This window comes from Rhodobacter sp. 24-YEA-8 (genome assembly GCF_900105075.1).
In the GTDB taxonomy this organism is placed as follows: Bacteria; Pseudomonadota; Alphaproteobacteria; order Rhodobacterales; family Rhodobacteraceae; genus Pseudogemmobacter.
The window spans coordinates 1-57,671 of the sequence record NZ_FNSK01000003.1; the positions used below are offsets into that span (position 1 = coordinate 1).

The 57,671-nt window shown below is 61.2% G+C and carries 44 protein-coding genes and 3 pseudogenes; 25 read left to right on the forward strand and 22 right to left on the reverse strand.

All coding sequences use genetic code 11. The annotated features are described in order from the left end of the window. Nucleotides 1–1,458, forward strand: a 1,458-nt coding sequence (locus BLW25_RS19055; protein ID WP_143040565.1) for an aldehyde dehydrogenase (NADP(+)), incomplete at its 5' end; no start/stop codon positions are given. A 232-nt stretch (nucleotides 1,459–1,690) separates the two neighbouring features. On the opposite strand, the gene BLW25_RS19060 is transcribed toward BLW25_RS19055, so the two are convergent. From BLW25_RS19060 to BLW25_RS19085, 6 genes are read right to left on the reverse strand one after another with little or no spacing between them, the layout of a single operon-like run. Beyond that, the gene (locus BLW25_RS19060) at nucleotides 1,691–2,506 is read right to left on the reverse strand and encodes a PhnD/SsuA/transferrin family substrate-binding protein (RefSeq protein WP_092903143.1); all 816 of its coding nucleotides are present in this window, start codon (nucleotides 2,504–2,506) and stop codon (nucleotides 1,691–1,693) included. Then, nucleotides 2,503–3,453, reverse strand: coding sequence for a fatty acid desaturase (locus BLW25_RS19065; RefSeq protein ID WP_092903145.1), 951 nt, complete (start codon nucleotides 3,451–3,453; stop codon nucleotides 2,503–2,505). The genes BLW25_RS19060 and BLW25_RS19065 overlap by 4 nt, the downstream gene beginning before the upstream one ends. Nucleotides 3,454–3,461: 8 nt before the next feature. Next, nucleotides 3,462–4,271, reverse strand: a complete 810-nt coding sequence (locus tag BLW25_RS19070; RefSeq protein ID WP_092903147.1) for an ABC transporter permease — start codon at nucleotides 4,269–4,271, stop codon at nucleotides 3,462–3,464. After that, the gene (locus tag BLW25_RS19075) at nucleotides 4,268–5,224 is read right to left on the reverse strand and encodes an ABC transporter permease (protein ID WP_092903149.1); all 957 of its coding nucleotides are present in this window, start codon (nucleotides 5,222–5,224) and stop codon (nucleotides 4,268–4,270) included. The genes BLW25_RS19070 and BLW25_RS19075 overlap by 4 nt, the downstream gene beginning before the upstream one ends. Nucleotides 5,225–5,269: 45 nt before the next feature. Then, the gene (locus BLW25_RS19080) at nucleotides 5,270–6,943 is read right to left on the reverse strand and encodes an ABC transporter substrate-binding protein (protein WP_092903150.1); all 1,674 of its coding nucleotides are present in this window, start codon (nucleotides 6,941–6,943) and stop codon (nucleotides 5,270–5,272) included. A gap of 23 nt (nucleotides 6,944–6,966) precedes the next feature. Beyond that, nucleotides 6,967–8,304 (reverse strand): LLM class flavin-dependent oxidoreductase, encoded by a 1,338-nt coding sequence (locus tag BLW25_RS19085; RefSeq protein WP_092903551.1) that lies wholly within the window; start codon nucleotides 8,302–8,304, stop codon nucleotides 6,967–6,969. A gap of 182 nt (nucleotides 8,305–8,486) precedes the next feature. Between BLW25_RS19085 and nikE the strand changes: the two genes are divergently transcribed. The 11 genes and pseudogenes from nikE (at nucleotide 8,487) to BLW25_RS19140 (ending at nucleotide 26,662) form a co-directional block, all read left to right on the forward strand. Next, nucleotides 8,487–10,076: a nickel ABC transporter ATP-binding protein NikE gene (gene nikE, locus BLW25_RS19090; RefSeq protein ID WP_171909652.1), complete on the forward strand. Its 1,590-nt coding sequence runs from the start codon at nucleotides 8,487–8,489 to the stop codon at nucleotides 10,074–10,076. Nucleotides 10,077–10,786: 710 nt separating this feature from the next. After that, nucleotides 10,787–10,993, forward strand: coding sequence for a type II toxin-antitoxin system Phd/YefM family antitoxin (locus BLW25_RS19095; protein ID WP_092903154.1), 207 nt, complete (start codon nucleotides 10,787–10,789; stop codon nucleotides 10,991–10,993). A gap of 37 nt (nucleotides 10,994–11,030) precedes the next feature. Further along, complete coding sequence (locus BLW25_RS19100; protein WP_216279430.1) at nucleotides 11,031–14,297, forward strand: helicase-related protein; 3,267 nt, start codon at nucleotides 11,031–11,033, stop codon at nucleotides 14,295–14,297. Between the two features lie 7 nt (nucleotides 14,298–14,304). Continuing rightward, a complete protein-coding gene (locus BLW25_RS19105; protein WP_092903156.1) occupies nucleotides 14,305–18,339 on the forward strand; it encodes an Eco57I restriction-modification methylase domain-containing protein in 4,035 nt (1,344 codons plus the stop codon). Nucleotide 18,340: 1 nt separating this feature from the next. Further along, nucleotides 18,341–19,855: an OLD family protein gene (locus BLW25_RS19110; RefSeq protein WP_092903158.1), complete on the forward strand. Its 1,515-nt coding sequence runs from the start codon at nucleotides 18,341–18,343 to the stop codon at nucleotides 19,853–19,855. A gap of 344 nt (nucleotides 19,856–20,199) precedes the next feature. Beyond that, a pseudogene (locus BLW25_RS19115) lies at nucleotides 20,200–20,981 on the forward strand (IS5 family transposase). Nucleotides 20,982–21,115: 134 nt separating this feature from the next. Then, nucleotides 21,116–22,294, forward strand: a pseudogene (locus tag BLW25_RS19120) (IS3 family transposase). 190 nt (nucleotides 22,295–22,484) lie between these two features. After that, nucleotides 22,485–22,706, forward strand: coding sequence for a hypothetical protein (locus BLW25_RS19125; RefSeq protein ID WP_092903162.1), 222 nt, complete (start codon nucleotides 22,485–22,487; stop codon nucleotides 22,704–22,706). After that, the gene (locus BLW25_RS19130) at nucleotides 22,703–23,722 is read left to right on the forward strand and encodes an HlyD family efflux transporter periplasmic adaptor subunit (RefSeq protein ID WP_092903164.1); all 1,020 of its coding nucleotides are present in this window, start codon (nucleotides 22,703–22,705) and stop codon (nucleotides 23,720–23,722) included. The genes BLW25_RS19125 and BLW25_RS19130 overlap by 4 nt, the downstream gene beginning before the upstream one ends. Then, nucleotides 23,722–25,224 carry an FUSC family protein gene (locus tag BLW25_RS19135; protein ID WP_092903166.1) on the forward strand — a complete coding sequence of 501 codons (1,503 nt, stop codon included), beginning with the start codon at nucleotides 23,722–23,724 and terminating at the stop codon, nucleotides 25,222–25,224. Before BLW25_RS19130 ends, BLW25_RS19135 begins: the two co-directional genes overlap by 1 nt. Beyond that, on the forward strand, nucleotides 25,211–26,662 hold the full coding sequence (locus BLW25_RS19140) for a TolC family protein (protein WP_171909654.1): 1,452 nt from the start codon (nucleotides 25,211–25,213) through the stop codon (nucleotides 26,660–26,662). Before BLW25_RS19135 ends, BLW25_RS19140 begins: the two co-directional genes overlap by 14 nt. Before the next feature lie 296 nt (nucleotides 26,663–26,958). Here the strand turns inward: BLW25_RS19140 and BLW25_RS19145 are convergent, their stop codons facing one another. Together BLW25_RS19145 and BLW25_RS25065 are read right to left on the reverse strand one after the other, a co-directional pair. Beyond that, nucleotides 26,959–27,705, reverse strand: coding sequence for an IS3 family transposase (locus BLW25_RS19145; RefSeq protein ID WP_092903170.1), 747 nt, complete (start codon nucleotides 27,703–27,705; stop codon nucleotides 26,959–26,961). Continuing rightward, a complete protein-coding gene (locus tag BLW25_RS25065; RefSeq protein WP_092902453.1) occupies nucleotides 27,702–28,067 on the reverse strand; it encodes a transposase in 366 nt (121 codons plus the stop codon). The genes BLW25_RS19145 and BLW25_RS25065 overlap by 4 nt, the downstream gene beginning before the upstream one ends. A 426-nt stretch (nucleotides 28,068–28,493) precedes the next feature. Here BLW25_RS25065 and BLW25_RS19155 point away from each other — a divergent pair. After that, nucleotides 28,494–29,624, forward strand: a pseudogene (locus tag BLW25_RS19155) (integrase core domain-containing protein). A gap of 552 nt (nucleotides 29,625–30,176) precedes the next feature. On the opposite strand, the gene BLW25_RS19160 reads toward BLW25_RS19155, so the two are convergent. Together BLW25_RS19160 and BLW25_RS19165 are read right to left on the reverse strand one after the other, a co-directional pair. After that, nucleotides 30,177–31,244 carry a ParB/RepB/Spo0J family partition protein gene (locus BLW25_RS19160; RefSeq protein WP_249498920.1) on the reverse strand — a complete coding sequence of 356 codons (1,068 nt, stop codon included), beginning with the start codon at nucleotides 31,242–31,244 and terminating at the stop codon, nucleotides 30,177–30,179. Next, nucleotides 31,241–32,551 (reverse strand): AAA family ATPase, encoded by a 1,311-nt coding sequence (locus BLW25_RS19165; RefSeq protein ID WP_092903557.1) that lies wholly within the window; start codon nucleotides 32,549–32,551, stop codon nucleotides 31,241–31,243. Before BLW25_RS19165 ends, BLW25_RS19160 begins: the two co-directional genes overlap by 4 nt. A gap of 354 nt (nucleotides 32,552–32,905) precedes the next feature. Between BLW25_RS19165 and BLW25_RS19170 the strand changes: the two genes are divergently transcribed. Beyond that, a complete protein-coding gene (locus BLW25_RS19170) occupies nucleotides 32,906–33,631 on the forward strand; it encodes a hypothetical protein (RefSeq protein WP_092903559.1) in 726 nt (241 codons plus the stop codon). A 301-nt stretch (nucleotides 33,632–33,932) separates the two neighbouring features. Here BLW25_RS19170 and BLW25_RS19175 read toward each other — a convergent pair whose 3' ends face one another. Together BLW25_RS19175 and BLW25_RS19180 are read right to left on the reverse strand one after the other, a co-directional pair. Further along, a complete protein-coding gene (locus tag BLW25_RS19175) occupies nucleotides 33,933–34,976 on the reverse strand; it encodes a hypothetical protein (RefSeq protein ID WP_143040567.1) in 1,044 nt (347 codons plus the stop codon). 494 nt (nucleotides 34,977–35,470) lie between these two features. Continuing rightward, on the reverse strand, nucleotides 35,471–36,241 hold the full coding sequence (locus BLW25_RS19180) for an AraC family transcriptional regulator (RefSeq protein WP_092903174.1): 771 nt from the start codon (nucleotides 36,239–36,241) through the stop codon (nucleotides 35,471–35,473). A 98-nt stretch (nucleotides 36,242–36,339) separates the two neighbouring features. On the opposite strand from BLW25_RS19180, the gene BLW25_RS19185 reads away from it, so the two are divergent. After that, entirely contained in the window at nucleotides 36,340–37,278 is a 939-nt protein-coding gene (locus BLW25_RS19185; protein WP_092903176.1) for a DMT family transporter, read from the forward strand. 242 nt (nucleotides 37,279–37,520) lie between these two features. Next, nucleotides 37,521–38,189 carry a GntR family transcriptional regulator gene (locus tag BLW25_RS19190; RefSeq protein WP_092903178.1) on the forward strand — a complete coding sequence of 223 codons (669 nt, stop codon included), beginning with the start codon at nucleotides 37,521–37,523 and terminating at the stop codon, nucleotides 38,187–38,189. 6 nt (nucleotides 38,190–38,195) lie between these two features. Here BLW25_RS19190 and BLW25_RS19195 read toward each other — a convergent pair whose 3' ends face one another. After that, nucleotides 38,196–38,648, reverse strand: coding sequence for an Lrp/AsnC family transcriptional regulator (locus BLW25_RS19195; protein WP_092903180.1), 453 nt, complete (start codon nucleotides 38,646–38,648; stop codon nucleotides 38,196–38,198). 147 nt (nucleotides 38,649–38,795) lie between these two features. Between BLW25_RS19195 and BLW25_RS19200 the strand changes: the two genes are divergently transcribed. From BLW25_RS19200 to BLW25_RS19230, 7 genes are all read left to right on the forward strand, one after another. Further along, nucleotides 38,796–39,872, forward strand: coding sequence for an ornithine cyclodeaminase (locus BLW25_RS19200; protein WP_092903182.1), 1,077 nt, complete (start codon nucleotides 38,796–38,798; stop codon nucleotides 39,870–39,872). Continuing rightward, nucleotides 39,869–40,801, forward strand: a complete 933-nt coding sequence (gene ctlX / locus BLW25_RS19205; RefSeq protein WP_092903184.1) for a citrulline utilization hydrolase CtlX — start codon at nucleotides 39,869–39,871, stop codon at nucleotides 40,799–40,801. Before BLW25_RS19200 ends, ctlX begins: the two co-directional genes overlap by 4 nt. A gap of 98 nt (nucleotides 40,802–40,899) precedes the next feature. Next, nucleotides 40,900–41,700: a dimethylarginine dimethylaminohydrolase family protein gene (locus BLW25_RS19210; protein ID WP_092903186.1), complete on the forward strand. Its 801-nt coding sequence runs from the start codon at nucleotides 40,900–40,902 to the stop codon at nucleotides 41,698–41,700. Nucleotides 41,701–41,740: 40 nt separating this feature from the next. After that, nucleotides 41,741–42,523 (forward strand): transporter substrate-binding domain-containing protein, encoded by a 783-nt coding sequence (locus BLW25_RS19215; protein WP_092903187.1) that lies wholly within the window; start codon nucleotides 41,741–41,743, stop codon nucleotides 42,521–42,523. A gap of 65 nt (nucleotides 42,524–42,588) precedes the next feature. Further along, a complete protein-coding gene (locus BLW25_RS19220) occupies nucleotides 42,589–43,299 on the forward strand; it encodes an ABC transporter permease (RefSeq protein ID WP_092903189.1) in 711 nt (236 codons plus the stop codon). After that, nucleotides 43,299–43,988 (forward strand): ABC transporter permease, encoded by a 690-nt coding sequence (locus BLW25_RS19225; RefSeq protein ID WP_092903191.1) that lies wholly within the window; start codon nucleotides 43,299–43,301, stop codon nucleotides 43,986–43,988. The genes BLW25_RS19220 and BLW25_RS19225 overlap by 1 nt, the downstream gene beginning before the upstream one ends. A 45-nt stretch (nucleotides 43,989–44,033) precedes the next feature. Then, entirely contained in the window at nucleotides 44,034–44,801 is a 768-nt protein-coding gene (locus BLW25_RS19230; protein WP_092903193.1) for an ABC transporter ATP-binding protein, read from the forward strand. A 143-nt stretch (nucleotides 44,802–44,944) separates the two neighbouring features. Here BLW25_RS19230 and BLW25_RS19235 read toward each other — a convergent pair whose 3' ends face one another. From BLW25_RS19235 to BLW25_RS19245, 3 genes are read right to left on the reverse strand one after another with little or no spacing between them, the layout of a single operon-like run. Beyond that, nucleotides 44,945–46,615, reverse strand: a complete 1,671-nt coding sequence (locus BLW25_RS19235; RefSeq protein ID WP_092903195.1) for a M20/M25/M40 family metallo-hydrolase — start codon at nucleotides 46,613–46,615, stop codon at nucleotides 44,945–44,947. Beyond that, nucleotides 46,605–47,270 carry a TetR family transcriptional regulator C-terminal domain-containing protein gene (locus tag BLW25_RS19240; protein ID WP_092903197.1) on the reverse strand — a complete coding sequence of 222 codons (666 nt, stop codon included), beginning with the start codon at nucleotides 47,268–47,270 and terminating at the stop codon, nucleotides 46,605–46,607. Before BLW25_RS19240 ends, BLW25_RS19235 begins: the two co-directional genes overlap by 11 nt. Next, complete coding sequence (locus BLW25_RS19245) at nucleotides 47,267–48,145, reverse strand: dimethylarginine dimethylaminohydrolase family protein (protein WP_092903199.1); 879 nt, start codon at nucleotides 48,143–48,145, stop codon at nucleotides 47,267–47,269. The genes BLW25_RS19240 and BLW25_RS19245 overlap by 4 nt, the downstream gene beginning before the upstream one ends. Nucleotides 48,146–48,614: 469 nt before the next feature. Here BLW25_RS19245 and BLW25_RS19250 point away from each other — a divergent pair, with 469 nt between their 5' ends. Beyond that, nucleotides 48,615–49,076: a DUF6891 domain-containing protein gene (locus BLW25_RS19250; protein WP_092903201.1), complete on the forward strand. Its 462-nt coding sequence runs from the start codon at nucleotides 48,615–48,617 to the stop codon at nucleotides 49,074–49,076. A 253-nt stretch (nucleotides 49,077–49,329) separates the two neighbouring features. Here BLW25_RS19250 and BLW25_RS19255 read toward each other — a convergent pair whose 3' ends face one another. From BLW25_RS19255 to BLW25_RS19265, 3 genes are all read right to left on the reverse strand, one after another. Next, nucleotides 49,330–50,418, reverse strand: a complete 1,089-nt coding sequence (locus BLW25_RS19255) for an alpha-hydroxy acid oxidase (protein ID WP_253188592.1) — start codon at nucleotides 50,416–50,418, stop codon at nucleotides 49,330–49,332. Between the two features lie 3 nt (nucleotides 50,419–50,421). Beyond that, nucleotides 50,422–51,105 carry a Fe2+-dependent dioxygenase gene (locus BLW25_RS19260; protein WP_092903203.1) on the reverse strand — a complete coding sequence of 228 codons (684 nt, stop codon included), beginning with the start codon at nucleotides 51,103–51,105 and terminating at the stop codon, nucleotides 50,422–50,424. A 178-nt stretch (nucleotides 51,106–51,283) separates the two neighbouring features. Then, nucleotides 51,284–53,533: a TonB-dependent receptor gene (locus BLW25_RS19265; protein WP_092903205.1), complete on the reverse strand. Its 2,250-nt coding sequence runs from the start codon at nucleotides 53,531–53,533 to the stop codon at nucleotides 51,284–51,286. Nucleotides 53,534–54,124: 591 nt separating this feature from the next. Between BLW25_RS19265 and BLW25_RS19270 the strand changes: the two genes are divergently transcribed. Beyond that, a complete protein-coding gene (locus BLW25_RS19270) occupies nucleotides 54,125–55,384 on the forward strand; it encodes an ROK family transcriptional regulator (RefSeq protein ID WP_216279431.1) in 1,260 nt (419 codons plus the stop codon). Here the strand turns inward: BLW25_RS19270 and BLW25_RS19275 are convergent. The 3 genes from BLW25_RS19275 to BLW25_RS19280 all read right to left on the reverse strand — a co-directional run bounded on the left by BLW25_RS19275 (nucleotide 55,355) and on the right by BLW25_RS19280 (nucleotide 57,649). Continuing rightward, the gene (locus tag BLW25_RS19275) at nucleotides 55,355–55,696 is read right to left on the reverse strand and encodes a winged helix-turn-helix domain-containing protein (RefSeq protein ID WP_253188593.1); all 342 of its coding nucleotides are present in this window, start codon (nucleotides 55,694–55,696) and stop codon (nucleotides 55,355–55,357) included. The genes BLW25_RS19270 and BLW25_RS19275 overlap by 30 nt on opposite strands. Next, the gene (locus BLW25_RS24085) at nucleotides 55,669–56,256 is read right to left on the reverse strand and encodes a hypothetical protein (RefSeq protein ID WP_143040568.1); all 588 of its coding nucleotides are present in this window, start codon (nucleotides 56,254–56,256) and stop codon (nucleotides 55,669–55,671) included. The genes BLW25_RS19275 and BLW25_RS24085 overlap by 28 nt, the downstream gene beginning before the upstream one ends. A gap of 172 nt (nucleotides 56,257–56,428) precedes the next feature. Beyond that, nucleotides 56,429–57,649 carry an MFS transporter gene (locus BLW25_RS19280; protein WP_216279432.1) on the reverse strand — a complete coding sequence of 407 codons (1,221 nt, stop codon included), beginning with the start codon at nucleotides 57,647–57,649 and terminating at the stop codon, nucleotides 56,429–56,431. Between the last annotated feature and the right edge of the window lie 22 nt (nucleotides 57,650–57,671).

Sequence of the window (57,671 nt, forward strand, 5' to 3'; positions counted from 1 at the left end):
GAAGCAAAATTCAGCAATGAGCCGGTTTCCGGCCCGGCGCAGAGCTTCTCGGTCGGAACCGTCGCGCTGGTCGATCAGGCGGCCAAAGCCGCAGGCGCCGCCTTCCAGGCCTATGCCGGCACCTCGCGCGAGACCCGCGCCGCCTTCCTTGAAAAGATCGCCGAAGAAATCGAGTCAAGGGCGGAGGCGATCACCGAAATCGGCAGCCGTGAAACCGGCCTGCCTGCCGCCCGACTTGAAGGCGAACGCGGCCGGACAGTCGGGCAATTGCTGCTTTTCGCGGCGCATATCCGCTCTGGCGAGCATCTGGACCTGCGCTATGACGCCGCCCAACCGGATCGCAAACCGGCACCGCGCCCCGAGATCCGCCTTGTTCAGCGCCCGGTCGGCCCGGTCGCGGTCTTCGGTGCCTCAAACTTCCCGCTCGCCTTTTCGACCGCAGGCGGCGACACCGCAGCGGCGCTGGCCGCCGGTTGTCCGGTCGTCGTGAAAGGCCATTCGGCCCATCCGGGCACGGCCGAAATCATCGCCGAAGCCATCCTGTCGGCGATCACGGCCTGCGGCCTCAATCCCGGGATTTTCAACCTGATCCAGGGCGGACGCCGCGATGTCGGCTCGACCCTGGTGCAGCATCCGCAGATCAAGGCGGTCGGCTTCACCGGATCGCTTGCCGGCGGACGCGCCCTTTTCGACCTTTGCGCGCAGCGCCCGGATCCGATCCCCTTCTTCGGTGAGCTTGGCTCGGTCAACCCGATGTTCATTCTGCCTGCCGCAGCCTCGACCCGCGCCGCAGAGATCGGCACCGGCTGGGCCGGCTCTCTGACCATGGGGGCCGGCCAGTTCTGCACCAATCCCGGCATCGCGATTGTGATCGATGGCGCGGCGGCGGACGTCCTGACCGCGGCAGCGGTTGCCGCTTTGGCCAAAGCCGAACCGCAGGCGATGCTGACCACTGGCATTGCCGATGCCTGCCGCTCCGGCATCCGCCATTTCCACGACCACCCCTCTGTCCGCATCCTGCATGAGGACATCCGTGAGGGCCGCGAGGCCGGCGCCTGCCTCTATGAAGTCAGTGGAGCTGATTTCCTCGCCGATCACAGCCTCTCGGAAGAGGTGTTCGGCCCGGTCGGTCTGGTGGTGCGCGTCGGCTCGACCGAAGAGATGCTTCAGCTTGCCGAATGCTTCGAGGGCCAGCTGACCGCAACGCTGCATATGGACGTCCCTGACGGCGAAACCGTCAGAGCCCTGCTGCCGGTGCTGGAACGCAAGGCGGGGCGGATCCTCGCCAATGGCTTCCCCACAGGCGTCGAGGTTGTGGGCGCCATGGTCCATGGCGGCCCCTGGCCCGCCTCGACGAATTTCGGCGCAACTTCGGTCGGAACCATGGCGATCCGCCGCTTCCTGCGACCGCTTTCGCTGCAGAATATCCCGGAGGCGCTAACAGCCTATATGGCTTAGCATTTCTGTGGTTTCCGTACATTGTGCAAGGCCTTTGCTCTTGGGACAGGTGACCGAGTTAGGTCATCCTTGAGACATGAACAAAACGCATCGAAGGCCCGCCGTCAGAGTAGCGCTATAAGCTCGCGGCGGGTCAGGCAGGCCAAAGGCATCCCGCGGAGTCTGGTGAAAGACCAGGGTGAGCCATCATTGGACGAGGCCCCGGCCAGCCAGAGCTACAAGGCCCCTGTTTTCATCCTGTGTCGCCCGCCTTTTGCACCCCAAACGGACCTTTTCCCCGGCGATTGCGCAATCCTTTCAATGCCTCGCGTATGGTGGAAGCGAAGGAACTGGGAGCAATCAACGCTATCCCAGTGCGCTTTCGGGTGAACCCAAATACCGTCAGCCTGGCCGCGCCTGGCTCGAAGTCACGGGCGAGGCTCCAGGATCTGGCATCGATCGAGGCGAAATCTGCGCTTCCTGTGATCACAGCCCGCACCGACTGGCGATGACTGCCTGTGGCGATTAGCCTCGCCTCATCTGCAAGCGCACGGCCCTGCTGCGCGAGATCATCGCGCAGCGCCATGATGCCCGAAAGCGAGTCTTCGGAATTAAACGCCATGACCAGATCGGCAAAACTGCGGGCGCGCGCATCGCGCATACGGGCGGCATTTTCGGGGCGGCAAATCAGGGCGCTGGAATAGGCCGCGCCGCTGCAGCCGTCGATACCGTCGTAATCCAGCTGACCCACACGTTCGCGCCCCGGGAAGGAATTGTGGTCCAGCACCCCATGGCAGATCTCGGCAAGCAGCAGCGCCGGATGGTGCCAGACCGCCGTGAAATCCAGATCATCGGGGGCAAGCTGCGCCGGATCAGGGGCCAGCAACCGCCCCCCGGGGCCCCGGATCCCGCCTGGCACAGGTGGCAAATCGCGGTTGCGACGGACAAGCCGGGCCGGGGCCGCAAGACCAGCGGCATGCAAAACGGGCCGGATGTCAGCCCAGGCCGCGTCATTCGCCGCCTGGGCCTCGGGCCAGTCATACATGCCGAAAGAAACCACAAGGCTCATGGCGCGTCCCCTTTCCCGTCTTGGTTTCGACGCCAGCGCGGATGCGGAACCGGCTCTTTCACTTTCCAAGCGAAGCGCCGCAGGATGCTGAAATAGCTGGGAAATACATAGCCCCCATTCAGCCGCGCCCAGTCGCCGCGCGCCGCGCGATAGGTGGCGGGCAGCCGATACCAGGGCACACGCGGCAATTTGTGATGCACAAAATGCAGGTTGTTGTAAAGAAACAGCGGCGCCAGAACCGAGCGCTCGACGATGATCGTGCGGCCGTTCGGATCTTCGGCCCATTGATGTTCGCAATAGGTGCGGATCGCCAGTAGACCCAGCCCGATCCAGCCCGGGACCAGCACATAAAGCCAGGCCGGGATCCCCATACCAAACTGGATGAAGGCCAGCACCGGCACGAGACCTGCAAGATGATGCGCCCAGGCGTTGCGGATCCTGGAATCCCCCGCCGCGATGCGGCGCATCTCGGCCAGGGTAAAGCCTGTCACCGCAAACCAGGGCCCGATCACCACCCGCCCGATCAGCGTATTATTCGCGATCCGCGCCGCCCGCAGGAGGCGCGGCATCCCGAGCCAGTCGAACAGGGCGATGTAATAGCTTTCGGGATCATCATGCGGGTCGGTCAGGCGCTCATCATTATGATGCTGCAAATGGGTCAGCTTATAGCTGCGATAGGGGTAAAAGATCCCGATCGGCAGCCAGACCAGCGCCTCGTTGAGCCGCGCATTTCGGGTTGGGTGGCCATGCAGCACCTCATGCTGCAAAGAAGAATGCAGCGCGACAGTGACCCCGATGACAATCAGCGCCAGCCAGGGCGCCAGCGGATAAAGCCAGAACCCGGCCCAGAGCCAGAGCCCGTAGCACAAGGTCAGCAAGCCCCATGTCGGCCATTCGAACGGCGGCGGCACCCGGCTTGCGCGCGGCAGATCAGGCAATGTGGTCATGAGGCCTCTCAGTCATCGAATGCGCCAAGCCCCTCGGCGATCAGGTTGCTGGAGATCACCAGCGACACAATCGCCAAGGCGGGGAAAGTCGCCACCCACCAGATGCCCGCCGTCAGCAGCCCATAGGAGTCGGCCACCGCAAGCCCCCAGTCGGTCGAGGGAGGTTGCAGCCCGAGGCCCAGAAAGCTCAGCGTCGAAATGGTGAAAAACGCATAGCCAAGGCGCGTCATCGCCTCGATCAGCACGACCTGGCGGATATTGGGCAAGATCTCGCGAAACATCACACCAAAGGCGGATTCACCGCAGATCCGCGCTGAAATGGCATAGTCTTTGGCCGCCTCGACCCGGACGGCGGCGCGAATGGTGCGCGCGACAAGGGGTGTGTAGATCACCGTGATCACCAGCGTCACCGTCAGCGGCGAGCCGCCCAGCGTTGTCAGAACCAGCATAGCCGTCACGATCAGCGGCATGGCCAGCAATGTATCAAGGATCCGGCTGAACACCGCATCGGCCCAGCCCCCGAGATAGCCAAGCACCAGCCCGAGGATCACTCCAAGCGCCACTCCGGCCAGGGTTGCGGGCGGCGCGGTGGTCAGGATCGGGCGCGCGCCGGTCAACACGCGCGAGAACACATCGCGGCCCAGCATATCGGTGCCGAACCAGAACTCAGCCGAGGGAGGCTCCATCGTGCGCAGGATATTGTCGGCATAGGCATCCTGCGGTGCGATCACCCCGGCAAAGAATGCGCAGAACAGCCAGAAGGCAAGGATCACGAGGCCGATGATCAAAGGGGCGCGCGAGGCGCGGGAGCGTGTCATCCGCCTGGCCTTTCGCGCTGCCGCGGATCGAGGATCAGTTGCAAGAGATCCCCAAGCAATGTGACCACGGCGTAAATCACGACCATAGCCAGCACGCCCGCCTGCAACGTCGGATAATCACGGCCCTTTGCCGCCTGCGCCACCAATGCGCCCAGCCCCTGGATGTTGAAAAGCGCCTCGATCACCACGATCCCGCCGAGAAGGTTCGAGATCTGCGTTGCCAGAACCGCAACCGCCGGGGCCAGCGCATTGGGCAGGATATGGCGCAAAAGCACGATGCGGAACGGCAGGCCCTTCAGGATCGCAGCGCGGGTGAAATCGGCCTCACTGGCGCGGATTACGCCGGCGCGCACGATGCGGGCGATATAGCCAAGCAGGTTGATCACCAGGGGCAGTGCAGGCAGGATCAGGTGGCGCAGTGTCTCGGCCGCGCCCGCGCCGTCGGGCGGGCCCGAGACCGGCAGCCAGCCCAGCCAGAGGCTGAACAGGATCACCAGAAGCAGCGCAGTGACGAAATCCGGCACCGTTGCAAGCGAGATGCCGGTCAGAAGGATCACCCGGTCAATCAGCTTTCCCTTTCGGAGCCCCGCCCATATTCCTGCCGCCATGGCCAGCGGAACCAGCAGCCCAACCACCACCAGCGCCAGCTGCGCCGATTGTGCCATCGCCGCCCAAAGCATCGGCGCCACCGGCTGGCCATGCGAAAGCGAGACGCCGAGGGATCCCTCGAACAGCCCGCCGAACCAGCGCAGATATTGCAGATGCGCCGGCTGATCGGTGCCCAGCCTTGCATTCAGTGCCGCCACCGCCTCGGGCGCGGCAAACGGCCCGAGCACCGCCCGACCGATATCGCCGGGCAAAAGCTGGCAGGCCGCGAAAACCAGCAGGCTCGCGAGAAACAGGGTCACAAGGGTCGTGGTCAGCCTGCGCAGCAGGAACGTCCGAAGCAGCATTTACCGAAAAAACCAGCGTTGGGGGGGCCGAGGCCCCCCGTTCCGTCAGGCCACCCATGCGCGCGCGAGCAGCAGATGCGAGATCGCCGTGAAGCGCACCCCCTCCACACGGCGGCTGGAGAAGCGGATGAACTTGTTGAAATAGGTGATGATCGCCGGGGTTTCCTCCAGCAGCAGGCGCTGGATTTTACCCGCCGCCTCACGCTGTGCCGCAAGGTCGCGCGCTTTCGCATAATCGACCAGCAGCGCGTCATATTCGGCGCTTTTGAACTGTGCCGAATTCCACGCCCCGTCACTGCGCAGGGTTGCGTTCAGGATGAGATCCGGCGTGCCACGATGGCCATAATCGGTGATACCGAGCGTCGAATCCAGCCAGGGCGATTCCCCGAACACCGCCTTGCCGTAATAGGCATCCTGCGGGATCAGGTTCAACTCGATCTCGATCCCCGCCTCTTTCAGCTGGTTTTGCAGCAAGACGGAATATTCCGGGATCGAATAGGCGCGTTCAGTGGTCAGTGTCACCTTGAACCCATTGGGGACCCCCGCCTCACCCAAAAGCCGCTTTGCCTCGGTCAGATCGCGATTCCTTTGCGGCACGCCGGGGTCGCTGGAGGCATAGATCGGCGCGAAGATGGAATCGTTGCCCTTGATCGCGCGGCCTTTGTAAAGCCCGTCCACCACCGCATCACGATCGATGGCCAGGGCAAAGGCCCGGCGGATGCGGGCGTCTTTGAATTCAGCACTGTCGGTGCGCAGGTGGATGGTATCATTGCGAGTGCTGTCAACCGCCAGCACCCTGAGCGTCGGATCCTGCTCGACGGTCGAAGTCAGGCTGTTGACCTCGGGGATAACATCAACCTCGCCTGATTTCAGCGCGAGAAACTGCGCCTGCTGGTCATCGTAAAAGCGGATCTCTACCCGGTCAGGCAGCGCTTTTTCGCCCCAGTAATCTTCATTGCGGACAAAGCTGATGCCCCGCTGCGGCTGATAGCTGTCAAAGCGGAACGGGCCGGTGCCGATGAAGCTTTGCTCGTAATCGCCGGCATGATCAGCGGGCAGGATGATGGTCGCCACCACGCTGGAAGAAACGTAATAGGGGAAATTCGCATTGGGCACATCGGGGCGGAACACCACCGTCAGCGGATCTTTCGCCGAGGTCGCCCCTTTGGACAGGAGCCCCCGGAAGGCCGACAGCGCCGAAGAGCCGTTATCCGGATCTGCCAGCCGCTCGAAGGTCGCGACAACATCGGCCGAGGTCACCTCGCGCCCGTCATGGAATTTCACGCCGGGGCGCAAATTGAAGACCCATTCAGAAAGATCTTCATTGGCCTCCCAGGACAAAGCAAGCTGCGGGACGAGGCCGTTTTCCGGGTCATCCAGGATAAGATACTCACCAACCTGGCTCAGCACCCCGATCGAAGAACTGTCGGTCAGCAGCACCGGATTGAACGCCGCCGTCGGCTGGCCAAGGCCCACGCGAATGGTGCCGCCGGGCTTGCCCTCGGCCAGCGCCGGGACCGTGCTGCCGAGCAGGCCAGTCACGCCAAGCGCCGACCCGATCCCGAGCGCGCCCGCGTATTTCAGCAGGTTGCGGCGGTCGAGATAGCCCTTGGCATGTTCATCCAGCGCGACATTCCACAGATCGGCGCGGGTATCGCGACCGAATGCGTCACGCAGGCGCGCGATCAGTGGGGCAGTGAGGCGGGTATTGCGGGTCATTGTGGTTACCTTTGTGAAGCGGGTCAGCGCGCAGTGGCGCGAAAACGGTTTTCGGCAGGGGCGAGACCAAGGCGGTCGCGGAAGGTGCCCGGCCCATACTCGGTTTGAAACAGGCCGCGGCGTTGCAGTTCGGGCACGACCAGCCGGGTGAAATCGCTCCAGTCGCCGGGCAGATGCGGGAACATCAGATTGAACCCGTCCACCGCGCCCGAGGTGAACCAGGCCTCGATTTCATCGGCGATCTGGCCGGGGGTGCCACCGACAAAGTGCATCTCGCCACCGGCGGACATAAGCCGTGCGATCTCGATCACGCTCAGGCCCTTTTGTGCATGGTGGCGCACCCGTTCCAATGTGGTCTGGACGCCCTTGTACCCCTCGGCGGCGGGCAATTCGGGCAATGGACCATCGGGATCGACACCGTTCAGATCCAGCCCCGACCAGGTGGACAGAAGATCAATCGACAGCCTGTCGGGCTGCAGGGCCTGCAGCGCCGCGAATTTCTCACGCGCCTCGTCCTGGCTGGCGGCAACCACCGGCTGAATGCCATGGAGGATCTTCAGGCTTTCAGGCCTGCGGCCCCGCGCGGACAGTCTTGCGTCCATATCGGCGCGATATGCCAGGCCCTCTTCGATGGTGCGCAGCGAGACGAATTGCACATCCACATGTTCCGCCACGAAATTCTTGCCATCCTCAGAGGATCCGGCCTGAAATACCGGCAAATGGCCCTGCGGCGGGCGCGGCACGTTAAGCGGCCCGCGCACCCGGAAGAACTCGCCCTCGTGGCGCAGCTCATGCACCTTTGCGGGGGCGGCGATCTCGCCGCTTTCATGGTCGAACAGCAGGGCATCATCTTCCCAGCTGTCCCACAGATCGCGCAGAACCCGCACGAATTCATCGGCGCGGCGATAGCGGTCGGCATGGCGGAAAACATCCGCATGGCCGTAATTCTGCGCTTCGCTCGCCATGGCCGAAGTCACGACATTGATCGCCGCCCGTCCGCCGCTGATATGATCCCAGGAGGCGAACTGGCGCGCAAGATTATAGGGCTCGGAATAAGAGGAAGAGGCCGTCGAAACGAGGCCGATTTCCTGCGTCAGCGCCGAAAGCGCGCTCAGCAGGGTGATCGGCTCCAGCCGGGTATTGGCATAATGGCGAAGCGAGGATTTCGCCTCGGTCCAGACCGCTAGGTGATCGGCCACAAAGATGAAATCCAGCTTCGCCGCCTCGGCCTCACGCGCGAGACGGGCGTAGTAATCCAGCCCATAGACCTCGGCTGTTGGCGCATCAGCATGGCGCCAGGAAATCCGGTGATTGCCCTGCGGATTGTAGAAAAAGCCAGCGAGGAGAAGTCTTCGGGACAAGATCACAGCTTTCGATTGAGTATTTTCTCAGTCCAGGTTTTAATCACGACTGAACTTGTAGTCTATTCTCTGTCGAGGCAGGAAAAGGGAAAGCGATGCGTGTGTCCGTGCTGGAAAGGGAAATTCCTTCTGCTTCGGGGGAATCATTTGCCGCCCGGGGCCGGACCGCGCCGGGGTCGGACATGGCGTCAGGTACGGGCCAGGATATGGGGCCAGTGCTGGAGGTGTGCGGGCTTTCGGTCAGCTATCCGACAGTGTCCGGACCTGTCGCGGCGCTGAAAGACATCTCGTTCAGCCTCGCCGCCGGAGAGACGCTGGCGCTGGTCGGGGAATCGGGCAGTGGCAAAAGCACGGCTGCGCTGGCGGTGCTGGACTACCTGCCCAATGGTGCGCGGCGCGAGGCGCGGGGCATGCACCTGATGGGGCAGGATCTGATGGCGCTGCGCCCGGCCACGCTCAGGGCGTTGCGGGGCAGGCGGATCACGGCGGTCAGCCAGCATCCCGGCACGTCCCTGAACCCCGCAATGACCATTGGTGCGCAGCTGACTGAGGTTTCGCGCCATGTGCTGGGTCTCTCCCGCGCCGCCTCGCATGCGCGCGCTCTGGCGCTGCTGGGAGAGGTGCAGATCCAGAACCCCGGCCGGGTGGCAGGGCTCTATCCGCATCAGCTTTCGGGGGGCATGCAACAGCGGGTGGCCATCGCCATCGCACTGGCACCAGAGCCTGACCTGATCGTGCTCGACGAGCCGACCACCGCGCTGGATGTCACGGTGCAGCGCCAGATCCTTGAGCTCCTGGCCGATCTGCAACAGCGGCGCGGTACCGCCTATCTGCTGATCAGCCACGATATTCACCTCGTCAGCGGCTTTGCTGACCGGATCGCGGTGATGCGCGGCGGCGAGATCCTTGAAACCGGCAGCGTCCGGCACCTGACCGAAACCCCCGCGCATGACTATACCCGCCATCTTCTGGCCAGCGCGCTGGCCCCGGTTTCAGTCAGGGAGACGGCTGCGGTTTCCTCCCCCGCCCTTTTGCGCGTGAGCGGCCTTGGGCACCGTTTCCGCAACGCCAGCACTTCCGTATTGCAAGAGATCAGCTTTGACATCGCACCAGGGCGCTGCCTGGGGCTGATCGGCGAATCCGGCTCGGGAAAGTCAACGATCGGCAAGCTGATCTGCGGCATCCATGATCTGCAACACGGCCGGATCGAGATGGCGGGCAGCGATCTTCCCGCAGCGGGGGCAGCCCGCAGCCTCGCACAGCGCAACCTTGTGCGCATGGTCTTCCAGTCCCCCGATGCGACGCTGAACCCCGCGCATCGGGTCGGTGACATCCTGAAACGGGCGTCGTACCTTGCCGGAGCACCCGACCCCGGAGCGCGGATGCGGGCGCTGTTCGATCTGGTCCGGCTGCCGCCTGAGCTGGCATCGCGCTACCCGGCGGGGCTTTCGGGCGGGCAGAAGCAGCGGGTGGCAATTGCCCGCGCCTTCGCCTCCTCGCCAAAGCTTGTCGTATTGGACGAGCCGACCTCGGCGCTGGATGCGACGGTGCAAAAAGAAGTGCTCTCCCTGTTGCAAGAATTGCAGCGCCGTGAACAGGTGGCCTTCCTGCTGATCACCCATGATCTGAGCATCCTGCCCGGCATGGCCGATGACCTGGTCGTTCTCAAAGACGGCAAGATCGTTGAAAAGGGTCCGCAAAACCAGGTGCTGAACGCACCGCGCGAGCCCTATACGCGCGCACTGATCGAAGCTGGCAGGTCGATTTACTGATGACACACCACTGCACATTCAAACTCGCTCAGAACATCATGCGGCAAAAGCAACCGCTTCGCCAACGACTTGCATGGCCAAACCCGCTGTCGGTAGCAAATAGCGCCATCGAAACGCCTGCAAGCTCGCAAAGGGCGGAGAGCCGCCTGACGGCGGTGCGGCATGGCAGACGCAGGGAACTTTGAGAAAGCAGACACTCATGCGCGGCGCAGCAATCACCGTGCCCGCGATCCGTGTCGGGCGGCAAGCGGCCTGAAGGTGGTGCGGCAGAGCAGTAGCAGCAGGCCGAGAAAGCGATAGCTCAACCAGCGCGCGGAGATGCAAGCGTGTGCCGGGCCTAAAAGATCGCTGAAGGGGTCAGCACTCGACCTGCACGCAACCCAGGTTATAAAGATGGGCGGGGCGGGCTCGGCTAGTGAACCGCTATTCAGCTATGTCAATCCTGACGCCCGCATCCTCTCATGCCACTAGGCAAGGCACATCCGACGGATGGCGAGGCGGGAAGCCTCCCTCAGGAAGGTCCGCAATACGTTCGCATGGCGCCAGCCGATCTTCTGGGCGGAGCTTTCATGGATAGCAGCGTACCGATGGTCTGGCACCTTGCATCGTGATTTTGGCACGCATCGCAACCTAGTGGCCCCCAAGTAATCATTGCGAGAAGGAGCCATTTCGTCCTAAATGGCTCAACTTCGTTTCAGCGGGGCTTGAAGATGAAGACGATGTCGGCGCGAGAAGCAAAGAACGGGTTTGGCCTTCTAATCGACACCGCGCGTGCGGAGCCGGTGCTGATTGAAAAACACGGACGTGGCGTTGTGGTGGTCATCTCGTTGGAGCAGTTTGAAAAGCTCTCTTTGAGGGCTGGTGGCGGAGGTTTTGCGCCGTCGAATAGCATCGACGCCAAGGGTGGCACCCACTAGGGCCCCGGGCCGTCTTTGCGGAAGCGTAGCACGTAGAATGAATGAAATGGAATTAGAAGTGGACGTGAAAGCGGGACGCTCAGGGATCAAGGATAACCGCAGCAGGGGGGCTGTTCGGGACTTCATCATTGAACGCGCAGTTCCGGCTAGTCGACTGTCTGTTGTTTCTGCCTATTTCACGACCTTCGCCTATGATCGTCTACGCGAAACGCTTGATAGCGTTGGACACATGCGTTTCTTGTTTGGTGAGCCTAGGTTCTTGAAAGACGCCGACAATGCAGATCTTATTCCTCCAGCTTTTTCGTTCGATGAGTCCGGACTACGCTTGAACGAACAAATCCGCCAGCGATCGGCCGCTCTACGATGCGCCCGTTGGATCAAAGATCGCGTCGAAATACGGTCGGTAAAACGCTCGGGTTTGCTGCATGGTAAGCTCATTCATGTTGACGATGGTCGACGTCCGCATGCGCTGCTTGGTAGTTCAAACTTCACGATCAACGGGCTTGGGCTGGGTGACTCGCCAAACATCGAACTCAACTTGATTGTCGACAGTGATCGTGACCGAGAGGATCTCCTCGCTTGGTTTGACGAGCTATGGAACGACACCGTACTTACCGAAGACGTGCGAGAGGAAGTACTTCGCGCCCTCCAGGCCAGCTACGCTCACGCGACTCCAGAGTTTGTATACTTCAAGACTCTGCTCCACGTTTTCGGCGACTACATTAGCGACCAGGCGGCTGAAGACGCACTGATTCAGCAAACTGCGTTCGAGCAAACTGCAATTTGGCGCAACTTGTTCGACTTCCAGCGCGATGGTTTGCGCGCGGTGCTCGGAAAAATCGAAAAGCATGGCGGGTGTATCCTTGCTGACAGCGTGGGCTTAGGCAAGACGTTCACCGCGCTGGCGGTCATCAAGTGGTTCGAGAAGCGCAACAAGAACGTGCTTGTGCTTTGCCCAAAAAAACTTCGTGAGAACTGGACTGACTACCTCGCAGTCAATAACAGCGAGATGAACCCGCTTCGGGAAGACAGATTCGGCTATACTGTTCTGTCTCATACCGATCTTTCGCGTGAGAAGGGCAAGGTCGGTGATATTGATCTCTCGCGTATCGAATGGGGCAACTACGATCTGGTCGTCATTGACGAATCTCACAACTTCCGAAGCGCAGCCCGGAACAAGACGGTCGGTGGGCGACGCAGCCGATATGAACGGCTGATGGACGAGGTGGTTAAGGCAGGGATCTCGACAAAGGTTCTTCTGCTATCGGCTACCCCTGTGAACAACGATCTTAGTGATCTCAAAGCCCAACTCGACCTGATCTCCGCCGACAAAATCGACGGATTCAAAGAACTCGGCGTCCCGAACCTTGGCGCGCTGATCGGTGGCGCAAGACGTCGCTTTGCCGACTGGGCGAAGAGCGGCAGCCGAGATGCCGGAGAACTGCTAAACAAACTGCCACCAGCTCTGTTCGGCCTGCTCGACGGCGTGACCATTGCGCGTTCGCGAAAGCACGTCGAACGCCACTACGCTGGGTCCATGGAAAAGATTGGTGGGTTTCCAAGGCGCACGGCACCGGAATCTATTTTCGCCAACATTGATATTCTGGGCGGCTTTCCGGCCTTTGAGGAGGTGGATTCCGCAATCAGTAAACTGGAGCTTGCACTCTACGGTCCACTGACATTCGTGCTGCCCGAGTTTCGCTCCTTCTATGATAAGGGGGGGAATTTTGACCAGGCCAATCGCGAAAAGTACCTAATTGCGATGATGAAGGTCGGTTTCCTGAAGCGGCTGGAAAGCTCAGTAAGCTCATTCCGTCTGACTATGGATCGAATGATCGCTCGCATTGATCAGCGGCTCAGGGATATTGAGGTCTTCGATACGACCGCAGCCTTTGACACGCCCGTCCCTGACGAGACTGAACTGGACGATGAATTGGAAGAAGCTTTCGAGGTCGGCGGCGCTTTGAAGTACAAGCTTTCGCACATTGATCGATCGGCGTGGAAGTCGGCGCTAACACGTGATCGTGACCGCATTATCGCGCTGACCACAGAGGCGCGAAATGTGTCGCCAGATCGCGACGCGAAGTTGTCACGGCTCAAGGAAATCATTCGGACTAAGGCGCATGAGCCCACGATAAACCAAGATGGTGAAAGAAACCGAAAGATCATCCTCTTCACCGCGTTCACTGATACAGCCCGCTATCTGTATGAGGAATTACTCCCCGTCGCCCGCGAATGCGGGCTACACGCAGCCTTGGTGACGGGCGATGAATGTAAGGCGACCTTCGGTCGAGCACGATTTCAGGATGCGTTAGTTAATTTTGCACCGCGTGCCAAACGCCGTTCCGCGATGCGCGGTGCCGAGGCCAACGGTGAAATTGATTTGCTGATCGCAACTGATTGCATTTCCGAAGGCCAGAATCTCCAGGATGCTGATCTGCTGGTGAATGTGGACATTCACTGGAATCCAGTCCGCCTCATCCAACGCTTTGGACGGATCGACCGTATTGGTAGTCGCAACACCACGATACAGATGGTCAACTTTTGGCCGACCGAGGACTTGAACAAATACTTGCACCTCAAAGATCGCGTTGAGTCCCGCATGGCATTGGTTGATCTCTCGGCCACGGGCGACGACGATTTGCTCAACGCTCGCACCGGTGCCGATTTCGACGCGCGCTGGCGCGACGATCAACTCTTGCGACTGAAAGACGAGGTCTTTGACCTAGAGGAAACCGGAGGCGGCGTGACGCTGTCCGATTTCGCACTCGACGATTTTCGCGCAGACCTTCTCGGTTTTGCTCGCACTAACGAGCAGGTATTACGCGATGCGCCGCTCGGACTACACGCGGTCGTTCCGAACGTATTCGAGGGAGGTTCCCTGGAGCCGGGCGTCATCTTCTGTCTTCGTCGCCGTCCACCTGATCCGAACCCGGAACAGGCGAAAATCAACCCTCTTGATCCCCACTATCTGGTCTATGTGAAGGACGACGGGACGGTTCGTTTAGGCTTTGGTCAACCCAAGCCAATCTTGGACGCCTTTCGTGCGCTGTGCTTGGGTCGAGGGGAGCCGTTCGAGGCGCTCTGCAATGCTTTTGACGACGAGACAGACCACGGTGAGAAGATGGATCGTTACGATGAGTTGATACGTGCTGCGGTTACTTCGATCGGAGAGACTTCAGCTGCCCGTACCTTGACTGCACTGACAGGCTCTCGCGGAGCCCGTGTGCCTGACGGAATTGCACAGGCGCGGGTCAGCCTGGACTACGATCTCATTACTTGGCTCATCATCAGGCCGACTTGAGGGAAGAATGAGTCACTCAGCAGAACGTCTCTCTCAGATCCGAGACGCAGTTTCAGGGCTAGCCGACGTCGATCTCGCTGGAGCAGGTCGGCAACTGCTTGATGTCATGGGCTACCGCAGCCCGAAGACATTGGACGCGCCGAGCGCACCTGCTCATTTTCTCGACGCACTCGGCTTGGATGCAACGCGTATCGACACGCATCGATGGCGCGCGGTGCACTTTCTTTTTCAGCTCACCGGTGATGAATTTCCGGCTCTTTCGCGAGGCGCGGATCCTGAAACCGGAGAGAGTTTCCAGCGCGGAGCCATCGACTCATTTGTTTTTATCGCGATCGATCTGAATGATGGAAACTGGTCGCGCAGGCAGCTTGTGGCGATCGTACGGGAGCTTAATCGTGGGTTCGCCATGCCTGCGATCGTATTGTTGCGCCACAACAGGCGTGCGACGCTGACCGTCATCGACCGCAGAGCTAACCGGCGCGATCCCTCGCGTGACGTCGTCGGCGGGCGGATCAGTCTGGTCAAGGACATCAGCCTTGCCCGACCTCATCGGGCTCATGTGGAAATCCTAGCCGACCTGTCATTCCCTGCACTCGCCCGGCGCAAGGCTCCCTCGGATTTCCGCGCGCTCTACGACCTCTGGCTAGAGGCGCTCTCGGCGACCGAACTCAACAAGCGTTTCTACGAGGAATTGGCCAACTGGTTCGCTTGGGCGAGCACGAGCGCGCCGGTCGCCTTCCCGAAGGGACAGGGCAATGGTGAGGGTGCTAAGGAAATCGCGCTGATCCGCCTGCTCACGCGCCTCATGTTCGTCTGGTTCATCAAGGAAAAGGGTCTGGTTCCCGAGGCGCTTTTCGATGGGCCCGTGCTCGCGAAGCTCCTGAAGGAGCCGCCTGCGGCATCTCCCGGAGGCCACGGCTACTATCCTGCCGTCCTCCAGAACCTGTTCTTTGCCACTCTCAACACCGAAATGTCTGATCGGCGCTGGCGGCACGATGAGGGTGGGCAGTCGAAGGACTATCTAGGCCACCACGTCTATCGTCACGCGGCACTGTTCGCCGATCCTAACTGTGCGTTGGAAGCCTTCGCCGATGTGCCGTTCCTCAACGGCGGCCTCTTCGAATGCCTAGACACTGAGATTGCCAGTGATGATCCGCGCGCCGGGAATGGCGAGCGGGAACGCGGGCGGCTGATCCTCCGCATCGATGGCTTTTCCGACCAGACCGACAAGCAGCCGCGACTGCCGAACGCCCTCTTCTTCGGCGGCGCGAAAGGGATCGATCTTTCTGGCTGGTTCGAGAAGGCCAAGGCGCCGCGCGATGTCCCGGGCCTGATCGACCTTTTCGAGCGCTACAAGTTCACCGTCGAAGAAAATACGCCTTTGGAGGAGGAGGCTGCACTCGATCCCGAACTGCTGGGCAAGGTGTTCGAGAACCTACTCGCTTCCTACAACGAAGATACCGCGACAACCGCGCGAAGTAAGTCGGGGAGTTTTTACACCCCGCGAGAGGTGGTCGATTTCATGGTGGACGAGGCGCTCGTCGCCTGGCTTTTGCCGAATCTCCCGAGTGAACTTGACCTGAACGGCGGCAAACCGCGCCAGCGGGGGTTCGATCTTGCCACTGCCCCAAGTGAACTGGATCTGGAAAGCCCTCCCTCTGCGCAATCCGCAGCGACTGGGGGCAAAGATGAGCAGCGTCTGCGCCACCTTCTCAGCTTTGCAAGTCGTGAGCACGAATTCAGCCCGGCCCAGGTGGATGCACTGATCGCCGCCATCGAAAGCTGCAAGGCCATCGACCCAGCCGTTGGATCGGGTGCCTTCCCTCTCGGTCTGCTGCAAAAGCTGGTGCACATGCTCGACGTGCTGGATCCGGGCGGGCAGAAGTGGCGGGCACGCAACCGGCTCTACTATGAGCGGCGACTCGCAGACGCCGACGCTATCCCAGCCGTCAATGAACGCGCGGCCGAGTTCGAGAAGGCCGAGGAGGCGCTGGCAGAGTTCGATGCCAAGTTCGAAAGCGGTCATGAAAAGGACTACACCCGCAAGCTGTTCCTGATCGAACGATGCCTGCATGGCGTGGACATTCAGCCGATCGCCGTGCAGATTGCCAAGCTGCGCTGCTTCATCAGCCTTGCAGTCGAACAGAAAGAAGACCCCACGCGCCCCAATCGGGGGATCACACCGCTGCCCAACCTTGAAGCTAAGTTTGTCGCCGCCAATACACTGACGCCGCTACATCGCAGCGGTCAGACGGGGCTGGTCAGCCAAGATTTGCTCAAGAAACAGCGGGCGCTGCGCGAGGCCAACCGTGCCTTCTTTGCCGCCGCCAATGGTGCGGCCAAACGGCGGGAACAGCGCAGGATCAAGCAGCTGCGCGCAGAAATCGCCGAAGAGGTGACGCGCGACCATGCCTTTGTCAGCGAGGACGCACGGAAACTTGCGGCATGGGATCCCTTCGATCCCAACGCGTTCGCGCCCTTCTTTGACGGCGAATGGATGTTCGGGCTGGATGCTTCGGTCAACGAGGGCTGGTTCGACATCGCCTTCGCCAATCCGCCTTACATCCGGCAGGAAAAGATTGAGAGCTTCCGCGTGAACGACAAGCCGGTCATCGCAAAGGCCCAGCTCAAGGCGGACTACAAGACCTTCGTCGGCACGGCCGACATCTATGTATATTTCTATGAGCGGGCGCTGCGGTTGCTGAAACCATCCGGTGCGCTTGCCTTCATCACCTCGAACAAGTGGTATCGGGCCGGCTATGGCAAGGGTCTGCGCGAGTGGCTCAGTACCAACGCACGCATCCTGAAGATCATCGACTTCGGCGACGCCCCCGTTTTCGAGGCGATTGCCTATCCCACCATCCTTGTTGGCACACGCAAAACATCGCCTGGCAAGCCTGGACCGAGCGAGACCATCCAGTCGCTTAACTGGGTTCCAGTTGATGGGGAGGATCCGAATGATTCGGTCCGCCGTTTCCCCGAACGCTTCGCCGCCGAGGCTTTCGCAATGCCGCAGGCCGAGCTGTCGGCGGGCGGCTGGCATTTAGAGCCGCAAGCCGAGCGCAACTTGGTCGCGCGGCTATGCGCAGCGGGAACACCGCTGGGGGAGTGGTGCAAAGGGCGTTTCTACTATGGCATTAAGACCGGCCTAAACGACGCCTTCGTGATCGACGGCGCCAAGCGTGCAGAACTGATCGCCGCCGATCCAAAAAGCGAGGAGATCATCAAGCCCTTCTTGCGTGGGCGCGATGTAAAGCGCTGGAAAGCGGAACCGGCGGATAAGTGGCTAATCTTCACGCGACATGGCATCAACATCGACCACTTTTCGGCCATCAAGGCCCATTTGGAGATGTTTCGCACCCAACTCGAGCCGAAGCCACGCAATTGGAACGATAAGCGCGACGGCGCTTGGAAAGGGCGCAAATCCGGACCCTATAAGTGGTATGAGATACAGGACAGCATTTCGTATTGGCGAGAGTTCGAGACAACTAAGATCCTATACCCTGATATATTTGAGCGGCCCTCGTTCGTTTGGGATGAGGTCGGCTATTTTGCTGGAAATACGACGTATTTCATTCCTACTGAGGCGAAATGGCTCACCGTGTATCTGAATAGCTCAGTATTTCATTGGTTTTATAGTCGGATCTCAAACAGTATCAGGGGCGGCTATCTCCGAGCATTTTCCGATGTCATGAAGAAGGTCCCTGTGCCTAAAGTAGCTGAAAACAACATGGCCACCATGAATTTGATCGCTGACGCCCTTCACGCCATGCTTGAACAAAACATCCGCCTCGAAGCCCTGATCAACGCCTTTGTCTATGAACTTTTCTTCGCCGATGAACTGCACGCACAAAATCTGCACCCCTTTGCCGTCGCACGGGAGGCTGGGTTGATGAAACTGGAAGGGTTGAAAGGCGAAGCGCTTGCGCACGCCGCCAACAGCTGGTCTCGCTGCCTCGCCGACCCTGCGCACCCGCTTTATGCCACGCTCTTTGACCTGCAGTCGATCGACGCGGTTAGGATCATCGAGGGGCGTACCTGAGATGACAGTAGCAGCCGGGGAAGTGGCAGCAGCCGGTGCGCCGCTGCTCCCACCGCTCAGGATCGAAACCATCGCACTGCGGTCTTATCGCGCGTTTAGCGCCGAGCAGGAGATTTCGGTCGCCGGCCGGAATCTTATCGTTTACGGCGAAAACGGCGCTGGCAAATCCTCGATCTACAAGGCGCTGCGCGACCTGTTTGCGCGGCGGCCCAATCGCAACGCGCTCATGACCAACGCGCATGTCCATCCGCTAGATCCATCCCTTACCCCCCGCATCACCGTCACTTTCAACGACGGGAATGCGGCGCTGGAATGGACCGAAGCGCGCCACCCCGGCCTGCCGACGGCCGACCCGCGTGTGGCGATGGCGGCGCTGCGCAGCTCATTTCTCGACTATCACGCGTTGCTGGAAACTAACGCCTTTCACGGCCAACGCCGCCCAAACCTGTTCAGCCTCGCCGTCGAGACGCTGCTTGCCGACTTTGCAGACGCGACTTCGGGTGCGACCTTGGGTGAGCGTTGGGCAGGGGTCGAGCGCACAAAACCATTCAAGCACCTCCGAAGCGGCATTCATCTCCCACCGGTTCAGGCTGCTTGTGACGCCTTCAACTCAGGCTTTCAGGCGGCCCTCGACGCACTGCACCCTCACGTCAACACATTGCTGACTGATCTGGGTCACCCTGAAATGGAGCTGGAACTCTTCGAGCGGGGAACGGTCGCGTACAACAGTGCGCGCCTCAAGTCGATTCGCGGGTTCACAGGGCGCGAGTTGTTCCTTCGCCTCAAATTTCGCGGCCATTATCCCGAGCAGCCTCAGCATTTCTTGAATGAAGCGCGACTCTCTGCGCTCGCGCTGGCCTTCTACCTGGCTGGCCGCCTTGCTTGCGTGCCCTCGGCACCATCGGCCGCGCTCAAGCTGCTGGTGCTCGACGATGTGTTGGTCGGCCTTGACTATGCCAACCGACGTCCACTGCTGGCCGTGTTGGCGAACCACTTCTCGGACTGGCAGATCGTGCTGCTTACCCACGACCGCCATTGGTTCGAGGTCGTGCGCGCGGCAATCCCAACCGATCTTTGGACCTGTCATGAGATGTACGAAAGTGTCGCTGTGACGGGCGAGGCGACGCCTCTGATAAGATCGGTGGAGGCCGACATCGTGGTGGCCACGCTTCAGCAGGCTCGTGCCTTTATTGCCCAGAAGCATTTACCAGCCGCTGCAAACTACGCGCGATCTGCTTGCGAGCTATTGTTGCGCAAACAGTGCGAAAAGAAAGGCGTGAAGTTTCCGTATAATTCCGACCCCAAGAAGATCATGTTCGAGAGACTAAAGAAGGGCCTTGAGGATAACTTTATCGGGAATCAAGCTAAGCTCGATGCGCTGGCGGCGATCACTCCGCACCAAACCAGGATCCTTAACCCGCTGTCTCACGACCCAACGACTTCGCTAAATGAAGCCGAAGTGACGGCTGCTATTAACGCAGTTGAGGCCTTAATAGCAGCACTGCGAGCCGACTGATTGCGTTGTCCACTTGACCTGCTCTTGGTCCTTCAACTACCGTCTCCGATCGCAGCTGGATGAAAGACCAAGAGCAGCTCATCGTCGCAATGGCACCATGGCAGAGCTTCGATAATGGGCTGGGTGAACCACAGGCCCTTCAGATAGGTTTCAACCACAGCTTCGGAGTTGTCTATCTGATCCGCCTCAAACCTCAATCCATAGATGGGTCAGCTCTATCGGCTGCAAACCCGCCGCGCGATCATGCGTTGACAACAGGAGGGCAAGCTTGAGACTAGGACGTGTTGACAAAAGGGATTCCACTGATCGATGCCCTGTGATTCAAGCTCATCTCTACGTGGGAGATGAACTTGGCACGCAACCTGATATCCGATGATGAGTGGGCCTTCTTCGAGGGGTTCATTTGTGCCGTCCGACACCCGAATGGGCGCAAGCCATCCAATCATCGTATTGTTCTGAATGGAATTTTCTGGATAGCGCGAACAGGCGCGCCGTGGCGGGATCTGCCTGAAGAGTTCGGCAAGTGGTCCTCGGTCTATCGCCAGTTCCGGCGCTGGACTCTGGCCGGACTGTGGGAGGATATCCTGGACGCGCTGAACCACGCGGGGATTGCGCCAGACAAACTGCAGATGGTCGACAGCACCGTGATCCGTGCCCATCATCATGCGGCGGGCGCAAAAGGGGGACTCCGAAAGAGGCTTTTGGCCGTTCAAGAGGTGGGTTCTCGACCAAGATCCACCTCCGCGTCAACGGCGCTGGCCTCCCCATGAGAACCGAAATCACGCCCGGACAGGATTCAGACTACACCGGCTACGATCTGGTGATGGCTGACAATCTGCCACAGCCCGCCGTTCTTGTCGCGGACAGGGGCTATGACTCTGATAAAATTCGGGAAGACATCGAGAGCCGCAATGCTCTTCCGATGATACCGATGCGAAAGAACCGCAAGCTGCGCAAGGCGGTCGACATGACGATCTACACGCTACGCAACATGGTCGAGCGGTGCTTCAACAAGCTTAAGAACAGTCGCAGGCTGGCAACCCGCTACGACAAGACCGCAGACAGCTTCCTAGGTGTCATAGACATTGCCTGCATCAGGCTATGGATCCGCCATTTGTCAACATGACCTAGATCGGTAGGGCTTCAGGGCCATCAATGGCCCAAATGCCATAACCGAGATTGATAACTGCTGGCCTTGAAATGAATAGCCCCATGTTTCGTGGACGCCTTCTTTGCTAATTTTGAGGCAAGGAGGCCATGATGGGCACAGCCACTTTCAGCGACGACTTCAAGCGCGATGCGGTCGCTCAGATCACGGAGCGGGGCTACCCGGTCAGCGAGGTTTCTGAACGGCTCGGGGTGAGCAAGCACTCGCTCTATGCCTGGAAGCGCAAGTTCGCGAAGACGGCATCAGGCGAGACCGAGAAGGATGCCGAGATCCGCCTGTTGAAGCGGGAGCTGGCACGGGTTTCCGAGGAGCGCGACATCCTAAAAAAAGCCACCGCGTATTTCGCCAGGGATGCAAAGTGAGATACGCGTTTGTGGCCGAGCATCGGAGGCAATTTTCTGTCCGGGCAATGTGTCGCTGCCTGCGCATCCAGCCAAGCGGGTTCTATGCCTGGCTACAGGCTCCAATGAGCGTGCGCGCTCAGGAAGACAGGCGCCAAACTGAGCTGCTGCACAAGGCCTGGACCGAGAGCGGGAAGGTCTACGGCTATCGCAAACTTCACGATGACCTGATTGATCAAGGTGAAAGCATCTGCCCGAACCGGGTTGCCCGGCTTGCACAGCTTGCGGGGATCAAGGCGGAGATCGGCTATAAGCGCCGCCCCAGCAGCTATGGCGGCAAGCCATCGGTCGTGGTCGACATCGAGCCGGTGAACGCCACCGGTTCGAGAGAACCGGCGAGGCCTCGACCGGCAGTTCGACGTCGAAGCACCAGACTGGGTGTGGGTGACCGACATCACCTACATTCGGACGCAGGAAGGTTTTGCCTATCTTGCCGTTGTCATCGACCTCTATTCCCGGCGTGTGGTCGGCTGGGCGATGCAAAGCCGTCAGACGACAGATGTCGTCTTGCAGGCCTTGCTCATGGCTGTCTGGCGACGCAAGCCGAAGAACAAGGTGCTGATCCATTCGGACCAGGGCAGTCAGTTCACCAGCATGGATTGGGCTGCGTTTCTGCGCGCCCACAATCTTGAGCATTCGATGAGCCGCCGCGGCAACTGCCACGACAACGCAGTCGCCGAAAGCTTCTTCAACCTGCTCAAGCGCGAGCGGATCAGACGCAGGACCTACCGGACCCGCGAAGACGCAAGGCAGGACGTGTTCGATTACATCGAGATGTTCTACAACCCGAAGCGCAAGCATGCGAGAAACGGGATGCTGTCGCCCGCCGAGTTCGAACGGCAGCAGAAGATGAGACGCGAAGGCGTCTAAGAAACTCGGGGCTATTCAAAACGAATCTTTCGACTGGCAGCGAGAGCATGGCAGAGATCAGATTTCTGTCCAGATTCAACTTTCTGGCGAGACAAACTTTATAATAGCCGTTCTTTGGGTTGTGTGTTCATTCTGGGCAGAAGAGAGTTCCGGCATTCTCATAAAAGGTCCGCCGGTGCAGGAGGTCGGAATGTTTACGCCGCGATCCACCGTTGTTGATATGTTCGGATCCTCTGTTCCGATCTGGATTTTCGCCTGCCTCGGCGGCATCTGCGCTGCATTGATCCTGCGCGAGGTCATGATCCTTGTCGGATGGCACCGGGACCTGCCACTGCCGGAAATCTTCTATTCTGCCCTCGGCCTGATTGCCGGCATCCTGATCAACCTGATCTGGATCGGTGGTTACCAATGACCCGCCGCCAGATTGCCGGGATCATCGTTGGGTTCACGGTTCTGGTGGCGCTTGGCCTTGCCATCTGGGCATGGCGCACATCGCGCAGCCATCCCGTCACAGATGCCGCAACCGTCTCTGCCCCTGTCGTGAACATCACGGCCATCGTTCCCGGGCTGGTGGCCGAAGTGGCGGTGCATGACAATCAGGCGGTCAGCGCGGGCGATCTTCTTTTCAGGATCGACCCCGAACCCTATCAGCTTGAACTCAATCAGGCCAAAGCGCTGCTGGCATCCGCTGAATCAGAGCTGCGACAGGGTGAGGGCAATCTGGCGCTGGAGCAGTCGAATGCCGATGTCGCCGCGCGCCAGATCGAACGCGCCACCAACAATCTCGAACTGGCAGAGGCCACCCTCGCGCGATTGGAGCCTTTGCTCCACAAGGGCTATGTCACCGGCCAGGAGGTGGATGCGGCGCGAACGGCGGTGCGCGATGCCACTGTGACGCTGGAGCAGGCCCGCACCCATTCCAGCGGCACCACGGCCTTTGTAGGCACGCTTGATACGCGTCGCGCACAGGTCGATGCTGCCCGCGCAGCGGTCGCCCTGGCTGAGCGCAATCTGAAGCACACCGAGGTCCGGGCGCCCCGCAGCGGCGTGCTGGCAGGCATGACCCTGACCAGCGGCGAATTCGTCATCACCGCGACGCCGCTGTTTACCCTGATCGACACCAGCGCCTGGCGGGTCTCGGCACTGTTTCGCGAAACCGAACTGCCGCAGATCAAGGTGGGTGACGAGGCACGCGTCTTCCTTCTGGCCGCGCCCGGCCTAGCGTTCAAGGGCCGCGTGACGGGGATCGGCTGGGGCGTGCAAACGGCGGATGAACTGAACCTTCTGGGCCTGCCGCTGGTCGCGAGCAAGCTCGACTGGGTGCGCGCCGCGCGCCGCTTTCCGGTCGAGATCGAGCTGGAGGCCCCGCCTGAGGGGCTGGTGCGGCTGGGAGCATCGGCCTCGGTCCGCATTCTGGGGGCGGAATAATGCAGGGGGGGCTGGCGCAGGTGCTGGCCCGCGAGTTGGCGCCCGTTCCGGGGCGGCTGCGGGATGCGCTGGCGCTGACCGGGCTGGTGGGGGTGCTGGTCTTCCTCAGCATGTCGATGCGAGTGCCCGAGGCGGCCCTGTCCTGCTATCTCCTGTTTTTCGCCTGGCGCGACAATGCCGGGGACGGGATCTTCACCGCCGTCAAACTGTCGCTGGCCGCAACTTTTGCGGTGATCGTGGCCAACCCCATCCTGCAAGCCGTGGTCGATGAGCCGATGCTGAGGCTTGCCGCTTTGGCCGCCTTCACCTTCACCGGCATGTTCCTGTCGCAGGCCAGCCGGTTGGGATCGCTGGCCGGAACGGCGGGTTTCGTCTTCGCCTTCATGCTGACGCTTTATGACATCGTGCCGGTGCCCGAATTGCTCAGCCGGGCGCTGGAATGGATCTGGGTGGTCCTGGTGCTGCCGATGGTTCTGCTGGGCCTTTGGTCGGCGCTGGCCGGAACCCGGCCTTTGTCGCTGATTGAAGCCAGGATCACCGCGCGCCAAACTGCACTTGCAAACCCCTCCGGCCCCGAGGCGCAGCACCTCCTGAACGAGGGGATGGCCCCGATGGATGCGCACCTGAAATTCGCGCGACTGATGGGGGAGGCCCGGGGCGTCGCCGCCGAGACCCTCGCACAGCGCGCTGATGACAGCTATTTCGCGCTGGCTTTGGCAGAGGCCGGTCTGGAACCGCGTCCCGGCAGCGGTGCCACCCAGCCTGGCCGCCAGGGGTTTTTCATGCCGGACGCCTTCACCAATCCGGGCTATCTGCAGTTCGCGGTGAAAGTGCTGATCGCGGTTCTGCTGACATACGGCTTCTATACTGTCTTCGGCATGTTCGAGATCCACACCGCCATGATCACCTGCTTTTATGTGGCGCTTGGCACATCTGGGGCCACAAGGCACAAGATCATGCTGCGGGTGATCGGCTGCCTGATGGGGGCCGTTGCGGGTGTTCTTGCCATGGTTCTGGTGATGCCCCATGCCACGGATATCGGCTGGCTGCTCGCGCTGATCGCGCCGGTCACGTTCCTCGCCGCATGGATTGCGCTTGGGTCCGAACGCAGCTCCTATGCGGGCTGGCAGATGGCCCTTTGCTTCTACCTGGTCACCCTGCACGGCTTCGCGCAGCCGGGCGATATCAGTGCGGCCACGGACCGGATTATCGGTATTCTGATCGGCAGTGGCGTGATGTATCTGGTCTTTGCGGTGCTCTGGCCTGACGCCGCATCTGCCGAGGCCCGCAATCAGCTGACAGCGCTGGATCGGGGGCTTGCCTCTGCGAGAACACCTCACTCAGGCCGGGATATTGCGCGTTTGCGTGCGCCATTGGCCCTAGCCCGAGCGCATGCGCAAGATGCGGGTTATGAGCGCGAGGCATTTCCACGCGCAGAGCTTGACGCCGCATATGCCCGGTATCTGGCATTTCTCAGAAAGTCTTTTCATGACGCGTCCTGACCTCCGCCTGATCCTGTGCTTGCCGCTGACCGTCCTGGTTTCGGGCTGTGTGCTGCCGGAAAGCGCGCCGATCCCCGGTGAGGCCGGGGTGCCGCTGGTGCTGGCCGCAGACGCGCGCGTCACCGAAGGGATGCTGGCTCCGGCCTCCGGAAAGGCGCAGCGTTATGATCTGCCCACGCTGATCGACCTCGCACAGCGCAACAACCCCCGCACACGTGCGGCCTGGGAGCGCGCGCGGCAGGCCGCCGCCGCCGTGGGCCTCGTGGATTCAACCTATCTGCCGAGGATCAGCGCTGAAATCCTCGCCGGCGCAAACCGGGGCAGCAGTGCGGCGGCGCAGGACCCTTTGGGCATTTTACCGGCTGGCACGGTCGACACCACCGCCGGGGTTGGGGCGGCGGTCATCTCGATCCAATGGCTCCTGTTCGATTTCGGCGTGCGGGATGCGAGCCGCAAAGTCGCAAGCGAGGTCTCACTCGCCGCCAATGTAGGTGTCAGCGGGGTGCATCAGGCGCTGATCCATGAGGTCACCCAAGCCTATTATACGCTTGAGGCCGCCGTTGGACGGGAGGCTATTCAATCGCGCAGGCTCGCCGCTGCGCAAGAAATCGCAGCGATGGTCAGCGCCCGCCGCGCGCAGGAGCTCGCGACCGTCACCGCGACCGCGCAGGCCAATCAACTGGTTGCACAGGCGCGCTTCGATCTGACCCGGGCGCAGTCCGAAACCGCCGTTGCCTCGACCCGCCTGGCCACCCTCGCAGGCCTCTCACCGGGGACGAGGATCACGCCGACAGGTCGTTCAGGTGGCGCGCTTCCATCTGCCCCGCCAGCAAGGCTGGACAGCTTCCTGAAGGAGGCATTGCAGCGTCGACCAGATCTTCAGGCCGCCTTTGCCCGCGCCCGCGCCAGCCGGGCAGGCGTCGAAGCGGTTGAGGCCGCATTCCGCCCCAAAATCGTGGCCAGCGCCGCATTCGGGCATACCATGCTTGACGGCTCGGTGCGCGACGATCGCATTGGAGGCATCTCCGGCGAGACGGACCGGTCCGTCGCCGGTGTCTACGTGGGCGTCTCCATCCCGCTCTGGGATGGCAATGCCCGCAAGTTGCGGCGGGACGCGGCACTTGCCGATGCTGCGGCGGCCGAGGCCGAGGCCGATCAGCTGCGCCGCCTGGCGGAGGGGGAGATTATTGCGGCCTATGAGACCCTGAAGGCAGCCCTCGCCGCACACGCCGCCGCAGATGAGCTAGTTGCAACGGCGCAGACCACCTATGATGCCGCCCGGTCGATGGCGGACCAGGGCCTTGCCACCGTGGCCGAGGTCGATACCGCTTTGAAGATGCTATACGATGCTGAAATTGCGCGCGTGGAAGCTGCGCATTCTGCGCGCTCCTCCGCAGCGTTGCTCGCTTTCGCCTGCGGTCAGATCGGCGTTGGATAAGACAGTTTCAAATGTCGATGACAGAACACTTTGTCCGCTTGTAAACCTCGGCCCTTAGCCGCCGATCAGCCACGACATATGCTGCATGGCCGCATTCTCGGAAGCTGCCATTCATCTTGTTTTACAGCAAACACCGAGCTGGGTCGGTAGCGGCGCGGGACGAAGCTGCGGGTCGCAGATGCAGCGACAGAACCAAGCCCATCTCGGACTGATCGATCAAACGGGCTGAAAGCCGGCTGACGGCGGTGCAAAAGCGATCATTGGTCATGAGTCACTCCTCCGGTTCGTCGTCGCGGCTAGCCGAGGGCAGAGTGCAGTCTTCGGGTATTGTATATTTGTTCGATGAAGATCGGCAATCGCTGGGCGACGTCGGTGAAGGTCTCGTAACCCGCGCGATAGACCTCCTCGACCTTCAGCGTCTTCATGAAGCTCTCCGCCTGAGCATTGTGGTAGGGATTGCCGACGCTGCTCATTGATCCGCGCAAACCGGCAGCCTCCAGCGCTTCACGATACAGTTGAGACGCGTATTGGGCGCCGCGGTCCGTATGGTGAATGCAGCCGGGCGGCGGCCGCCTGCTTGCGACAGCGGATTCCAGCGCCGCCAGGGCGAGCGGCGTGTCCAGGCGCTGCGACAGGGCGTAACCCACAACCTTCCGGCTGCAGGCATCGAGGATGACCGCGAGGTAGCAAAAGCCCTGCGTGACGCGAATGTAGGTGAAGTCCGCGACCCAAACCTGATCGAGGCAGCGTGGGATAGTGTTGCGATAGAGATTCGGGTAGATCGGGTTGTCATGCCGACTGTCCGTGGTGCGCACGTAGCGCTTTCGCGGTCTGATCCCGAGCCCCGCCAACCGCATGATCCGCGCCACTTTCTTGTGGTTCACCACAAGTCCGCGGCGACGCAGCTCATGCGTCACCCGCCTGTAGCCGTAGACGGGGAACTCGTCCTGGATGTCTTCGACGATAGCGGTGATCTCGGCATCGGTGAGCCCAGCTTCCGAAGTCGTCGGGCGGTAGTAGAGCGTGCTCCGCGGCAGGTTCATAGCTTTGCACCCCCGTCTGACAGAGCACCCCCCGGGCCGGTGACGATGGAGGATCTCCCGCTGCTGGCACCGTGTGGCGGGCGCGATGTTTTTTTGACAAGATCCAGCTCCATCGTCAGTTGTCCGACCTTGCGCTCCAGCGCCGCGATCTTCGCCTCGTATTCGGCAATGACGCTCGCCTCGGCCTCTTCGCTGGTCAGCTCTCCCCGGTCGAACTGCGTCAGCCACATGTGGATGAGGTTGGCCGAGATATGATGCGTGCGCTGCGCGTCGCGCCGACCGATCACCCCGGCGCGGATATCCTGGCACAGCTGCAGCTTGAACGGCGCCGAATGTCGCCGGTAGGGACCGCGTGATGACATGAGCCTTCTCCCATTAAGGCCCGCTCAGCGTATCAGTTCTTCAGGCTCCCGTGGTCCAGCCGATGGGGTTCACTCCATGCCCGGGTCAGTTCCGAGTGCAAATCAACAGCAGAACGCCAACAAGTATCGGCGTTTTATGCCAGATATGTTCTTATTATCCGCCGCGCATGTCATTCCTGTATAACAACCAATAATCTTGCATTATCGGACATATTTTCACCACGGAAGTGGAGTCGACGATCTGCGCATCTTCACAAACGTGGGAAGCTTCTTTGCCCTCAATTCTGACCTATTCTGACGGCGCCTCAGCCAGATCCTATTCGTGCTGCCCCCCTGAAGCTCCCTCAGACTGATGTCGCATCCGCCCAACGTGAAGTAGCAGATGTGATGCGGCAAAGCTGAATCCCCGAAGTGCAGATTATCGGGATGATCAAAGTTCAGCAGGTGGGCTTGCCGATGGCTGAACTGTGCCGCGGCATGGGCTCTGCCCTGCGACTTTCTGCAACCTGAATTCCAGCGATGGCGGGATGGACCTGTGAGACATAAAGCGCCTGAGGCAGCCGGAGGAAGAGAGCACCAGCCTGACACGCCTGGTGGCAGCTGTCATGCCCGACAATATTGTTCTATAGGATCTGCCAGGAAAGCCCTGACGACGCCGATGCAATGACGGAACGCGGTGTCGCTTGCATTAAAGACAGAGCCGATGAATGCCACCGGTTCTGGTGAACAGGCGACGTCCGGTCTCTCAGCGCCGGGCCGGCGTCCTGATCGGTGTAGAGCAGAGGAACGTGTGGAGCGAGCCGCCGCCCGACACGCTAGAGATCCATCAGGAAATGCACAGGATCGCCGGGAAGCGGCGCGGGTTTTACCAGCGGTCCATGGCTGTGATCTGGACCACGTGGGCATGGTGATGATCGATAAATGCTCTGCCGCATCTGTCGGAGAGAAGGGTCATCAGTGCGCTGGCGTCCTGGGCGCCACGGGGCACGCAGCCGACGCACACCGATGCCAGACACCGATGCGAGTGCCAAGGCGACCGAACCAGCGCTGGTCGCCAGACTATCTGTCGGAAACATTCGGGGCCTGCCACAAGTTCCGCAACGTGGCCTTTATCGCCGGCACCAGTATCTCGGTCACCAGGGTCGCGCGGAAACCTGATGCCCTGGTTCTTCCGACCTATGGCAAGCCCGACCGCATTGTCGCTGACATGGGCACCGGTTTCACCAGCCATGCGATCCTGAAATGAGCGAACAAGAACGGTGACGGATGGCGCAACTTCCCCCCGGCAAGCCACAGCAGAATGGCTGGATCGTTCCCTTCGACGGAAGTCCGCGCGACAAATACCTCAACGAAGATATCTTCGACAGCCTCGTCTATGCCCGGCGCAAGCTGGCCCTGCTGCGATACGACGACACCCACGTCAGGCCGCTATCATCGCTGTGCAGCCAGACCCCAACAGAATCGCGCCGGGCGGTTGAGCTGTTTAATGGCAGCACGCCCGGCACGCTTGCCACAGCCGAAACCTCTGCCTGTCAAAGCCAGGGACTTCCGCTATGAACGAGAGACAACCGGGGGCAAGTCGGGAGTGATCACGTCGGAGGGAGATCCGATGCACCCTCCCTTATGCCGTTTGCCGCCAGGCCTGTCGGACCAGATGTCGTGCTTTTTGCACCCTGCCCCACAGCGACAAGGTCGCTTTCGCCTACATCATGGACCACATGTTGTCAGATCAGCCCCGGAGCACTTTCGGCCCTCATCCCCTTCCGCAGCCTTAACCCGTTTTCATGCACCCCGGGCAGTCGAGCAGCGGAGCCACCTGCGGCCGGCCATTTCGCGCGCATCGCCCGATGACCGGATTGCGGGCACTGCAGGCCGCGAGGGGCGCTCCGTGACGTGACCGCGCGGCTATCATTGTTGCTTGAGGGAAGTGGCGACCTCTGCGGAGCATAGGGGCAGGGTTCGCTTCGGCATCGGCCCCCTCCCCTGCCCTTGCGTTACCTGTCGGTAACCTGAGCGCAGGTTCAGGTTACCGACAGGTAACAAATGAAACGGGCGACCAAAAGGCCGCCCGCACAGATCGCCGAACTCGCGTCGCACCCTGCCCGCAGATCAGTCTCCTGAGGAAAGTGCCGCATGAAATGCCTTTACCGCCCGCTCCAGCACACGGCGCTCGACTGACGCAAAATCGATGGCTGCCTTGATCCGGAACTCTCCCTTTCGCGCCGTAACTTTCGACTCTCCGACATGGAACTCAAACTTCTGGCGCTCCGCCGCCTGGGGCTGCGAAAGCCGCGCACCCGCGCCGTCTGGGGCACCCAAAAAGGACCGCAGCACCGCCGTCTGTTCCTCTGCGGATGTCACAGCGGCAAGCCTGCCACGCAAATCCGCCACGCCATCCTCACCCAAAGACGCAAGACGGCGCGCGATATCCACACCCAGATCGCGCGGCACCGCCTTGGGAAAGATCAGCGCCTCACCGAGGCTGCTGACCAGCGTGACAAAGCTGCGGATATAGGCGCGCTTCACCTTGTGCAGCGAGCGGAACAGCCGCGACACCGCCTCGTCCGTGCCATTGATCCCGGCCTGCGGGTCCTGTGCCAGCTGCACAGCAATCTGGGCCATTTCCGCAAAAGTCAGATCCTGCCGGATGACGTTCTCTTCCACCATGTCGACATAAAGCTCTGCCCGGTCAGGCCCAGCGACTGTCACGCGGGCAAGGATGGTCGCAAAGCGCGGATCGCTGGTTTCCGTTGACAGCTGCCGCAATGCGGTCAGCCGGCGCCAGCCGGTCTTGAGCTGATAGGCCCCGGAGGCGTCGATAAAGACCTCGACCGGCTCCCGCTGGCCACGCTCGCGCAGCGAGGCCTTCAGCTCATCCATCTCGTCGCCGATGGCCACCGTGTCCAGATCAAGCCGGTCACGCGGCAGCGCATCACTGGCAATCTGATCCAGCGGCAACGCCACCAGCACCCTGCCCTCTTCGCGTGCCGCCCGCAGCTCTTTGGCATCCGTCGCATTCTGGCGGCGCTGCTCAATCAGACCTTCGCTGGCCTCTTGCGCGCTGGCCGCGCTCTCGCGCACCGCAACGCCCATCGGGCCCGGCTCACGGCTGCGCCGCGTTGGCGCGGCTGGCAGATCCGCCGCAGAGATCCCGAAACGATTGCCCTTGCTGGTCACGTCCTGGCCTCCTTTGCGGTGTTGCGGGCCTTCCAGGCCGCAAGAACGGTAAGCTTGAATTCCTGATAGGCATTGTCAAAAGACAGTCGGGCACGTTTCCAGGTCTCGCGGGTCATCTCACGGTAGTCCTGTTCGTAGACCGACATCTGGAACCTGCCGGATTGTTCGACTGCGCGGGTCATTTCAATCGGGTTTTGACAAACATCCGCACCGAACACATTGCGGAAAGCCTCCAGCATCGCAGTATGCAAAGGGTTGGCGCTCTCAAACCGTGTCATCAGAAGCCGTATATCGAGGAAAGCCTTGGGCAGGGTGATCCCGGCATCTGATGCGATCTTCTCAAAGCCGACGCTGATTTCCTGCAGCGCATCCCCCAGCTGGCCGAGGAATGACGTGGTCGAGTCATATTCCCAGTATCCCGGCCCCGACGGAATATAGAGAACATCAGCCGCAAAAGCCGCGTTCAGCGACTGGTACCCAATGGCGGGCGGGCAGTCGAAGATCACAAGGTCATACTGGTCTTCAGGCAGTTCATCGAGGTAGCGCGCGACACAGCCGAAGAACGACCAGGCCTTGTGCAGGGAGCGATACTGGGCGCTGGCGAATTCAACAAAAGCTGCGTTCGCACATGAAGGGATGATGTCAATGGTGGGCCAGGAGGTGTTCTGAATGAAATCCTGCGCCCGCATCAGGCCGATTTCCTGCACATCTTTCGGCAGCTCATCTGCGGCGGGGTAGGGGCAGTCAGCCGGGTCGTCATAGGTTTCCATGATGCGGTCGGCCTCGCGGCACAGGTCCCGGCACATGATGCCCCAGACCGTGTTCCACTCTTTCACCTCAACCAGACCCATCGAATGTGTCAGCGTGGCCTGGGGGTCAAAATCGACCACCAGCACGCGGTAGCCATCCAGCGCCGCCGCATTCGCCAGGTGCTGCGCTACAACCGTCTTGCCGACCCCTCCCTTAAAGTTCGATACAGCAACTCGCAGCGCGCGGCCCTTTGGACGCTCAGGCAACATTGCGCGGCCCCGAAAGCGGATGCGCCGCCGCAGTTCATTGATCTCTTGCAGCGAGAACCAGCGCTGTCGCCCGTCATCCTCGACCGTACCCTGTGGCAGCGAGGGATCCTCGGCCAGCTTCTTGCGCAATGTGTCGGCAGGCACATCAAACATGAAGGTTGAAATTTCCCAGATCGAGAAGGGCCGCAGCGTTTTCACCTCTGAGGGTGAGAAGGTCGCCCGACGCACTGCAGCCTGTTGCGCAAGGCTGCGCTCATTCATGTCCTGCAAATAGCTGTAATCGCGCATCTGAAACTCGCGTTGTTGTTCGTTAGAACGTGAATAGCGCGAATTCCAGATTGTGCCAAACAAGAAAAGCGCAAATTCCCGTTCTTTGCGCCGATTCGCTCAAGAAAGCGCTGGCTTTCTGCGCAAACTCTATATTTGGTGACAGATGACCCGGGATAATCCAGAATTTGGTGACACCCGGGGCGAATTAGGGTGACACTCTGGCTGTCACCCTATACCTAATATACCTGATTTCTTTAAAATTTCTTGATAGGTGAAAAATCCCGTCTTCGAAAAGCATTTGACAAATAACGGGATCGTGTCAGTTTGAGATCCAAGAAGGAATCGGAACAAATCCGGCAGATGGGCAGTATCATGCAAAGTCACAGATTGACCGGCCCGGGGGCAGGCAGTGAGAAATATGATCTTCTGACAGCAATGGCCGTCAATGGCCTTTCTGCCGGTGGCACCCGCCAGGCGACAATGATGCGGCTGATCGCGCTTGTCACGGCACGCTATAACTGGGCGGCGGATGAGGTCACGATCGGGCAGCGCGAGATGGCCGCGCTCTGGTCGGTGGATCAGCGCACGGCCAAGCGCGAAACGCGCAGGCTGATCGATGCCGGATTGCTTGAGATCTCACGGCCAGGCGTGCGGGGCAGGGTGGCCTCCTATCGTTTGTGCCGGGCAGAGATCTATCGCCAGACCGCGCCGGGCTGGGCCAGTGTCGGGCCTGACTATGATGCGCGCATGTCCGCTCGCCACATCGTGCCTGAAGAGGCGCCGGCTGCCGCCGAGGTAAGTTCGCCCAAAGTGGTGCAGGTCAATTTCGGAACGCGGCCTGTAGCGCTTCCTGCTTCGGCGCCATGGGATAAGGTTCTGGCGCGTCTGGCGGCCGATCAGCCGGGCACCTATGCAGCATGGTTCAGCCAGCTGAAGGGGGGCGAGCCCGGTCACGACGGAACATTGCGCGTTGTTGCGCCGTCAAGATTCCTCGCCGTCTATATCGCAAGCCGGCTTATGGTGCCTTTGGAACGGGCCGTGGCCTATGGATACGGGTGCAATCTGCGGTGCAGTGTCGTCACTGAGGATCAGGCCTGATTATTCTCATATTTCTTCCATAGTTTTGAGTATTTGTGAGGCTTGTTCACAAAAAGCACTGCTGAAAAGACAGAGGCCGTTTTGCTGGGGCCTCGCCAGGCTGGCAAGATCACGCGGGCATTCGCAATTTCCGCCTTCCGGCCTGAGCATCATCCCGGCTTCCCCGAAGTGATCGCAACAAGTGATGGGCAGCACGCGGGTTTCGTTTCTCTTACAGAGCGTTGAAATGCCACCGCCCGCACGAAGGCGGGCGGGGTTGCGATAGGGGGCTGGTAGGTCCGGAGCGAACCTCTGGGGTCATTCAGCTGAGGGTATCGTCTTCTTCAAACTCCTCGACACCGCGCAGCTCGGCAGGGAGCAGCGCAGGCGGGGCCATGCCACCGAAAGGATCCATGAACAGCCTCTCGATCAGCGGCGCGCGGTGGGCATTGCTGTCGGCGAGGATCAGGATCTCGTGACGGTCCTGGTCAAAGCGGGCTTCACTGATCTCACCGGCATCGCGCAGCCGTTCCAGCTCGGTCAGAACGGCATGGGTATAGTCGCGCAGCTCGACCGGGTCTGCGGGGCTGGCAGAGATCTCGTCGAACCGGGCCAGATGGGCGAAAGCGAAAAGCACAAGCTGCATAAGTGCGTCACCCGCAGGCGCGCCACGGTTCATACGATCCGCGACAAGCGCCTCTCCGGCGGAGGTCAGCTCGATGCCAAGGGTGACGAGGAAATCCCGCAGCCCTTCCAGCAGATCTGGGTCGAGCGATGCGCTCAGCTGCGCGGCCTGGACCGCCATCGGCACGCCGCCGATATCATCGGCATAGCCGACAGGCACCGGGCGAGGGCGGGTCTGAACGGGAGGCTGCACGGAAGGCGGTAACTCGATGGCGCTGGCGGTGAGCCGGGGATCGGGCTCTGGGGGCGCCATCGGTATGGGGTCGGGCAGCGGTTCGGCCACCAGCTCGGGTACCGGTTCCGGCACGGCAGCCTCCGCCGCAGCCCCGGCTGTCAGCGGAACCGGATCGAAATGCTCAGCCGGTGTTTCGGCAGTCTCCTGCGCAGCACCGTCCTCTATCAGTCCGGGATTCGGCTCAGGCGATTCAACTGGGACCGTCAGCGGTCGCAGCACCATCTCGCGCCGCCTGCCAAGGAGCCAGCCGAACCAGCCCGGCTTTGTCTCATATTCCTCGACCAGGCCTGCCGCTTTCAGCCCGACCAGCAGCCGTGCCACGTCGAGTCCGCGCCCGCGCCCGACGACCGACAGGCGGATGCGAGGGACAGGGCCTAATTCGGCATGGAGCTTTTGGATCAGGATCAGCAATTCCTGCTCGGCGCAGTCGCCTGGTTTCTCTTGCATGATGCCCTCACTAGAGATCGGGCGCAGCAAATCGCAGATTGCCGCAGACTGGTCAACGGCAAGTGAAGCCGGTCGCAGATCAGATCCTGCCGGATAGCGTCCTGGTTGTCGGCTCGGGACGCGCGCAGCGGTATCTGCGCGCACAGGGAGATCGCGTTATGGATCAGCAGCGCGGGGGGGCCAGATCTTCCAGCAGTGCATCGCGGGTATTGGACAGCCAGAGAACCCCCGCGGACAAGGCCTTCGTTCTTGCCGTACAGCACCGGCCATAACCCCGACAGCGCCGAAGCTGATACCCGCAACCAGTGTCTCGGCATGGTCCCGCCCGCCAGGCCGGGCGATCGCATTTCCGGGTTATATGGCCATGGTGCGCTTTCCCGGGGATCTCACGGGATTGCAGCTGAGTGAAGCCCAGGGCTCGGTACCTTCGGGAAGACCGATAACTACAACACAGAAGAAATCTGTCACCCTGATTTTGCAGGCAAAGGGCTGCGCTACCGCCCAACAAATCGTGCAGGGCTTTCCCCCATAATCCCTTTGAACATGGCGATGAAGGCAGAGGCGGTGGCATAGCCAAGATCAAGCGCGATGGTCTCGACGCTTACATCCTCCTGTAGCATTGCGATGGCGCGAACCGCACGTTGCCGGTTGCGCCATTCGGTCAGAGACATTCCCAGATCCCGTTTACACAGACGAAGCAGCGTCCGTTCACTCAGCCCGAAAGATCGGGCAAGTATGGCGGTGCTTCTCCGATCCGACGGATTGTCGTGCAACGCGGCCAGCAGTCGTTTCAAAGCGGGCTCGTCGCTGTCGGGCAGGAAGCTCTGCGTCACCGGACAGCGCTCCATCTCGTCGACCATCACGCGCAGCAGTCTCGCGTGCTGTGGTGTGTCATCGAAAGAGGCCGGTTCCAGCCGGTCGAGCATTGCCCGGAGCAAGGGCGTCACGCGCAGAGAAACCGGTACCCTTGGCATTCCGGCGCAAAGTGACTGATCAATATAGATCGAAACATGCACCGTGGCCTTGCGATTATATCCGACCTGATCGGCCCCGGCCGGGATCCAGAAGGCCATATGTGGCGGCGCCAGCAGCACCTGACCGCCGGTTCGCAACTCGGTCACGCCACTATAGGAATAGACGAACTCCCCCCAGGGGTGTCGCATGAAAGGATAAGTTCCGTTATCCGGCATGGCTTCGACCCGAAACCAGATCGGCGCTGGCAGGGTGATATGTCCGGGCGGCTGGCGGAGATGGGGCGGTTGCATGATTGGCAGATTCCCGGAATGGAATGGCGGATAATCAATATATGCACCAATATCGCCAGAGGTAGATAAGGCAAGTGCTTTAACGGACGGCCCCTTCCATGAAACGACCGATTGACCTTACGGCCTTTGGGCTGATGATCCTGCTTTGCCTCACCTGGGGCCTGCAGCAGACCGCTATGAAACTTGCAGCCCCCGGCATCGACCCGATGCTGCAGATCGGGCTGCGCTCCGCCATGGCGGCGGCACTAGTCTTCGCCATCAGCCGACTTGTCCGCCGCGACCGCTGGCTGCCCCGCATTTTCCTTGGCCCGGGCCTGCTGGCAGGCACGCTTTTCGCGCTGGAGTTTCTGCTGGTGGCCGAGGGGCTGCGCTGGACCACGGCATCGCATATCGGGGTATTCCTTTATACCGGGCCGATCTTTGCCGCCATCGGGCTGCATTTTGCCCAGCCGGATGAGAGAATGGCGCGCGTTCAGTGGCTGGGGGTGGCGATAACCTTCACCGGAGTGGCGGCAATCTTCCTTTTGCCAGAGCTGCGCGGCAAGCAGCCCCTCGCGGCGTCGATGATTATCGGTGACCTGCTTGGTCTTGGTGCCGGTATTGCCTGGGGGCTGACGACGGTCGTTATACGCACCTCACGCCTTGCCAATGCGCCTCCGTCCCAGACGCTGACAAACCAGCTTTTCGTCGCGGGCATTGTGGCCCTTGCATTCAGCGCAATGACCGGACGCCTCGATATGCAGCCCAGTGCCGGCGACTTGGTAAATCTTGGGTTTCAGACCATAATCATCTGCACCGTCAGCTTTATGATATGGTTCCGCCTCCTTCAGGTCTTTCCGTCCTCCCGCCTGGGCGTGCTCAGCCTCATGACGCCCGTTTTCGGTGTGATGTCAGGTGCGCTGCTGCTGGGCGAACATCTGACGCCGGACTTCCTCTTTGGCGGCGCGCTGGTGCTTCTGGGGATGCTTACGGTTCAGGCCCACGACCTGCTGCTGCGTCGTCGCTGCCTCAGGCAGGGGCATGCCGGAACAAGCTGAGAGAGGTGATAATCCCCTGGAAAAACAGGGCGTTATATCTAAGTAGCGCAGCTCTGCCAGATGGTCGGGACTGGCGCGGGGGGCGGGATGAAGCAGATCCGGTTCTGGACATGGCTTGGTTTTCGGGTGCTTATGTCCTGGCAGAGATATATCTATTATCTGTAATGTTGTATATAACAAATCTGTGGATGGATTAGCACCGGCGAAGCAGCTAGCATCTGGCGAAGAGAAAGAGGGGTCGGATGTCCGGTATCTCCAATGCACATCGGATCAGGAACGCTCTGGAAAATGCCATTGTAGAAGGCATTCACGCCCCGGGTTCGCGTCTCGATCCTGAGGCGCTGGAACGCGAGTTCGACTGTTCCCGCACCCCGGTCCGCGAAGCGTTGCATCAGCTGGAGGCCTCGGGCCTTGTGCGGGTGATGCCCAAGCGCGGCACCTATGTCAGCTCCTGGTCGGTGGAAGAGCTGGCCGAACGGTTCGAGGCCATGGCCGAGGCCGAAGCCACCTGCTGCCGTCTTGCGGCGCGGCGGATCACCGCCCCGGAGCTGGCGGCTTTAGAGGCGCTGCACCGGCAATGCGCGGCCCTGGCCGAAGCGGGCGATGCCGAGGGCTATTACCGGCATAATTCTCTGTTCCACCATGCCATCTTCCGCGCGACCCATAATGCGTTTCTGCAGCAGGAGACGGAGCGGCTGCACGCGATGCTGCAGCCCTACCGGCGGATGCAGCTGCGGGTGCGCAACCGGATCCCGCGTTCATGGAGCGAACATGATGCGATCCTGGCGGCAATCCGGGCCGGGGAGGGCGAGGCGGCCGCTATGGCCATGCGCGATCATGTGATCGTGCAGGGTGACCGCTTCCATGACCTCGTGGCCGCGCTGCGGGCCTGTGCGCCGGCGGGGCGCTGAGCCGTCTCAGCCGCTGACCGAACTGAGCATCAGGCTGGTCTCGCTGTTCAGCACGCCGTCGATCATGCGGATCTCGCGTAAGAGCTCGTCGAAATGCGACAGGCTGTCGGCACGGATTTCGGCGATGAGATCCCAGCCGCCATTGGTGGTATGCAGCGCCACCACTGCCGGCAGGCCGCGCATCTTGCGGATCACCTGCGAGGTCGATTTCCCCACCACCTCGATCATCATGATCGCCCGGAACGAGCCGCTTTCGTAATCCTCGCGCACGCGGATTGTGAAACCAAGGATCGCGCCCGCGCTGAGAAGCCGGTCGAGGCGGTTCTGAACCGTCCCACGCGAAACCCCAAGCGCATCGGCAAGCTTCGAGAGCGGCGCACGCCCGTCAGCCCGCAGAAAGCTGATCAGCTTGCGGTCCAATTCATCGAAAACGAGTTTCGCCTGATCCTGAGTTGCCATCCGCTTCCTGACGATATTTGCAATACGACTATAAGATGTGATCAAAATAATTCAGAATAATGACGGATTATAGCATTTAATTTGTATATTGCTCTGTCAGACACTTTTGCTCACGGTCCTGAACCCGCCTCGACCCAGGAGAAAAAGATGCAAAAACCAGTCCCGTCCGGTCGGGCGCTTGTGCCCTTTGTCAGCGTTGAAAACATGGCGCGCCTGATCACCAGCATCGGCCTGCCGCGCCTGCTGACAGAGCTTGTCGATTACATCGAACAGGATTTCTTGCGCTGGCAGAGCTTTGAAAAATCGCCGCGCCTTGCGTCGCATTCCGAAGGCGGCGTGATCGAACTGATGCCGACCTCGGATCATGTGAATTATGTCTTCAAATATGTGAACGGCCACCCGGTCAATCTGCAGCGCAACCTGCAAACCGTTGTGGCCTTCGGCGTGCTGTCGGATGTCGAAACCGGCTATCCGCTCCTTCTGACCGAGATGACGCTTCTGACCGCGCTGCGCACGGCGGCGACTTCGGCCATGGTGGCGCGGCTGCTGGCGCCGAAAGACGCGCGCGTGCTGGCGCTGATCGGCAATGGCGCGCAGGCCGAATTCCAGGCCATTGCCATGCAGACCATTTGCGGCATCGAAGAGGTGCGGCTTTACGATATCGACCCCGCCGCCACCGCCAAGACCGCGCGCAATCTTGCGCAGACCGGTCTCAGGATCGCCGAATGCAAAAGCGTCGAAGAGGCCGTCCTGGGCGCTCAGATCATCACCACCTGTACCGCCGACAAGCAAAACGCCACCATCCTGACCGATAATCTGGTCGGCGATGGGGTGCATATCAACGCGATTGGCGGCGACTGCCCCGGCAAGACCGAACTGGCCGCCGCCATCCTAAACCGCTCGGATGTGTTTGTGGAGTTTCCGCCCCAGACCCGGATCGAGGGCGAGATCCAGCAGATGCCCGAGGATTTCCCGGTGACCGAGCTTTGGCAGGTGCTGAACGGCGAGCGCCCGGGTCGTGTGTCAGACCGCCAGATCACGCTTTTTGACAGCGTGGGCTTCGCCATCGAGGATTTCAGCGCCGTCCGCTATATCCGCGACAAGATCCGGGACACTGACTTTAAAGAGGATCTGGACCTGCTCGCAGATCCCGATGACACCCGCGATCTCTATGGCATGATGGGGCGCATCGCCGGCGCCCGCGACGAGGGCGCCGCAAGATGAAGGCGATCCGCACCTCGGTCCAGGCCCCATCCGATGTGGTGATGATCCGGCCGCATCTCTTCACGGTGAATACGGAAACCGCCTCGGACAATGTGTTCCAGAAGATGGAAGAGGCGGCCGCCGATCTCTCCGGTCTGGCGCATCAGGAAATCACCCGCGCTGTCGAGACCCTGCGGAGTCATGGCGTCCGGGTGCATCTGTTCGAGGATGAGGGCCGGGACACCCCGGATTCCGTCTTTCCGAACAACTGGTTCTCGACCCATGCCGGCGGCCATGTGGCGATCTACCCGATGAAGGCGCCCAGCCGCCGGCGTGAACGCAGGGCGGATATCATCGAGATGCTGAAAGCCGAATACCGCGTTCAGGACGTGATCGACTATTCCGGGCTGGAACCTGACGGGCTGTTTCTGGAAGGTACTGGCGCCATGGTTCTCGACCATATCGACCGGGTGGCCTATGCCGTCCAGTCCGAGCGCACCAATCCCATCGCGCTGGAACGGTTCTGCACCCATTTCAACTTTGAGCCGATGGTATTCGCCGCGGCGGACCGGCATGGCGTGGCGATCTACCACACCAATGTGCTGATGTGCATCGCAACCGATTACGCGCTTGTCGGCCTGTCTCTCATCACCGATGCCGCGCGGCGCGACGAGATTGCGAACCGTCTGCGCGATACCGGACGCGAGGTGATCGACATCAGCGAAGAGCAGATTGCCCGTTTTGCAGGCAATGCGCTTGAACTGAGCGGAGAATTCGGGCGAATCCTCGTGATGTCCACCACTGCCCGCGAAAGCCTCTCGCAGCAGCAGATCGATATGATCCAAACCTCGACCCCGATTGTCGCGCTGGATATTCCAACGATTGAACGGGCCGGGGGATCTGTGCGCTGCACGATTGCGGGGCTTCATCTTACCCGCCGAACCAGGTAGGTCAAAACCGAAACTGCCCGGCGGCGTCATCGCCGCCAGGCAGAAACTGCAACCCCCGCTGCGGGACTTCCTTTCGGCCCCATCTTCAGGTGACTTCCATGACCACGACCCCCGTTTACCGTTTCAACTCGGTCATTCTGCGCGCGCCGTCGCGTTCGATTGTGAATGGCCTGCGGGCGCTGGATACCGGCAACCCGACCTATGAGGGCGTGAAGGCTGAGCATGAGGCCTATATCGCGGCGCTGACCGATGCCGGCTGCGAAGTCACGCTTCTGCCGGCGCTGGAAGAATTCCCGGATTCCGTTTTCGTCGAAGACCCTGCGCTGGTGTTTTCCGAAGGCGCGGTGATCCTGCGCCCGGGCGCCGAGACCCGGATGCGCGAAACGCAGCATATCGCGCCGGTCCTGCGCGAAAAATTCGCGACCGTGCTGGAACTCGCCGAGGGTGGCTATGCCGATGGCGGCGATATCCTGACCACACCGGACCAGGTGATGATCGGCCTCTCGGCCAGGACTGACCGCAAGGGGGCCGAGGCGTTGCAGGATTGTCTGACGCAGCTTGGTCTCAAATCCTCCATCGTGGCCACGCCCGAAGGCGTGCTGCATTTCAAGACCGACTGCTCGCTGGTTGGTGATGATCTGGTGCTTTCGACGGGCCGGCTGGCAGCCTCGGGCGTGTTTGCCGGGCTGCGCACCCTGATCGTGCCCGAGGGCGAAGAAGCCGCCGCAAATGCGCTGCGCGTGAATGACGTGGTGCTGGTGGGCAAGACCTTCCCGCGCACCATCGACCTGCTGACCGCTGAGGGCCTGAATGTCGTCGCCATCGACACGACCCAGATCGGCAAAGTGGATGCGGGCCTGTCCTGCATGTCTCTTCGCTGGTTTGATCCCAAAAAATAAGTAAAAACAAACCACCCCCAACTCCTGACAGGGAAAGACGATGAAAAAGACCCTCCTCTCCATGGCAGTCCTCGCGGCGGTTTCGACCGCCGCCCATGGCGAACCGCTGCGCCTTGGCGTCAGCCCCGAGCCCTATATGCCGATGACCTCGTTCGATTCCTCGGGCACCTGGATCGGTATCGAGGCCGAACTGACCAATCTGCTTTGCGCCAATATCCCGGAAGGCTGCGAAATCCGCCAGATGACCTGGGAGGCGCTGATCCCCGCCCTCCAGGAGAAAAAGTTCGACTTTATCGTCGGTGCCTTCTCGGTCACCGATAAGCGTCGCGAAGTCGTTGATTTCAGCACGCCCTATGTCTACGCCCAGACCGACGTCATCGGCGCCAAAGCAGACAGCCGTCCGCTTTCGCTGGTCAAGGATCCGAATGGCGAGGGCGAAGTGCTGTCGGAGGAAGGTCTTGATGGCGTCATCTTCGGCGTGCAGGCCGCAACGATCCAGGCGAATTACATCGCGATCTACCTGCCCGGCAATGGCACCCAGAACTACAATAATGCCGATAATGCGATCTCGGATCTCATGGCGGGCCGCGTCGATTACATCGTCGTGGACAGCGATTACGGCAAAGACTTCCTGACCTCGGCCGATGGCGCGGAATATGAAACCAAGATGCGCCTGCCCAATAATATTGTCCTTGGCGAAGGCGTGGCCTATGCCGTGCGCAAGGGCGATGCCGAGACCCTCGACAAGGTGAATACCGCGCTCGGGAAGCTCCTCGAGGCCGGCACCGCCAAAGAGATCCTGACCAAATGGGGTCGTGAGTAAGCAATCCTTCCGGGGCAGGGCCAGTCGGCACTGCCCCGATTTTCTGCAAGGGCGAATACAGGCCGATGGACTCAAAATGGGAATTGCTCGGCTGGGGTGATGCCGGTTGGGGCGACCAACTTCTGCATGGCTTCATGATGACGATCGTCGTGTCAGTGATTGCCTATGGGCTGTCGCTCATGATCGGACTTCTGGCGGCCCTGAGCAAACTGTCCGCGAGCCGCATACTGCGCGGCATTGCCAATACCTATACGACGATTGTGCGCTCTCTGCCCGAATTGCTGGTCATCCTGATCGTCTATTTCTCGCTGGTCGGCGGGGCGGAAAAGCTGCTGAAGAGCCTTGGGCTGGTCAGTGACAGGTTTGAATTCAGCGGGTTCTGGGCTGCGGTCGTCGCACTGGCCTTCGTCAATGGCGCCTTCATGACCGAGGTGATGCGCGCTGGTATCCTTGCGGTGCCAAAGGGCCAGACCGAGGCCGCCGAGGCCATCGGCATGCCGCGTGCGCTTCTGTTCCGGCGGATCGTCCTGCCGCAGATGCTGCGCCATTCGGTGCCGGGCCTGGGCAATCTCTGGCTTGCCATCACCAAGGAAAGTGCCGTTGTGGCCGTGCTTGGCACGTTCAACGAGCTGCTCTTTACCGCCTATCGCGCCGCCGGGGTGACCAAGGAATACGGGCTCTTCTACAGCGTGGTTGCCGCTGCCTTCCTCCTCATATCGCTGGTTTCCATGGCGATCATCCATCGCATCGAAAAGCGTGTGGGAAGGGGGTTCTGATGATCAGCGATATTCTTCAGTTTCTGCCGCCGCTGATAAAGGCGCTGCCGCTTACGCTGATGCTGACTGCAGTCGCCGGCACACTCGGGCTGATTTTCGGCATCCTCCTGGCGCTGGCCAGGATTTCAGGCTACCGGATCCTTGTCTGGCCCTCGTTCACGCTGGGTCTTGTGATGCGGGGCACACCGCTCCTCGTGCAGCTTTATCTGGTCTATTATGGGCTGGGCGAACTGCTGCCCGGAACCTGGGTGCGCCATTCCTGGCTCTGGCCCTATCTGCGCAATGCGATCTGGTATGCGATCCTTGTGCTGACCATCAGCCAGGCCTGCTACAATGCCGAAGTATTGCGCGGCGCCATTCTTGCGGTGCCCAAAGGCCAGATCGAGGCCGCCCGTGCCATCGGCATGAGCCCGGGGCGCATCTTCCGCCGCATCACGCTGCCGCAGGCCTTCCATGCGGCGCTGCCGGTTCTGGCCAGCGATGTGATCATCCTCCTGAAGGCGACTTCGCTCGCCTCGACGGTCACGATCATGGAAGTGCTTGGCACTGCCCGCGCGCTGCAGCGCGAAACCATGATGATCCTCGAGCCGCTGATCGCAGCTGCGATCATCTATTTCGTCGTCGTTCTCATCCTCACGCAGCTCACGACACTGCTTGAGCGCAAAGCAACCAGCTATCGCGCCCGATGACCGGGCGATGGGCCAAACCGCGCGCTGCGGAAAGGATTAAACAAGATGGCCAATGATATCGCGCTTGCGGTCAGGGATATCCGCAAGAGTTTCGGCCCGCTCGAAGTCCTCAAAGGCGTCAGCCTCGAGGCAAGGCGCGGTGATGTCATCTCGCTGATCGGGCAAAGTGGGTCCGGGAAAAGCACGCTTTTGCGCTGTATCAATTATCTCGAAACCCCGGACAGCGGCGAAATCATCGTCGGCAATGAGGTGATCCGCGCCCGGCCCGTCAAGGGCAGGATGCCGCGCGCCGACCGCAGGCAGCTGGAACTGGTCCGCCAGCGCCTTGGCATGGTGTTCCAGAACTTCAATCTCTGGGCGCATATGACGGTACTGGAAAACATCATCGAAGGGCCGCGCCACCTGCTGGGCCTGTCGCGCGACCAGGCCGTGGCCGAGGCCGAGCAACTGCTTGAAAAGGTCGGTATCCGCGAAAAGAAAGACAGCTATCCCTCGCGCCTTTCCGGCGGGCAGCAGCAGCGCGTGGCCATCGCACGCGCGCTGGCGATGAATCCCGAGGTCATGCTCTTTGACGAGCCGACCTCGGCGCTTGACCCTGAGCTGGTGCAGGAAGTGCTCCAGGTGATCAAAGGGCTTGCTGCCGAGGGCCGCACCATGATCCTTGTCACCCATGAAATGGCGCTGGCGCGGGACATCTCCTCCGAGGTGGTCTTCCTGCATCAGGGCCTGGTCGAAGAGCGCGGCGCGCCCTCCGACATGATGAGCAATCCGAAATCGGACCGGCTGCGCCAGTTCCTCCGCATGGTTGCATGAGGCCCCCTGAGAAAGAGAACAGGGGAAATCTCTGACACCGCAGGCCGCGGGCACCAGGCCACCATCGCGGCGGCACTTGTCGCGATGGTAAGCGGGCGTTTCATGACGATTTCGCTGCCCGCGTGACGCCCCCCTTCGCGCCCCTATCCCTGCGCGAAGAAGCGCGCAACGATTGCCGTCAGAAAATCCGGCAGTGTTTCAAAGGCATAGGGGGCGTGCACCCGTTCCAGCCGTTGGTGATATTCGCGCCCCCAGGGGCCGATATTGACCACCGGAAAGCGCAGCGCATTATCCGGCACATGGTCGATATATCGCCGGGCGGGCGTGTTTTCCGCGACGATCCTTGCGTCTTCCGGTGGCGGGACATTGCCCAGAAAGCTCATGTCCGAGATGCCGACAAAGGTGTCTCGCCAGCAGATCTGCACGCCGGTCGCGGCGAGGATCTCGTGCCTTGCGGTCTCAATCGCCCCCATCAGCGCCGCATCTTCGGCCCGGTCGGGATCGAGATGGCTGTGCGGGTAATGCAGGCTGCCAAAGCCCAGCACAATCGCCGGCCCGTTCAGCCCCGCACGCGCCACCAGCCGCGTGCAAAGCGCACGGCTGAGCGCCAGCGGATTGTCGTGGGCGGGCGGCGTCGCAAGGATCTCTTCCAGCGCGGCCTGACCTTCACGCGCGGCAACAAGGCGCATCAGTTCTGCGATTGTCAGAACGCGCGAGGGCTCGGGCTCCGCCACTTCGCCGGTAAAGGCCTGCCGGTTGCGCGCGAAAGCCGCCATCGCCGCCGCAAGCGCGCTTTCCGCAAGGTTGTGGAACTGCGCCATCAGCGCCGAGGGGCTGCGGCTGTGCGACAGCCAGTTGAAGGCCAGCCAGACCTGTTCCGGCGTGGTCACATCATAGCCCGCGCGGAAGTCACCCCCGTCAAGACAGATCGGCGGCGGCGAGACCTCAGCGCCGCCCCGGTCGCAAAGATCGGGGTTGGTCTCCATCGCAGTCATCAGATGGGCCGCAATCAGATGCGCGCTGGCCCCGTCGAACGGGTAGCTCGCATGGGAGGGCTTGCCCACGACCATCGCAAACGGCAGGAGCTTGCCGATCGTGCCTTTGTAGATCGCCCGGCCCCCGGCGCCGTCGCCCTGATCGCTGGTCGCATCAAGATTGATGCCGCCCGCGATCTCAAGATCCCATTCACGCGCGAGCTCGGGCAGGATGTCGCGAAAGGCCCGCATCCCCTGCGAACTGGCCTCCTCATCCGGCGTCATGGCGAGCAGCAAATTGCCCTCTGCCGCGCCCGAGGCTGCGAAATTCTCGAGCGTGGTGATCCCGGCTGCGATGCCGCTTTTCATATCGAGAAGGCCGCGTCCTGGCAGGAAATCACCGCTTTCGAAATCGACCCGCGCCTTTTCCTCGGCGGGGGAAAGCGGGCGGCTGGCCAGATCCTGGCGCAGCGCGGCCAGCAACGGTTCGGGCGAGAAGGCGAGATCCGCCAGATCGCGGTAATTCGACGCGGAAACCACATCATAATGGCCCGCAAGCACCAGGGTGCGCCGCCCGCTCCCGCGCACAAGCCCGACCACGATCTGTCGTTCTGGCTCGCCATGGCTGGCAATCAGGCGCACCCGTTCAGGATGATCCGCGAAACAGGGCAGCCCGCGCAAAAGGGCGGCGGCTTTCTCGCCGAACGCCGCCTCGCCCGGGGTGCCGGTCTCGCTCGCCCATTCCACAAGGCGCAGGGCATGATCCAGGCAGCGCGCCGCGTTTTTACCCTGAACCGCGCGCCCGGTCTGGCCGCTGCCGGGCTGTTCTTCATTCACCATCGATCATCCTCGCCGGCATGTCATTCTCACCCTCTCCGGGCGGCGCAAAACTCTCGCCCGTCAGGGCCTCAACCGATGACAGGGCCACCGTCACCAGTTCATTTTCTTCAAAAAGCCCGCCTGCAAGCCGGCCTTCCAGCCAGAGCCCGTCCATCAGTGCATTGATCGCAACGGCAAGCCGATGGGCGCGGGTCTCATCGATCTCTTTGCCGCGCGCTGCAAGGAAAGCCACGATCAGGCGCTGCAGCTTGTTGCGAAAGGCCAGATAGCCCTCGCAATGGATCCCGGCCAGCGTTGGGTTATGGCTCACCTGGCTGATAAAAGCCGACCAGAGCGCCAGATTTCGGTTGTTGGAAACCGGCTCCGTCAGATTGGCCACGATGAAACGGCGCAGATTTTCCGCAGCGGATCCTGCCTCCTCCTCATCGGTGAAGGTCAGGACAGAGACCACCCTGCGGTATGCCTCCTGCAGCAGGATCTCTTTGCTTTCAAAGTGATGCGCGATCAGACCGGGGGCAACCCCGGCCTGTTTCGCGATCTCGCGAAAGGTCGCGCCCTGCAGACCCGATTGCGCAATCACATCCAGCGCCGCCTCGACCAGATCACCCCGGCGTTGCGCCTCGGGGATCCGCCGCCAGGCCGGGGCCTTTGTCACGCCGCTTGCCGGTGAACCGGACGGGTGAGGCAGGTTGGCCCGCCTTCGCAGGCGATGCAAAGCGCGTCGCCCTCGAAGGTTTCCACCGTGCAGCCGGCGGCGATGAGCGCGGCCTTGGTTTTCGGGAAACCGCTGAGCATGATCAGCTCATTGGGGCGGGTCGGCAGCACATTGAGGCTGAGGCCGTTGCTGGCGAGGAACTCATCCTTCGGCGACTCGACGATGCGGATGCCGCGCTGTTTCAAAAGCCTGTAAAGCGCGACCGGCAGCAGCGGCAGGAAGGCCAGCACCAGGTCATCCGCCAGCGGGCTCAGGACCGACAAGAGATGCAGGCAGGCGGCTTCACCGTCCCAGAGCGGCAGGTCAAAGGCCAGGATGCTGACACCCTCGGGCGCAAGAATTGCCGTCAGCTGGTCGATGCCGAGCTGATTGGTGCGGATGCCGCGCCCGACGAGCAGCGTTTTTGGGTCAAGCCAGATACAGTCACCGGCCTCGACGGTTGCCTCGCCGGTGATCCGGCCTGCAACCGGGATCTGATGCTGCTGATAGACGGCCTCGTGCAGAGCGGGTTCATCCCGGCGGCGCAGCTTGCCCATATTTAGGATGATCGCGCCCTTGTCGGTCATCAGTGAAGGGTCATGCGTGAACATCGCATCGGCAAGGCCGTCGTCCTGATCCTCAAGCCAGATGATCTCGGCCCCGGCCTTCACGATCAGATCGGCAAAGCCCTGATATTGCGCGATGGCTTTGGCGCTGTCGAAGGGGGTCACATAGTTCCAGTCAGCGGGATCGGCCTTGATGAGGCTTGCCCCTGGCCGCCGCATCATCACCTTCAGCAAAGGCGCCGACATTTCCTGTGAACCGTATTGTGCCATGGGTCTCTCCCTTGTTGCGCGTCACGATACCTTATTGGTCAGGTGATCAATAAGATCGGAAGGGCAGCGCCGTCAAGGCCCCGGCCACGCTTCGCAGAGGTGCGAATTGCACCATGTTTCGCGAACGTTCCCTCGCTGATTCCGAGGCAAGGCGGCCATGACGGGGACATGCAATTTCGCGGACGGGTTCGGGGGCGATACGGTCGCGCAGATCACCGGGCGGGGCAGTCAAAAGACGCTGCCTGAGTTGTGCATATATGCTCAGATTATGAGCGGATTTGCATAAAATAACGCCATCCCGGGCGGACCGCCATTGTGATACCCAGCCGGCGGCTGCACGGAGCAAGCGAAGCCCGGGCCTGCTTACGAGCTTTTATTTTCGGCGGCATGAAACCGAACATGCCGATCTTTCGTTTAGTCGTGGTGCTGTGGGTTTAAAACAAGGCTTCAACAGAAGGTGTATGGTATAGTGTCGCAACAGTTGTTGGTTAAAAGTAACGAAGTCAGACAATACGCTTGTCCAGATGAATCGAGCGATTCAGGTACAGAAGCTGAGAAGCGGATTGAGATCCACAGTACGGTCGGGCGGGTATTTGAAGGCATCGAAGCCCTTGGTGTTCTGACGATGCAGGATGCGGGCGCCGAGCAGGACGAAGGTATCAGCCGCGTTACGTATCAATTCAATCAGCTCAGACTATCCGGCTCTGACGCCTCAGCACCGAAATTTGCAGCCTGCTTTTACTGCCGCTCCGACATTGACCGGGCTCTCATCACGAATGAGCTCCGTCTGGGCCTGTGGGCACCCCCTTCGTTTCAATCAAACTGGATCGTGGTTGCCAGCAAGATTGTCGTTAACCAGTTTCAGCTCGCAGGGATGAATGTGCGGTGGGATGGTTCAAAATACATGAGGCCGGTCGTTCATCTGGCATAGTAACTGACCGGTCAATGGCCCAGAAGCTTTGACAGTGTCACACTATGCGAACAGCCCTCTTCGACCGGTCGTTCTGCCCGAATGACGTTGGCCCATCTGGCGGCAGGGCACAGAAAGATTGGACGGCAGACCCCGGCCGGGTTGGGCCGGCGCTTCTCCCCTTAACGGGGCCTGATGTTGCGTAGCCCACAAAGCAGCACGCAAGCCCCCGTTGTTCAGCCAGACGGCGATACCCTTTGGCCTGTTGTCCCATTCAGTCCTGCCACAGCACATCGCGGCTGATCGCTGCGAGTGAGTTGCAACCGGTCAGTGCCATTGCCACTTCAAGCTCGGCCCGCAAAATGGTGACCATATGCGCGACCCCGCTTGCGCCGCCGGTCGCAAGCGCATGGATCTGCGGGCGCCCCACCATCACCGCCGCCGCCCCGAGCGCCAGCGCTTTCAGAATATCGGTGCCGCGCCGGATGCCGCCATCGCAGATCAGCGGCACCCGCCCCGCTGTGGCTTCGGCAATCCGGGGCAGGATCTCGGCAGAGGCGGGCAGGCCGTCAAGCGCCCGTCCACCATGGTTCGAGACGATGATCCCGTCGATGCCTGCCGCAATGGCCCGGATTGCATCCGCGGGTCTCGTAACCCCCTTCAGAAGAATCGGCAGGCGTGTTGCGGCGCGGATCCAGGCCAGGTCTTCCCATCTCGGCTGTGTCTCCAGTAGCCCCAGAAACGCGGCGCTGCGACCGGGCATTGCGGTAACCCGGGGCGGCGCCATGCCGATAGTGTTGACCGCCCCGATCCCGTCGGGCAGGCGAAAACCGATCCTCTCTTCGGTATTGCGCAGTTTGACCGGTGCATCGACCGTCAGCACCAGCGCGCGCGCACCTGCCCCTTCGGCGCGCCGGATTAGGCTTTCGGTATCCTCGCGCCGGGCCTGGGCATAAAGCTGGAACCACCAGGGCCCCTGCGCCACCGAACCGAAATCCTCGATCCGCGTCGAGGCCAGCGTTGACAGGGTCATAACCGCACCGGTCGCGGCCGCTCCTAGTGCGGTCTCGATTTCACCTTCCGGATGGGCGAGATGGTGATAAGCCACCGGCGCCAGCAGCACGGGATGATCCAGCGCAAGGCCATAAAGTGAAAGGCCGGTCGAGGCCCCGCGCATATCCGCAAGCACTCCTCCCGCCAGCCGAATCCTGTCCCAGCCCGTCAGATTGGCCGCATGGGTCACGCCGTCGCCCGCGCCCCCGTCCAGCCAGGCCGAGACCATCGCCGGCAGTCGCTTCTGAGCAAGCCTCGCATAATCGGACAAGGCGACAACATCAGGCGGGATCGCAAAATCCTGGCTCAAGGCTCAGACCTCGGCCCATTGGCGGATCATATTGTGGTAATGCGCAGTCAATGCGGTCACCGCCGGGTCATCATCGGGCAAAAGTGACCGGATCCGCATAATCGCCTGATCCAGATCGTAAAGCATATGGCGCTGCCAGTCATCGCGCAGCATGGATTGTGCCCAGAAAAACGAGGCCCAGCGGGAGCCACGCGTGACCGGCGTCACCGCATGCAGCGAGGTTGCCGGATAGATCACCGCAGCCCCCGCGGCCAGTTTGACGTTATGGGTGCCGTAAGTGTCATGCACGACAAGTTCGCCGCCGTCATAGTCTTCGGGCGGGGTCAGGAAGACCGTGGTCGAGACATCGGTCCTGATGCGCTGGCCGGAGCCGGGCACGACCCGGATTGACCCATCGACATGCGCGCCAAAGGTCATGCCGGTATCATAGCGGTTGAACATCGGCGGCAACACATGCAGCGGCAGAACCGCCGAAGAATAGACCGGGTTGCGGCCAAGCGCACGCGCCACGATCTGCGACAATTCGCGACCAACGGGGCTGTCTTGCGGCACTTGCAGGTTCAGCTTTACCTGCGCCGCCTGATCGCCTGCGGTCACACGCCCGTCGACCCAGTCGGTTCCTTCAAGCACCTGACGGATATACGCCACTTCTTCTTTGGTCAGCAGATCGGGAATGGTGACAAGCATGGGCAGCTCCGTCTGGTTTCTGGCAAGGATAGCGCGCGACCCGCACCTGGGTAAGCCCGGATCGGGCGGGGCCGGACAGGAAGGCGGGCGGCAGATGTGCAGTCTTCAGATTTGGAAAAGGGGCGACATTGCGCCGCCCCTTTCCAGGATCAGGTCAGCCAGGGGCAGCGTGCCCGGCTCAGAACCGGTAATCGATCTTGGCGGTGACCGAACGGCCAGGAGCGCGGTTCGCGAAAATCCCCACATGCGAGGCGTCATAGAGGCGCTCGTCCAGCAGGTTGTTGATATTGACTTGCAGCACGGTGGCCTCGGTCAGCTCATAAGCGACCATGGCGTCAAAGCGCCATTGCGACGGCAGGATCATCGTGTTCGCCGCATCAAGCCAGCGCTTGTCGGTAAAGGTCGCACCACCACCCAGGGTCAGCTTGTCATTGACCGCATAGGTCGACCACAGGCTGAAGCTATTCTTCGCATTGAACTGCATCTGCTTGCCGTCATTGGCGCCGGTGGTGCCGCCGCCTTTGATCACTTCCGCATCGGTATAGGCATAGCCGAGCGAGACGCCCCACTGATCATTGATCTGACCCGCAACGCCGAGCTCAATGCCTTGCGCGCGGCTCTCGCCGGCCAGAGCAACACCAACGCCGGTGATCGGGTCGGTCACACGGGCGTTCTTCTTCTCGGTGCGGAACAGGGCGGCCGAAACGAGCAGGCGGCTGTCAAACAGCTCCCATTTGGTGCCGAGCTCGTAGCTCTTGCTCTTTTCCGGGTCGAGATTGACACTGCCGGCAGTCAGCGTGCAGGCGCCAGCGCCATCTGCGCCGCCCGCCATGCCGGCGCATTCGCCCGACGGGTTCGACGAGGTGCCGATGGCGAAATAGACACTGCCATTCTGCGCCGGCTTATAGACCAGCGCGGCCGAGTAGTTCAGCATATTGTCTTTGCGCGAACGTGTGTCGTCTTCGACTTTATACTTGTCGTAACGCAGCCCCAGATCCAGCGACCATTGCGGGTCGAAATGGATGGTGTCGAAGAGATAGAGCGCTTTGGTAGTGGTCTCGATCGGGGTGCCCCATGCGCCCCAGCTGTAGCCAGGATATTGCACCGGATCAAAGGGGTTGGGGCTGCCGACCGGAGTGGTTCCTACCGTCGGTGGCGTCGGATTGCTTCCGACAAGCGGTCCGGTGCCGATCAGGCTCGCCGATCCGATCTTTTCTTTCGAATATTCGAGGCCAACTGCAAAATCATGCGTGAGCGTGCCGGTTTCAAACGATCCGCTGAGACCGGTCTGGAACGCGACTGCCCGGTTCTTTTTCGCACCAGAACGCAGATCGCGTACCACCTGATCGGTGTTTCCCCTCATGGTCGGGCGCGTCATCATGTAGTGCTGCTCGGACCCGATCCAGGCCAGCGTGGTGTCCCATTTCAGAGTCTCGCTGAATTCATGTTCGAATTTCAGCATCGCGCTCTGGTTCGTCACATCGCGGAAGTCGCGATAAGCCGAGCCGAAGAAGGCGCTGTCCGGCATCACTTCAATCGGACGGCCTGGGTTGTCGGTCGAAATCGCCGGCCCGCCGTTGCGTGTCCGCCAGCCTGCGGTCTCCATCGGCACGCCGAGATCTGGGGTGCCATGCGCCTCGTCATGCGACAGGTTCAGCGAGACCTTGCTGGCGCCCAGGCCCTTGGTGAAGGCCAGCGCGATACCTTTCCGGTCATCCTCCAGCACATCGCGGCCCGGCACGCCCGAATCCTGCGCCATCACGTTGAGACGCAGCGCCATATCCTGACCGAGGTCGAAATTGCCGTCATAGCTCAGGCGCTTATGCTTGCCATTGCCAACGGTTGCAGAGGCGGTGTTGAAGCTTTCGCCCAGTTGCGCCTGTTTGGTCACGAGATTGACCGACCCGCCGGTCGCGCCACGGCCCGAATAGGCGCCACCGGGGCCCTTGACCACCTCGACCGATTCCACATTGAAGGATTCACTCGAGGTCCGGCCCAGATTGCGCACGCCGTCGATCATCATATCGGTGGCGGCCTGGTAGCCACGGATGAAGAAACGGTCGCCCATCGGCGTGCCGCCTTCGCCCGAGCCGAGCGTCACGCCAGGGGTGGTGCGCAGAACTTCCAGCACCGAGGTGGCATTGCGCTCTTCCATCTGGCGCTGTGTGATGACGGTGATCGTCTTCGGCGTATCGACGATCGGCTGGGTGAATTTTTCAGAAGAGCCTTCGGTGACGCGATAGTCATTCGCGGCTTCGCCCTGCGCGCCGCCCGAATGCAGCACGATAGTGCCCAGATGTTCTGAATCGGTGGTTTGCGCATGGGCGTCACCGGCGATGGTGGCCGAGATCGCAAGGACCGGCAGCAGCCCGAGTGTCGGCATAGGACGCAGGCCGTTTCCGGCAGAGGACTTCGAAGAATAGCTCATGGAGGCTCCCGTAATAAGAATCCGGGCCGGAGGGCCGCGGGGGCGAACATGTGGGGGAGCTGGCTTGAAATTCTGGCTTGCTCTATGGTTTCAGCGCTGCCGCGAAGACGATTTACGACAATTTTACCTGGTTGCCCTTCCAACACCTGACTATTTTCGTCAACACTTTGTGACACTTGGCACAACAGCAAGTGCCGTATGGCGTGATTGCTGCATCATAATTGCAACAGATCCGCCGATTCTGCCGGAAATTGGTGCGTTTACGCAAAGTCGCGGAAGGAATAACCCGCGACCTGATCCGGCTCGCACAGTGAACTGAGCAGCTCCGGTTGCCACATATGCCCTGACATAACAGCGGGCTCCGGACGTCCCGACCTGTGAGCATCGTCATATGCGCGTCGCGGCGCACCGGAGCCGGGCTTTCAAAAGGGTGCGCCGCGCCCCTTGGAACACTATTAATTAGCCAATTTGCCATATTAAAGAGGCTGAGCCGCGCAAGAGTGATCTTTGTCGGTGATGGCGGGGCGAGGCCCGCAGGAGGCTTGACCCCGGCCAGGGCAGGCCGGATAGGGTGGCGCGTGATAGCGGAAAATGTGCCAGAACAGCAAAGAGGGCAGGCAATTGTCAGGAAAGGGCAGCAATTCTGGCAGGCTTCGGCAGTATAACGAGCGTTTCCTCCTGCAGTCCCTGCGCCACCAGCGCGAAGCCTCCAAATCCGATCTCGCCCGTGTCGCGCATCTTACCCCCGCAGCGGTGGCTGATATTGTCGATGGGCTGGAGCAGGCAGGTTTCGTCAGGCAGGTTGGCAAAAGACTGGGCAAGCGCGGATCACCATCGGTTCTCTATGCCGTGAACCCGACGCGGCTCTACAGTATCGGCATCAAGATCGGTCGTCGCGCAATGGTGGCGGTGATGCTGGATTTCGCCGGCGAGATCTGCGCCCGGATGGAACAGGAATATGATTTCCCCGACCCGGCCCGGGTCCGGCGCGTGGGCAATGCCGCGATTGCGGATTTTCGCGCCCAGGCCGGCCGTGTGCCCGGGGCTGCTATGGCGGGTCTCGGCATTGCCGCCCCCTATTTCCTTGGTGGGTGGAGCGAAAAGCTGGGCTTCCCCGCGAATCTGGGCAGCCGCTGGCACGCGCTGGATCTGGCGACCTTTTTCGACAGCGGAGAGATGCCGGTTTTCGTAGAAAATGATGCGACGGCCGCCGCCCATGCCGAGCTTGTGCTTGGGAGCGGCACCCGGTTTCGCGATTTCATGCATATTTCGATTGATACCTTTATCGGCGGCGGCCTGGTGCTGGATGGCAAGGTTCATACCGGCCCGAATGGAAACAGCGCGGCGCTCGGGCCGCTGCCGGTCTCACCTTCAGGCCTGACCCCAGCGAAAGCGCCGTCTGCGCGCTATACCAGCTTGCTGCACCGCGCCTCGATCTGCGTGCTGATGGATCATCTGCATGCGCAGGGAATTGGGATCTCGCGCATGCGTGCGCTTGAGCCTTTACCCGAAGCGGCCCGCCAGCCGGTGCGGGACTGGACGCTGGATTGTGCGGGGGCGCTGGTCGAAGCGATCATCGCGATCACTTTAGTCATCGACCTCGAAGCAATCATCATTGACAGTATCCTGCCACGCAATCTGCATCTCGATCTTCTCGCGCAGGTGCAGGCGCGGTTCAATGAGGCTGGGGCCATCGGGATCATCGCACCCGAGTTACTGGGCGGCGGCTTTGGTGCCCTGGCTGCGCCGGTGGGGGCAGCAACCCTGCCTGTTTCGGCCTTGCTCGCACCGGATTCCAGTGTGCTGATGCTGGGAGAGCGGTCACACGCGCTGGCGGGGCGGCTGTCCTGAGCGCGGGGGGCTGTCCGTGGATACTACCTCGACCGCGCCCGCGAAATGATAGCCGATTGCACGTTCGGTCATGATTAACCGGGGATGTGCGGGGTCCGGTTCGATTTTGCGCCGGAGCCTCAGGATCAGAACGTCGATGGTGCGTTCATAAACTGCGTCATGCCCGCGCCGCGTCATATCCAAAAGTTGGGCGCGCGAAAGGACCCGTCCATGTGCGGCAAGCAGGGCCGCCAGAAGATCGAATTCGCCGACCTTCAGATCGACAGCATTGCCCTTCTGATCGGTCAGTCTGCGTCGCAGCGTGTCGAGCACCCAACCGCCGAACCGGAAGCCTTCGCGCAGGGATGTATCTCCCGGACCCGGCAGCGCAGCACCTGTGCTGCGGCGCAAAACGGCGCGTATCCGCGCGGCGAGTTTCCATACTGCAGCTCAACCATTTCCGCCCGCAATTCCAGTGTCTTGCGGCTGGCCTCCAACAATTGCCCTATCGCCTGCGACAGCCCCCTGGCAAGATCGCGCACCCGCTGCCCGGCCTCTCCGGCGAAAGATGCGCTGTCGGGCAGATCCGCCACCAGCAGACCAAGATCGCGGATCATCCCATCGATCCGCACCGTTTCGGCCTCGAGCTGATTCATCACCTCGACCGAGCTGACAAAAGGGGCAAGTGCCGCCAGGGCCGTGCTTTGCTGCGCGAGCCTTGTAGCCGAGAGGATATCCGGAAGTCGCTCTTCACTGAGCGAGGTCAGCGCGCTGCCGGTACGATTGAGACCGCTGATGGCCAGAATGCCGGAGCCCAGCATCAGTGTCAGCATCGCGGCAATCGCGATCAGAAGCTTGGCCCTGACCGTGCGTGGCAGCGCGATTGCTGTCATTGGCCCCTCCATATTGCCTGCGTGATGCACCTGGAGCATGCGCCTGTGCCGTCAAGGATGTCAAAGTGGCTCTTGAACCGATGGTTTTCTGATCTCAGGGTTTGATGATGCGATCCTCTTTTTTGCATGTAAGGATAAGGCAAGGCTCCGGGGGCGTTCTCCCGACGAAAGACTATATTTGTTCATCGGCATCGACCGGATGAGCAGGTTCGCCGTGGCCTGACGCATCGACAAAGCCGACAGGAAGACGGCGTGTGAAAACCCATCCGAGCAAGGCTGCCGCGCTGAATGCCGCCCCCAGTGTCGAAACCCCGCCCCAGCCGGCATGCGCGTAGGCCGTCGTTGCTGCGATGGCTCCGATGGCGCTGCCGAGAGAGTAGAATGCCATATATCCGCCGACGAGCCGACTGCGCGCCTGCGGATGCCGGTCGAAAATGATGCTCTGATTGGTGACATGGACGGCCTGTACTGCGAGGTCCAGCACCACGACACCAGTCAACAGGGCGGGAATTGAGATCGGCAGCAATGCGATCAGCCCCCATGACACCAGCAGGAGCGTTAGCGAGAGGCCGGTCGTCCATTGGCCGAGACCGCGATCCGCAAGCCTGCCCGCGCCCGTTGCAGCAATGGCCCCCGCCATGCCGACCAGTCCGAACAGGCCGATCTGGCTGTGGGAATAGCCGAATGGCGCAGCGCTGAGCGGCAGCACCAGCGCGGTCCAGAAGGTGCTGAACGCTGCAAAGATAAGCAAGGCGAGTATGCCGCGACCCAAAACCACGCGATCCGCCAGGAACAGAAGGGGGATGGAGCGCAAAGCCGCTGCGTAGCTGTCAGGGCTTTCCGGCGGCAGATTGCGCGGGAGGACGCGCCAAAGCAGTCCGGCCATCGCCAGTGTGAGGCCCGCCGAGGTCAGATAGACCGCCCGCCAACCGGCGAAGTCGGCGAGCATACCTGCGAAGAAGCGCGCGCCAAGGATGCCGATCACCACACCGCTCGTTACCATTCCAACAGCCTTGCCACGTTCGGCGGGCGTGGCGAGCGTCGCCGCGAAGGACACCAGCACCTGAACCAATACGGCGAACAATCCGACCGCAGCCATGCCGGCAAAGAGGATCGCTTCGGTCTTTGCGGTGCCGACGGCGATCAGCGCGACAACGGACAGAAAGCCCTGTCCGACGACAAGTTTCCGGCGGTCAACCAGGTCGCCCATCGGCACGATGAAGATCAGGCCCAGCCCGTAACCCAGCTGCGTCAATGTCACCACAAGGCCGATCGCGGCCGGCGCGATCCCGAAATCCTGCGCCATCGCCTCAAGCAAGGGCTGAGCGAAATAGATGTTGGCGACGCTGAGACCGGCGGCGATGGCGAAGGCCAGGGCGATGATCCTCGACAAGCTGCCATCCTTGCCGTGCGGG

Coding starts and splice junctions, on each gene's coding strand:
- BLW25_RS19060 (WP_092903143.1), bottom strand. CDS start 2,506: ATGAGCCTTGTGGTTTCTTTCGGCATGTATGACTGGCCCGAGGCCCAG.
- BLW25_RS19065 (WP_092903145.1), bottom strand. CDS start 3,453: ATGACCACATTGCCTGATCTGCCGCGCGCAAGCCGGGTGCCGCCGCCG.
- BLW25_RS19070 (WP_092903147.1), bottom strand. CDS start 4,271: ATGACACGCTCCCGCGCCTCGCGCGCCCCTTTGATCATCGGCCTCGTG.
- BLW25_RS19075 (WP_092903149.1), bottom strand. CDS start 5,224: ATGCTGCTTCGGACGTTCCTGCTGCGCAGGCTGACCACGACCCTTGTG.
- BLW25_RS19080 (WP_092903150.1), bottom strand. CDS start 6,943: ATGACCCGCAATACCCGCCTCACTGCCCCACTGATCGCGCGCCTGCGT.
- nikE (WP_171909652.1), top strand. CDS start 8,487: ATGGCGTCAGGTACGGGCCAGGATATGGGGCCAGTGCTGGAGGTGTGC.
- BLW25_RS19095 (WP_092903154.1), top strand. CDS start 10,787: ATGAAGACGATGTCGGCGCGAGAAGCAAAGAACGGGTTTGGCCTTCTA.
- BLW25_RS19100 (WP_216279430.1), top strand. CDS start 11,031: ATGAATGAAATGGAATTAGAAGTGGACGTGAAAGCGGGACGCTCAGGG.
- BLW25_RS19105 (WP_092903156.1), top strand. CDS start 14,305: ATGAGTCACTCAGCAGAACGTCTCTCTCAGATCCGAGACGCAGTTTCA.
- BLW25_RS19110 (WP_092903158.1), top strand. CDS start 18,341: ATGACAGTAGCAGCCGGGGAAGTGGCAGCAGCCGGTGCGCCGCTGCTC.
- BLW25_RS19125 (WP_092903162.1), top strand. CDS start 22,485: ATGTTTACGCCGCGATCCACCGTTGTTGATATGTTCGGATCCTCTGTT.
- BLW25_RS19130 (WP_092903164.1), top strand. CDS start 22,703: ATGACCCGCCGCCAGATTGCCGGGATCATCGTTGGGTTCACGGTTCTG.
- BLW25_RS19135 (WP_092903166.1), top strand. CDS start 23,722: ATGCAGGGGGGGCTGGCGCAGGTGCTGGCCCGCGAGTTGGCGCCCGTT.
- BLW25_RS19140 (WP_171909654.1), top strand. CDS start 25,211: ATGACGCGTCCTGACCTCCGCCTGATCCTGTGCTTGCCGCTGACCGTC.
- BLW25_RS19145 (WP_092903170.1), bottom strand. CDS start 27,705: ATGAACCTGCCGCGGAGCACGCTCTACTACCGCCCGACGACTTCGGAA.
- BLW25_RS25065 (WP_092902453.1), bottom strand. CDS start 28,067: ATGTCATCACGCGGTCCCTACCGGCGACATTCGGCGCCGTTCAAGCTG.
- BLW25_RS19165 (WP_092903557.1), bottom strand. CDS start 32,551: ATGCGCGATTACAGCTATTTGCAGGACATGAATGAGCGCAGCCTTGCG.
- BLW25_RS19170 (WP_092903559.1), top strand. CDS start 32,906: ATGCAAAGTCACAGATTGACCGGCCCGGGGGCAGGCAGTGAGAAATAT.
- BLW25_RS19175 (WP_143040567.1), bottom strand. CDS start 34,976: ATGCAAGAGAAACCAGGCGACTGCGCCGAGCAGGAATTGCTGATCCTG.
- BLW25_RS19180 (WP_092903174.1), bottom strand. CDS start 36,241: ATGCAACCGCCCCATCTCCGCCAGCCGCCCGGACATATCACCCTGCCA.
- BLW25_RS19185 (WP_092903176.1), top strand. CDS start 36,340: ATGAAACGACCGATTGACCTTACGGCCTTTGGGCTGATGATCCTGCTT.
- BLW25_RS19190 (WP_092903178.1), top strand. CDS start 37,521: ATGTCCGGTATCTCCAATGCACATCGGATCAGGAACGCTCTGGAAAAT.
- BLW25_RS19195 (WP_092903180.1), bottom strand. CDS start 38,648: ATGGCAACTCAGGATCAGGCGAAACTCGTTTTCGATGAATTGGACCGC.
- BLW25_RS19200 (WP_092903182.1), top strand. CDS start 38,796: ATGCAAAAACCAGTCCCGTCCGGTCGGGCGCTTGTGCCCTTTGTCAGC.
- ctlX (WP_092903184.1), top strand. CDS start 39,869: ATGAAGGCGATCCGCACCTCGGTCCAGGCCCCATCCGATGTGGTGATG.
- BLW25_RS19210 (WP_092903186.1), top strand. CDS start 40,900: ATGACCACGACCCCCGTTTACCGTTTCAACTCGGTCATTCTGCGCGCG.
- BLW25_RS19215 (WP_092903187.1), top strand. CDS start 41,741: ATGAAAAAGACCCTCCTCTCCATGGCAGTCCTCGCGGCGGTTTCGACC.
- BLW25_RS19220 (WP_092903189.1), top strand. CDS start 42,589: ATGGACTCAAAATGGGAATTGCTCGGCTGGGGTGATGCCGGTTGGGGC.
- BLW25_RS19225 (WP_092903191.1), top strand. CDS start 43,299: ATGATCAGCGATATTCTTCAGTTTCTGCCGCCGCTGATAAAGGCGCTG.
- BLW25_RS19230 (WP_092903193.1), top strand. CDS start 44,034: ATGGCCAATGATATCGCGCTTGCGGTCAGGGATATCCGCAAGAGTTTC.
- BLW25_RS19235 (WP_092903195.1), bottom strand. CDS start 46,615: ATGGTGAATGAAGAACAGCCCGGCAGCGGCCAGACCGGGCGCGCGGTT.
- BLW25_RS19245 (WP_092903199.1), bottom strand. CDS start 48,145: ATGGCACAATACGGTTCACAGGAAATGTCGGCGCCTTTGCTGAAGGTG.
- BLW25_RS19260 (WP_092903203.1), bottom strand. CDS start 51,105: ATGCTTGTCACCATTCCCGATCTGCTGACCAAAGAAGAAGTGGCGTAT.
- BLW25_RS19265 (WP_092903205.1), bottom strand. CDS start 53,533: ATGAGCTATTCTTCGAAGTCCTCTGCCGGAAACGGCCTGCGTCCTATG.
- BLW25_RS19270 (WP_216279431.1), top strand. CDS start 54,125: ATGTGCCAGAACAGCAAAGAGGGCAGGCAATTGTCAGGAAAGGGCAGC.
- BLW25_RS24085 (WP_143040568.1), bottom strand. CDS start 56,256: ATGACAGCAATCGCGCTGCCACGCACGGTCAGGGCCAAGCTTCTGATC.